Origin of the sequence: Citrobacter pasteurii, assembly GCF_019047765.1 — a bacterium.
In the GTDB taxonomy this organism is placed as follows: domain Bacteria; phylum Pseudomonadota; class Gammaproteobacteria; order Enterobacterales; family Enterobacteriaceae; genus Citrobacter; species Citrobacter pasteurii.
Genome location: NZ_CP077262.1, coordinates 2,874,848 through 2,931,574, shown reverse-complemented (window position 1 = coordinate 2,931,574; position 56,727 = coordinate 2,874,848). Strand labels below are relative to the sequence as shown.

General features: G+C 51.4%; 57 protein-coding genes and 2 pseudogenes (1 of these 59 running past the window's edge). 23 read left to right on the top strand and 36 right to left on the bottom strand.

What is annotated here, in order from left to right:
- Positions 1-33 precede the first annotated feature (33 nt).
- Positions 34-1,239, bottom strand: coding sequence for a purine nucleoside transporter PunC (gene punC / locus I6L54_RS14315; RefSeq protein ID WP_005127192.1), 1,206 nt, complete (start codon positions 1,237-1,239; stop codon positions 34-36).
- Between the two features lie 113 nt (positions 1,240-1,352).
- Between punC and punR the strand changes: the two genes are divergently transcribed.
- A complete protein-coding gene (gene punR / locus I6L54_RS14310; protein ID WP_040233828.1) occupies positions 1,353-2,285 on the top strand; it encodes a DNA-binding transcriptional activator PunR in 933 nt (310 codons plus the stop codon).
- Here the strand turns inward: punR and purR are convergent.
- On the bottom strand, positions 2,282-3,307 hold the full coding sequence (purR, locus tag I6L54_RS14305) for an HTH-type transcriptional repressor PurR (protein ID WP_005127190.1): 1,026 nt from the start codon (positions 3,305-3,307) through the stop codon (positions 2,282-2,284). The two genes, punR and purR, sit on opposite strands and share 4 nt — an antisense overlap.
- Before the next feature lie 297 nt (positions 3,308-3,604).
- Here purR and cydH point away from each other — a divergent pair, with 297 nt between their 5' ends.
- Both cydH and I6L54_RS14295 read left to right on the top strand, forming a co-directional pair.
- The gene (cydH, locus tag I6L54_RS14300; protein ID WP_003029209.1) at positions 3,605-3,694 is read left to right on the top strand and encodes a cytochrome bd-I accessory subunit CydH; all 90 of its coding nucleotides are present in this window, start codon (positions 3,605-3,607) and stop codon (positions 3,692-3,694) included.
- A gap of 177 nt (positions 3,695-3,871) precedes the next feature.
- Complete coding sequence (locus I6L54_RS14295; RefSeq protein WP_005127189.1) at positions 3,872-5,041, top strand: MFS transporter; 1,170 nt, start codon at positions 3,872-3,874, stop codon at positions 5,039-5,041.
- 40 nt (positions 5,042-5,081) lie between these two features.
- On the opposite strand, the gene sodB is transcribed toward I6L54_RS14295, so the two are convergent.
- Positions 5,082-5,663 carry a superoxide dismutase [Fe] gene (gene sodB / locus I6L54_RS14290; protein ID WP_005127188.1) on the bottom strand — a complete coding sequence of 194 codons (582 nt, stop codon included), beginning with the start codon at positions 5,661-5,663 and terminating at the stop codon, positions 5,082-5,084.
- Positions 5,664-5,790: 127 nt separating this feature from the next.
- Positions 5,791-6,621 carry a C40 family peptidase gene (locus tag I6L54_RS14285; RefSeq protein ID WP_005127187.1) on the bottom strand — a complete coding sequence of 277 codons (831 nt, stop codon included), beginning with the start codon at positions 6,619-6,621 and terminating at the stop codon, positions 5,791-5,793.
- 333 nt (positions 6,622-6,954) lie between these two features.
- On the opposite strand from I6L54_RS14285, the gene grxD reads away from it, so the two are divergent.
- Positions 6,955-7,302, top strand: coding sequence for a monothiol glutaredoxin 4 (grxD, locus tag I6L54_RS14280; RefSeq protein ID WP_003832760.1), 348 nt, complete (start codon positions 6,955-6,957; stop codon positions 7,300-7,302).
- 53 nt (positions 7,303-7,355) lie between these two features.
- Here grxD and rnt read toward each other — a convergent pair whose 3' ends face one another.
- From rnt to I6L54_RS14260, 4 genes are all read right to left on the bottom strand, one after another.
- The gene (gene rnt, locus I6L54_RS14275) at positions 7,356-8,003 is read right to left on the bottom strand and encodes a ribonuclease T (protein WP_005127186.1); all 648 of its coding nucleotides are present in this window, start codon (positions 8,001-8,003) and stop codon (positions 7,356-7,358) included.
- Positions 8,004-8,097: 94 nt separating this feature from the next.
- A complete protein-coding gene (gene gloA / locus I6L54_RS14270; RefSeq protein WP_005127185.1) occupies positions 8,098-8,505 on the bottom strand; it encodes a lactoylglutathione lyase in 408 nt (135 codons plus the stop codon).
- A 97-nt stretch (positions 8,506-8,602) separates the two neighbouring features.
- Positions 8,603-9,700, bottom strand: a complete 1,098-nt coding sequence (gene nemA, locus I6L54_RS14265; RefSeq protein WP_005127184.1) for an alkene reductase — start codon at positions 9,698-9,700, stop codon at positions 8,603-8,605.
- Between the two features lie 54 nt (positions 9,701-9,754).
- Positions 9,755-10,354 (bottom strand): TetR/AcrR family transcriptional regulator, encoded by a 600-nt coding sequence (locus tag I6L54_RS14260; RefSeq protein ID WP_040233830.1) that lies wholly within the window; start codon positions 10,352-10,354, stop codon positions 9,755-9,757.
- A 101-nt stretch (positions 10,355-10,455) separates the two neighbouring features.
- On the opposite strand from I6L54_RS14260, the gene I6L54_RS14255 reads away from it, so the two are divergent.
- The 3 genes from I6L54_RS14255 (at position 10,456) to sodC (ending at position 12,244) form a co-directional block, all read left to right on the top strand.
- On the top strand, positions 10,456-10,695 hold the full coding sequence (locus tag I6L54_RS14255; RefSeq protein ID WP_040233832.1) for a DUF1289 domain-containing protein: 240 nt from the start codon (positions 10,456-10,458) through the stop codon (positions 10,693-10,695).
- Between the two features lie 49 nt (positions 10,696-10,744).
- Entirely contained in the window at positions 10,745-11,641 is an 897-nt protein-coding gene (locus I6L54_RS14250; protein WP_040233834.1) for an aldo/keto reductase, read from the top strand.
- 81 nt (positions 11,642-11,722) lie between these two features.
- Positions 11,723-12,244: a superoxide dismutase [Cu-Zn] SodC gene (gene sodC, locus I6L54_RS14245; RefSeq protein ID WP_005127180.1), complete on the top strand. Its 522-nt coding sequence runs from the start codon at positions 11,723-11,725 to the stop codon at positions 12,242-12,244.
- On the opposite strand, the pseudogene I6L54_RS14240 reads toward sodC, so the two are convergent.
- From I6L54_RS14240 to I6L54_RS14230, 3 genes and pseudogenes are all read right to left on the bottom strand, one after another.
- Positions 12,220-14,260: pseudogene (locus I6L54_RS14240) on the bottom strand (FUSC family protein). The gene sodC and the pseudogene I6L54_RS14240 sit on opposite strands and share 25 nt — an antisense overlap.
- Positions 14,257-15,120 carry an efflux RND transporter periplasmic adaptor subunit gene (locus I6L54_RS14235; RefSeq protein WP_005127178.1) on the bottom strand — a complete coding sequence of 288 codons (864 nt, stop codon included), beginning with the start codon at positions 15,118-15,120 and terminating at the stop codon, positions 14,257-14,259. The pseudogene I6L54_RS14240 and the gene I6L54_RS14235 overlap by 4 nt, the downstream one beginning before the upstream one ends.
- A gap of 2 nt (positions 15,121-15,122) precedes the next feature.
- Entirely contained in the window at positions 15,123-15,359 is a 237-nt protein-coding gene (locus I6L54_RS14230) for a DUF1656 domain-containing protein (protein ID WP_005127177.1), read from the bottom strand.
- Positions 15,360-15,551: 192 nt separating this feature from the next.
- Here I6L54_RS14230 and slyA point away from each other — a divergent pair, with 192 nt between their 5' ends.
- A complete protein-coding gene (gene slyA / locus I6L54_RS14225) occupies positions 15,552-15,992 on the top strand; it encodes a transcriptional regulator SlyA (RefSeq protein WP_040233837.1) in 441 nt (146 codons plus the stop codon).
- Positions 15,993-16,040: 48 nt separating this feature from the next.
- On the opposite strand, the gene slyB is transcribed toward slyA, so the two are convergent.
- Complete coding sequence (gene slyB, locus I6L54_RS14220; protein WP_003029175.1) at positions 16,041-16,508, bottom strand: outer membrane lipoprotein SlyB; 468 nt, start codon at positions 16,506-16,508, stop codon at positions 16,041-16,043.
- A gap of 274 nt (positions 16,509-16,782) precedes the next feature.
- Between slyB and anmK the strand changes: the two genes are divergently transcribed.
- The 5 genes from anmK (at position 16,783) to pdxY (ending at position 21,363) form a co-directional block, all read left to right on the top strand.
- Positions 16,783-17,904, top strand: coding sequence for an anhydro-N-acetylmuramic acid kinase (gene anmK / locus I6L54_RS14215; RefSeq protein WP_005127175.1), 1,122 nt, complete (start codon positions 16,783-16,785; stop codon positions 17,902-17,904).
- 87 nt (positions 17,905-17,991) lie between these two features.
- Positions 17,992-18,321, top strand: coding sequence for a C-type lysozyme inhibitor (mliC, locus tag I6L54_RS14210; protein WP_005127174.1), 330 nt, complete (start codon positions 17,992-17,994; stop codon positions 18,319-18,321).
- Between the two features lie 59 nt (positions 18,322-18,380).
- Positions 18,381-19,037, top strand: coding sequence for a pyridoxamine 5'-phosphate oxidase (gene pdxH / locus I6L54_RS14205; RefSeq protein ID WP_005127173.1), 657 nt, complete (start codon positions 18,381-18,383; stop codon positions 19,035-19,037).
- A 126-nt stretch (positions 19,038-19,163) separates the two neighbouring features.
- Positions 19,164-20,438, top strand: a complete 1,275-nt coding sequence (gene tyrS, locus I6L54_RS14200; RefSeq protein ID WP_005127172.1) for a tyrosine--tRNA ligase — start codon at positions 19,164-19,166, stop codon at positions 20,436-20,438.
- A gap of 64 nt (positions 20,439-20,502) precedes the next feature.
- The gene (pdxY, locus tag I6L54_RS14195; protein WP_005127171.1) at positions 20,503-21,363 is read left to right on the top strand and encodes a pyridoxal kinase PdxY; all 861 of its coding nucleotides are present in this window, start codon (positions 20,503-20,505) and stop codon (positions 21,361-21,363) included.
- Positions 21,364-21,446: 83 nt separating this feature from the next.
- On the opposite strand, the gene gstA is transcribed toward pdxY, so the two are convergent.
- From gstA to blr, 12 genes are all read right to left on the bottom strand, one after another.
- The gene (gene gstA / locus I6L54_RS14190) at positions 21,447-22,052 is read right to left on the bottom strand and encodes a glutathione transferase GstA (protein WP_005127170.1); all 606 of its coding nucleotides are present in this window, start codon (positions 22,050-22,052) and stop codon (positions 21,447-21,449) included.
- Between the two features lie 104 nt (positions 22,053-22,156).
- Entirely contained in the window at positions 22,157-23,662 is a 1,506-nt protein-coding gene (gene dtpA, locus I6L54_RS14185; protein WP_040233842.1) for a dipeptide/tripeptide permease DtpA, read from the bottom strand.
- 613 nt (positions 23,663-24,275) lie between these two features.
- The gene (nth, locus tag I6L54_RS14180) at positions 24,276-24,911 is read right to left on the bottom strand and encodes an endonuclease III (RefSeq protein ID WP_040233844.1); all 636 of its coding nucleotides are present in this window, start codon (positions 24,909-24,911) and stop codon (positions 24,276-24,278) included.
- Positions 24,908-25,603: an electron transport complex subunit E gene (locus tag I6L54_RS14175; RefSeq protein WP_005121204.1), complete on the bottom strand. Its 696-nt coding sequence runs from the start codon at positions 25,601-25,603 to the stop codon at positions 24,908-24,910. Before I6L54_RS14175 ends, nth begins: the two co-directional genes overlap by 4 nt.
- Before the next feature lie 2 nt (positions 25,604-25,605).
- The gene (gene rsxG / locus I6L54_RS14170) at positions 25,606-26,226 is read right to left on the bottom strand and encodes an electron transport complex subunit RsxG (protein ID WP_005121203.1); all 621 of its coding nucleotides are present in this window, start codon (positions 26,224-26,226) and stop codon (positions 25,606-25,608) included.
- Positions 26,227-26,235: 9 nt separating this feature from the next.
- Complete coding sequence (gene rsxD / locus I6L54_RS14165; protein ID WP_040233846.1) at positions 26,236-27,288, bottom strand: electron transport complex subunit RsxD; 1,053 nt, start codon at positions 27,286-27,288, stop codon at positions 26,236-26,238.
- Between the two features lie 18 nt (positions 27,289-27,306).
- The gene (rsxC, locus tag I6L54_RS14160) at positions 27,307-29,313 is read right to left on the bottom strand and encodes an electron transport complex subunit RsxC (RefSeq protein ID WP_040233849.1); all 2,007 of its coding nucleotides are present in this window, start codon (positions 29,311-29,313) and stop codon (positions 27,307-27,309) included.
- The gene (rsxB, locus tag I6L54_RS14155; protein WP_005121200.1) at positions 29,306-29,884 is read right to left on the bottom strand and encodes an electron transport complex subunit RsxB; all 579 of its coding nucleotides are present in this window, start codon (positions 29,882-29,884) and stop codon (positions 29,306-29,308) included. Before rsxB ends, rsxC begins: the two co-directional genes overlap by 8 nt.
- Positions 29,884-30,465 carry an electron transport complex subunit RsxA gene (gene rsxA, locus I6L54_RS14150; RefSeq protein ID WP_005121199.1) on the bottom strand — a complete coding sequence of 194 codons (582 nt, stop codon included), beginning with the start codon at positions 30,463-30,465 and terminating at the stop codon, positions 29,884-29,886. Before rsxA ends, rsxB begins: the two co-directional genes overlap by 1 nt.
- Positions 30,466-30,541: 76 nt before the next feature.
- Entirely contained in the window at positions 30,542-30,982 is a 441-nt protein-coding gene (locus I6L54_RS14145; protein WP_040233903.1) for a DUF2569 domain-containing protein, read from the bottom strand.
- 91 nt (positions 30,983-31,073) lie between these two features.
- The gene (gene ydgT / locus I6L54_RS14140) at positions 31,074-31,289 is read right to left on the bottom strand and encodes a transcription modulator YdgT (protein WP_003832804.1); all 216 of its coding nucleotides are present in this window, start codon (positions 31,287-31,289) and stop codon (positions 31,074-31,076) included.
- A gap of 297 nt (positions 31,290-31,586) precedes the next feature.
- Entirely contained in the window at positions 31,587-31,712 is a 126-nt protein-coding gene (blr, locus tag I6L54_RS14135) for a division septum protein Blr (RefSeq protein ID WP_040233850.1), read from the bottom strand.
- 241 nt (positions 31,713-31,953) lie between these two features.
- Here blr and I6L54_RS14130 point away from each other — a divergent pair, with 241 nt between their 5' ends.
- Positions 31,954-32,994 (top strand): oxidoreductase, encoded by a 1,041-nt coding sequence (locus I6L54_RS14130; protein ID WP_005121196.1) that lies wholly within the window; start codon positions 31,954-31,956, stop codon positions 32,992-32,994.
- Between the two features lie 90 nt (positions 32,995-33,084).
- Here I6L54_RS14130 and add read toward each other — a convergent pair whose 3' ends face one another.
- The 3 genes from add to malX all read right to left on the bottom strand — a co-directional run bounded on the left by add (position 33,085) and on the right by malX (position 36,962).
- Positions 33,085-34,086, bottom strand: coding sequence for an adenosine deaminase (gene add, locus I6L54_RS14125; protein WP_040233851.1), 1,002 nt, complete (start codon positions 34,084-34,086; stop codon positions 33,085-33,087).
- A gap of 100 nt (positions 34,087-34,186) precedes the next feature.
- Positions 34,187-35,359, bottom strand: a complete 1,173-nt coding sequence (locus I6L54_RS14120; protein ID WP_005121194.1) for a MalY/PatB family protein — start codon at positions 35,357-35,359, stop codon at positions 34,187-34,189.
- 10 nt (positions 35,360-35,369) lie between these two features.
- Entirely contained in the window at positions 35,370-36,962 is a 1,593-nt protein-coding gene (malX, locus tag I6L54_RS14115) for a maltose/glucose-specific PTS transporter subunit IIBC (protein WP_040233853.1), read from the bottom strand.
- 169 nt (positions 36,963-37,131) lie between these two features.
- On the opposite strand from malX, the gene I6L54_RS14110 reads away from it, so the two are divergent.
- A complete protein-coding gene (locus I6L54_RS14110; RefSeq protein ID WP_040233854.1) occupies positions 37,132-38,160 on the top strand; it encodes a Mal regulon transcriptional regulator MalI in 1,029 nt (342 codons plus the stop codon).
- 56 nt (positions 38,161-38,216) lie between these two features.
- Here the strand turns inward: I6L54_RS14110 and I6L54_RS14105 are convergent, their stop codons facing one another.
- On the bottom strand, positions 38,217-39,725 hold the full coding sequence (locus I6L54_RS14105; protein ID WP_040233904.1) for a YdgA family protein: 1,509 nt from the start codon (positions 39,723-39,725) through the stop codon (positions 38,217-38,219).
- Between the two features lie 107 nt (positions 39,726-39,832).
- On the bottom strand, positions 39,833-41,008 hold the full coding sequence (manA, locus tag I6L54_RS14100; protein ID WP_040233856.1) for a mannose-6-phosphate isomerase: 1,176 nt from the start codon (positions 41,006-41,008) through the stop codon (positions 39,833-39,835).
- A gap of 263 nt (positions 41,009-41,271) precedes the next feature.
- Here manA and fumB point away from each other — a divergent pair, with 263 nt between their 5' ends.
- Entirely contained in the window at positions 41,272-42,918 is a 1,647-nt protein-coding gene (gene fumB, locus I6L54_RS14095; RefSeq protein ID WP_005121189.1) for a class I fumarate hydratase, read from the top strand.
- 141 nt (positions 42,919-43,059) lie between these two features.
- Positions 43,060-44,463 carry a class II fumarate hydratase gene (fumC, locus tag I6L54_RS14090; RefSeq protein WP_005121188.1) on the top strand — a complete coding sequence of 468 codons (1,404 nt, stop codon included), beginning with the start codon at positions 43,060-43,062 and terminating at the stop codon, positions 44,461-44,463.
- Here fumC and tus read toward each other — a convergent pair.
- A complete protein-coding gene (tus, locus tag I6L54_RS14085; RefSeq protein ID WP_040233857.1) occupies positions 44,460-45,389 on the bottom strand; it encodes a DNA replication terminus site-binding protein in 930 nt (309 codons plus the stop codon). The two genes, fumC and tus, sit on opposite strands and share 4 nt — an antisense overlap.
- 73 nt (positions 45,390-45,462) lie before the next feature.
- A complete protein-coding gene (gene rstB / locus I6L54_RS14080) occupies positions 45,463-46,764 on the bottom strand; it encodes a two-component system sensor histidine kinase RstB (protein ID WP_040233858.1) in 1,302 nt (433 codons plus the stop codon).
- A 206-nt stretch (positions 46,765-46,970) separates the two neighbouring features.
- On the opposite strand from rstB, the gene I6L54_RS14075 reads away from it, so the two are divergent.
- The 4 genes and pseudogenes from I6L54_RS14075 (at position 46,971) to I6L54_RS14060 (ending at position 49,396) form a co-directional block, all read left to right on the top strand.
- Positions 46,971-47,315 carry a DUF1294 domain-containing protein gene (locus tag I6L54_RS14075; RefSeq protein WP_040233859.1) on the top strand — a complete coding sequence of 115 codons (345 nt, stop codon included), beginning with the start codon at positions 46,971-46,973 and terminating at the stop codon, positions 47,313-47,315.
- Positions 47,316-47,356: 41 nt separating this feature from the next.
- The gene (locus I6L54_RS14070; RefSeq protein ID WP_040233860.1) at positions 47,357-47,881 is read left to right on the top strand and encodes a hypothetical protein; all 525 of its coding nucleotides are present in this window, start codon (positions 47,357-47,359) and stop codon (positions 47,879-47,881) included.
- A 65-nt stretch (positions 47,882-47,946) separates the two neighbouring features.
- Positions 47,947-48,252 (top strand): annotated as a pseudogene (locus I6L54_RS14065) (aminoglycoside phosphotransferase family protein); the annotation flags it as partial.
- 115 nt (positions 48,253-48,367) lie between these two features.
- Complete coding sequence (locus I6L54_RS14060; protein WP_040233862.1) at positions 48,368-49,396, top strand: HoxN/HupN/NixA family nickel/cobalt transporter; 1,029 nt, start codon at positions 48,368-48,370, stop codon at positions 49,394-49,396.
- A 52-nt stretch (positions 49,397-49,448) separates the two neighbouring features.
- Here the strand turns inward: I6L54_RS14060 and I6L54_RS14055 are convergent, their stop codons facing one another.
- Together I6L54_RS14055 and rstA are read right to left on the bottom strand one after the other, a co-directional pair.
- Positions 49,449-50,789 (bottom strand): L-cystine transporter, encoded by a 1,341-nt coding sequence (locus I6L54_RS14055; protein WP_040233863.1) that lies wholly within the window; start codon positions 50,787-50,789, stop codon positions 49,449-49,451.
- Between the two features lie 245 nt (positions 50,790-51,034).
- Positions 51,035-51,769, bottom strand: a complete 735-nt coding sequence (rstA, locus tag I6L54_RS14050; RefSeq protein WP_040233906.1) for a two-component system response regulator RstA — start codon at positions 51,767-51,769, stop codon at positions 51,035-51,037.
- 126 nt (positions 51,770-51,895) lie between these two features.
- Here rstA and I6L54_RS14045 point away from each other — a divergent pair, with 126 nt between their 5' ends.
- Positions 51,896-52,231, top strand: coding sequence for a GlpM family protein (locus I6L54_RS14045; RefSeq protein ID WP_005121178.1), 336 nt, complete (start codon positions 51,896-51,898; stop codon positions 52,229-52,231).
- Here the strand turns inward: I6L54_RS14045 and folM are convergent.
- The 3 genes from folM to ydgH form a co-directional block, all read right to left on the bottom strand.
- A complete protein-coding gene (gene folM / locus I6L54_RS14040) occupies positions 52,228-52,950 on the bottom strand; it encodes a dihydromonapterin reductase (RefSeq protein ID WP_005121177.1) in 723 nt (240 codons plus the stop codon). The two genes, I6L54_RS14045 and folM, sit on opposite strands and share 4 nt — an antisense overlap.
- A gap of 37 nt (positions 52,951-52,987) precedes the next feature.
- A complete protein-coding gene (locus I6L54_RS14035; RefSeq protein WP_040233865.1) occupies positions 52,988-54,370 on the bottom strand; it encodes an amino acid permease in 1,383 nt (460 codons plus the stop codon).
- Between the two features lie 187 nt (positions 54,371-54,557).
- The gene (gene ydgH / locus I6L54_RS14030; protein WP_005121175.1) at positions 54,558-55,502 is read right to left on the bottom strand and encodes a DUF1471 family protein YdgH; all 945 of its coding nucleotides are present in this window, start codon (positions 55,500-55,502) and stop codon (positions 54,558-54,560) included.
- Between the two features lie 525 nt (positions 55,503-56,027).
- Here ydgH and pntA point away from each other — a divergent pair.
- On the top strand, positions 56,028-56,727 hold the 5' portion of the coding sequence (gene pntA / locus I6L54_RS14025; RefSeq protein ID WP_005121174.1) for a Re/Si-specific NAD(P)(+) transhydrogenase subunit alpha. Its footprint extends 830 nt past the window's final position; the window shows 700 of its 1,530 coding nt (coding positions 1-700); the start codon lies at positions 56,028-56,030; its stop codon lies off the right edge, out of view.

The following is a 56,727-nucleotide window of genomic DNA, read 5'->3' as shown; positions in this document are numbered from 1 at the left end:
GTTAGCGGACTAACTAAGTGCCCACAGCAATGATTAATGTGACTCGCCGTGTGCAATTTGCGCGCTCTCATCCGGCAAGGATGTGTTCTCAGCCTGTGACTGCATTTTGTACCCTACGGCCGCCAGTAGCACCGTAGTCAGCATCACGCTGGTGGTGGTGAGCAGCGGGGTGGCGATCAGCCAGGAAACTACAAGGCTTGCCAGGAAGCATAACCCCAGTTGCAGCGTATTCTGCAATGCGGCTGCGCGTCCTGTCGCCTGCGGGAACGGCCGTAATGCCTGAGCGACAACGATAGGGTAGATTGCCCCGTTGGCAATCGCCATCACGCAGAATGGGATCAGGATTTCAGCCAGAGCAACATGGTGAATAAAGCCGGTCGCCCAGGTCGCTACGACGCTAATGGCATACAGGATAAGTAACCATGGCAGCAGCTGGCGACCCTGCCATTTTTGCAGTGCCGCGCGGCAGCCGTAACCCCCGATCAAAAATGCAATAGTTTGCGGAACATAGCTCAGACCAATCACTGCCGGGCTGTAGCCCATTTCGCTGAGGATGAACGGGGAGCCCGTCAGCCATGCGAAGAAGCTCGCGGAACAGGCGGCATAAATCAATACGTTCCCACGATAGATTTTCGAGCGCAGCAGGGTGGCGAATGTCAGTTTATCCTGGCTGTCGTCGCGCGCTTTAGTCGTTGGTTTTAAGCGCAGAGCCGGCAGCATCAGGATCAGGGTAATCGCAAAAAGGGTGGCAAAAATGGCCTGCCAGGAAAAATGTACCAGGATCCAACTGCCTAATAACGGTGCAAGTGCAGGAGACAATCCAACCAGCGGCATAATGGTGGCAAAGATACGGTTTACTTTTTGTGACGGATAATAATCGGTGACCAGCGCCTGCCAGATAACCGATGCCGCACAAACCCCAACGGCCTGGACAAAGCGTAGTACCAGCAGGCCTGTGGCGTTTTCAACCCACAGCATGCCCAGACTACCCAGAGCAAAGATAGATAAACCCAGCAGCAAAATCGGTTTGCGACCATAGTGGTCGGAGAGTGGCCCCCACAAAAGTTGTGCGACGGCAAATCCCGCTAAGAACAAACTAAGGCTGGCACTCACGGCAGAGGCGGGTGTCTGTAAATCGGACTGAATTGCGGCGAAGGCGGGCAGATACATATCTGTTGCCAGAAAGCCGAGCACGCTAAGACCCGCCAGCCAGACTAAAAACCCTTTCCCAGGTTGCATCATCATTTCTCTTTTTTAAGCAGTAGAACAATGCCGCTGAGTGTAGTGAGTGAAATTCTTGCTGTGAAACGCTAATATTTGTTTACTGATTTCAAATTTTTTGCAGGCAGAATATGTGGTCGGAATATTCACTTGAGGTGGTTGATGCGGTGGCGCGCAACGGTAGCTTTAGTTCCGCAGCTCAGGAGTTGCACCGCGTACCTTCGGCGGTAAGCTACACTGTGCGTCAACTGGAAGAATGGCTGGCTGTGCCTCTTTTTGAACGTCGTCATCGGGACGTGGAATTAACGCCTGCTGGCGCGTGGTTTTTAAAAGAAGGCCGGTCTGTTATCAAAAAAATGCAGATCACCCGTCAGCAATGTCAACAAATCGCCAATGGCTGGCGAGGACAACTGGCGATTGCGGTAGATAATATTGTGCGTCCAGAACGGACCCGACAGATGATTGTGGATTTCTACCGCCATTTCGATGATGTAGAACTTCTGGTCTTTCAGGAGGTGTTTAATGGCGTCTGGGACGCGCTTTCGTATGGTCGCGTGGAGTTAGCTATCGGAGCAACGCAGGCCATTCCGGTAGGGGGGCGCTATACGTTCCGGGATATGGGAATGCTGAGCTGGAGTTGCGTGGTGGCCAGTCATCATCCGTTGGCGGCAATGCCAGGACCGCTCAGTGACGATACGTTGCGCAACTGGCCATCGCTGGTACGCGAAGATACGTCCCGCACACTGCCGAAACGTATTACATGGCTGCTGGACAACCAAAAACGCGTCGTTGTGCCTGACTGGGAATCCTCGGCTACCTGCTTGTCAGCCGGACTCTGTGTCGGGATGGTGCCGACGCATTTTGCAAAACCGTGGATCGATGGCGGTAAATGGGTGGCGTTACAGCTGGAAAATCCGTTCCCGGATGCCGCTTGTTGCCTGACCTGGCAGCAGAATGATACGTCGCCTGCACTGAGCTGGTTACTGGACTACCTGGGGGATAGTGAGACGCTGAATAAAGAGTGGCTGCGGGAGCCGGATGAGGCTCCCACACAACAGTCTTAACGACGATAATCGCGGAATGGACCGTCGGCAACGGAACGACGCTCTATCAGGCGTGGGTGCACCTCGATAGACTGCGACTCTTCACGTTTATTCACGATTCGGTCTAACAGCATGTTGAAGGCCGTTTCACCCAGTGAATCTTTTGGCTGATGGATGGTTGTCAGCGCAGGGGTGAAGTAACGGGCGTTGCGCACGTTATCGTAACCGATAACTGAGATATCCTGCGGTACGCGCAGCCCCATCTCGTCTGCAGCACACAGCGCACCCATCGCCATAATATCGCCACCACAGAATACGGCGGTTGGGCGATGCGACTGGGAGATGATTTGCTGCATAGCGCGGTAGCCGGATTCAGGTTCGAAATCACCCTGCACAATCCAGTTTTCGGGGACTTTAATCAGCGCTTCTTCCATCGCTTTCATGAAGCCAGCCAGGCGGCCTGCGCCGGTATTACGCTCCATAGGTCCCGGGATCACGCCGATCTCACGATGACCGCGTTCAATCAGATACCGGCCCGCCATGTAACCGCCTTCGAAGGCGTTATCAATGACGGTATCGGTAAAGTCGGCTTTGGCCTCGCCCCAGTCCATGACCACCATCGGGATATGGCGATACTCTTCGAGCATGGAAAGCAGTGATTCCGGATACTCTGAACACATTACCAACAGGCCATCAACGCGCTTTTGCGCCATCATCGACAGATAAGCCTGCTGTTTTTCGAGACTGTTCCAGGCGTTGCCCAGAATCAGCGTGTAGCCTTTCTGGAAACAATTTTTTTCAACTGCCTCAATAATTTCAGCGAAATAGGCCGCTTCGCTGCTGGTTGCCAACAAACCGATCGATTTGGTGTGATTCACCTTCAGGCTACGCGCTACTGCGCTCGGAGAATAGTGCAGTTCTTTAATCGCTGCCCAGACAGCGTTGCGCGTTTCTTCCGCGACAAAGCGCGTTTTGTTAATTACGTGTGATACGGTTGTAGTGGAAACGTTTGCTCGCTTCGCTACATCTTTAATAGTTGCCATTACATCTCACTCCAGACCATATCCTAAGCTCCTGAGAATACTCCAGGTAAACGTTTGCCTTCACACACCCTCAACGCAACGTCAGGGTTGCGGCACGCCGGGAAAACGACACGGAACGTCAGGAAGGGGTCAATGGCCGGTACGCTAATCAAGTAAGCGTGGAATTTTGTCTGATCTTAACGAAAAGGGGAAGAGTTAAAAGCAGTTATCAATATAAATCGTGAGAGATTTTTGCTTTCAAGTGTGTAAAAATGCGCAATATCACTTTTTGTGTGGGAATAAAAAGGAGAAAACTTGATGAGCACCGATCTGAAATTTTCGTTAGTGACGACCATAATTGTTCTGGGCCTGATTGTCGCGGGTGGCCTGACTGCAGCACTGCACTGATTTCCCCCGAGGGAGTTCGCTCTCCCTCATCCTTTCTGCTTACCTTTTTCGTCCTATTTTTTGCAAATAAGCAAAAGTCTTTTGCAGTTTTGTTAACTTTATTAATTTTGCGATCAATGTCATGCTTTTGACTCTTATGATGTGTCGTGCCAAGGCTCGACGTTACGGAGTCGATAGATGAAAATAAATTATCCTTTACTGGCGCTGGCGATCGGAGCGTTTGGCATTGGCACCACCGAATTTTCTCCCATGGGATTGTTACCCGTCATTGCCAAAGGCGTGGATGTTTCAATTCCGGCAGCAGGGATGTTAATCAGCGCGTATGCGGTAGGCGTGATGGTTGGCGCACCGCTGATGACATTACTTCTGTCCCATCGTGCGCGTCGCAATGCGCTTATCTTCCTGATGGCCATTTTTACGTTGGGTAATGTGCTTTCGGCGATATCTCCGGATTACACGACGCTGATGCTGTCGCGCATTTTGACCAGTCTTAACCACGGGGCATTTTTTGGCCTCGGTTCGGTTGTGGCGGCAAGCGTTGTCCCCAAACATAAACAGGCCAGCGCCGTTGCGACGATGTTTATGGGGTTAACTATCGCGAATATTGGCGGTGTTCCCGCGGCAACCTGGCTTGGGGAAACCATCGGCTGGCGAATGTCCTTTATGGCGACGGCGGGACTGGGTGTTATCGCGATGGTCAGCCTGTTCTTCTCGTTACCGCAAGGCGGGGCTGGTGAGCGCCCTGATGTGCGCAAAGAACTGGCGGTGTTAATGCGTCCACAAGTGGTGTCAGCTTTACTGACGACCGTTCTGGGGGCCGGTGCGATGTTTACGCTTTATACCTACATCTCACCCGTGCTGCATAGCATTACTCATGCTACGCCGGCGTTTGTCACCGGTATGCTGGTGCTGATTGGCGTTGGGTTCTCTATCGGTAACTATCTGGGCGGTAAACTGGCTGACCGTTCGGTTAACGGTACACTGAAAGGCTTTTTACTGTTGCTGATGATGATTATGCTGGCGATACCTTTCCTTGCTCGTAATGAGCTGGGTGCGGCCGTGAGTATGGTGGTGTGGGGCGCAGCAACGTTTGCGGTGGTTCCGCCGCTGCAGATGCGTGTGATGCGCGTTGCCAGCGAGGCACCTGGATTGTCATCGTCAGTTAATATTGGCGCGTTTAATCTGGGGAATGCCCTGGGAGCGGCGGCTGGTGGGGCGGTAATTTCCGGAGGGTTGGGCTACAGTTTCGTACCGGTAATGGGGGCGATGGTGGCAGGGCTTGCGCTACTGCTGGTCTTTGTCTCGGCAAGGAAACAAGCGGAAGAAGTCTGCAACGCAACGAATTAAAAACAAAAACGCAGAAGGGAATCCCTTCTGCGCTGTCATTTTATGCTGCGAAGTTTTTCGCAACAAATTCCCAGTTCACCAGTGCCCAGAAGTGTTCCAGGTAGCCAGGACGGGCATTACGATAATCGATGTAGTAAGCATGTTCCCACACGTCAACGGTCATCAGCGGCGTCGCGTCAGTCGTCAGCGGTGTACCTGCGTTGGAGGTGGACACGATAGCCAGTTTGCCATCCGTTCCTTTTACCAGCCAGGTCCAGCCAGAACCGAAATTCTTGATAGCGGCATCGGTGAATTGAGCTTTGAAGTCTGCAAAGCTGCCAAAGGAGGCGGTAATCGCTTCGGCCAGTTTACCGGTCGGCTCGCCACCTGCGTTTGGTGCCAGGCAGTTCCAGTAGAACGTGTGGTTCCATACCTGTGCAGCGTTATTGAATACACCACCTTCAGAGCTACGTACGATCTCTTCCAGTGATTTACCTTCAAACGCGGTGCCTTTAATCAGGTTATTCAGATTAGTCACATAGGTTTGATGGTGTTTGCCATAGTGGTATTCCAGCGTTTCGGCAGAAATGTGCGGTGCCAGAGCATCTTTGGCATACGGTAATGCAGGTAATTCGAACGACATTGCTTCTCTCCTTATTATTTATATTGAGTACACACAATAGCCTCATTGTGAGTAAGGATAGGGTAGCAAATTGAAAGGTTATGCAAAAGAAGAACTTACCCTACAGCATATTCTGTAGGGTAAGTTTTTAGCGAATTGTTTTCGGCGTCATCACACGGCGAGCGCCCACGTAGTGGCGTTGCCAGTAATCTTCGCTCAGAGAGGTTATTTGAATTTCCTGACCGCTGCGTGGAGACTGGATAAATTTACCATTGCCGACATAGACGCCAACGTGGTCGGCGGTACCGCGACCTTGCGTGCGGAAGAAGACCAGATCACCGTTTTTCAGTTCACCACGTTCAATCGGCGCAGCGTCGCGCAGGTGATACATTTCATTAGCGGTACGCGGAATGCGGAATTTCACCAGATCTTTGTATGCGTAATAAACCAGCCCGCTGCAATCAAAACCGGTTCTGGGTGAGGTGCCCCCCCAACGGTAAGGTTTGCCGATTTGGTTCATCAGGGTAGACATGGCGGTTTTGGTCGCTTTCTGTACTTTCACTTTATGTACATCAGCAACGGCTGTTGGCGCAGTCGTCTTCACTTTTACACAACGTGGCTTATGACCTTTGCGCGGGGTACATTTTTCAGTCCAGATGACGGCGGGAGGGTGCATTGCCGCTGTTTTACTGCGACGGTTTGCTGTTTTCGTCGATTTTGCCGGAGTCGCTGTGCGTTTTTTTGAGGAGGAAGCTGTTTTCGTACTGGTTTTACTGGTGTTTTTTGTCGCCGTTTTCTTGTTGGTTTTTGTTGCTTTTTGGCTGGCTGTTGCGCTTTTCTTTTTATCTACCGTCTTGACGGTGTGGGAAGCGGTAGGTGTCGCCCTGGCCTGCTTGGAAGCATGAGCCATAGGCGTAAAAGGCAGTGTGGTAAAAAGTAAAGCACAGAGCGTGATCGAGATTCGGTTTATCCGCGCCACTGAGCAGTCCTCTGGTAAGGCAGGTCTATCGTGCCTGCGTGTGATTTTCAAAACTTGACGATTCTAATCTATAGAAAGAGGGAAAGTTAATAGCTTTTTTCGTTTAAAACTGCGTTTCGTAACCGACCGCAAAAAAAAACAGCAATTCAGGGCGTAATTGGTGAACAGATAATCAAATCCACAGGCTTCATGCGGATAAATGAGATTGTGAATGCAACTTTTAACGACAGGCGATAAAATAATATCGCGTAATGAAAATGTTATTTTCCGTTACCTGCCTGACCCGCTACAATGCAGACTACTGCCGTAAAAGAAGTTTAAGGAAGCAAGATAATGAGCACCACTATCGAAAAAATCCAGCGCCAGATCGCTGAAAACCCGATTCTCCTGTACATGAAAGGTTCCCCAAAACTGCCAAGCTGCGGTTTCTCTGCTCAGGCAGTGCAGGCGTTGTCCGCCTGTGGTGAACGTTTTGCTTATGTTGATATTCTGCAGAACCCGGATATTCGCGCCGAGCTGCCGAAATATGCCAACTGGCCGACTTTCCCACAGCTGTGGGTTGATGGTGAACTGGTAGGCGGCTGTGACATTTTAATTGAAATGTACCAGCGCGGTGAGTTGCAGCAGTTGATTAAAGAAACTGCGGCGAAATACAAAACCGAAGAGCCGGACGCTGAGTAATTTTAGCGGAAATAAAAAAGCGACCTGTGATGGTCGCTTTTTTTATGCCGCCGTTACGCCTCTTCGGGCACTGGCAGAGGCCAGCCGCCGAGGCGTTTCCAGCGGTTAACAATTTCGCAAAACAGTACGGCCGTCCGTTCGGTATCATACAGCGCCGAGTGCGCCTGATTCCCGTCAAATTCCATTCCTGCTGCCAGACAGGCTTTTGACAGTACTGTTTGCCCCAACGACAGGCCGCTTAATGCCGCCGTATCAAAGGTGACGAAGGGGTGAAACGGATTACGTTTCAGTGAGGCGCGCTCTGCTGCGGCCATCATAAAACTGTGGTCGAAAGTAGCGTTATGCGCCACCATGATCGCCCGATTGCAGCCGCTGTCTTTAATCCCTTTGCGCACCATTTTGAAGATGGCGTGCAGTGCGTCATATTCGCTGACCGCACCACGTAGCGGATTGTTAGGGTCAATACCGTTAAAGGCGAGGGCTTCCGGCTGTAAATTCGCCCCTTCAAACGGCTCTACGTGGAAATGTAACGTCATGTCCGGCATCAGCCAGCCTTGTTCATCCATTTTCAGTGTGATGGCGGCAATTTCAAGCAGCGCATCGGTTTTGGCGTTAAATCCTGCTGTTTCGACATCAATGACGACAGGATAAAAACCACGAAAACGGTCACACAGACCGGAAAGTTGAGCGTTATCGGACATCTGGGTCTCTTAATACGGGAAAATTGCAGCGCGTATTATGGCAAAATGATGAGTATAAAACTACGGGCACAGACGATCTGCGCCCGAGGGGAGGTTAGTCGCCCAGGCCGCGGCCGGCGTCTTTCTCTTCGATCAGCTCAATTTTGTAACCGTCCGGATCTTCAACGAACGCGATCACTGTTGTGCCGCCTTTTACCGGGCCCGCTTCACGCGTCACGTTACCGCCGTTTTGACGAATACGTTCACAGGCCTGTGCCGCGTTATCTACGCTCAGGGCGATATGACCGTAGGCTGTGCCCAGCTCATACTTATCGACACCCCAGTTATAAGTCAGTTCGATCACCGCTTCGCTGGTTTCCGGGCCGTAGCCGACAAAGGCCAGAGAGTACTTGTATTCAGGGTTTTCGCTGGTACGCAGCAGCTTCATGCCCAGCACGTTGGTGTAAAACTCGATGGAACGCTGCAGGTCACCCACGCGCAGCATGGTATGAAGTAAACGCATCTTTTTCCCCTTCGAAAATGGCTAATACATTCAAAATGTTGTTTTAGTATAGCGGCGTTATAACGCCGCTATCAATGGCAGAACTGAGTTTGTGAGGTTACAGGGTAGGATAATCGGTATAGCCTTCAGCACCGCCGCCGTAGAAACTTTCCGCACGCTGTGGATTGAGCTCGGCTTTACGCTGTAGACGGGCAACCAGATCCGGGTTAGCAATGTAAGCACGACCAAAGGCAACAGCATCGATCAGACCTTTCTCGATCAATGATTCGGCTTTCTCTGGCGTATAGGCGCCCGCGCCAATAATCGGACCGTGGAAACGCGCGCGAACTTTCTCGCGAAACGCGTCTGAATACGGTTCTCCGCCAGCCCAGTCTGGCTCGGACATATGCAGATAAGCAATGCCGCGCTTGCCCAATTGTTCGATCAGGTACAGAGCATCAGCCTCTTCATTCGGGCCGTTGTCGACGTTCTGGAACGAGCCGATAGGGGAAACACGGATACCAATGCGATCGGCACCCCATTCTTTAATACCTGCATCGACGACTTCCAGTACCAGACGAGCGCGGTTTTCAACGCTACCGCCGTATTGATCGGTACGCTGGTTTGAGGTTGGAGACAAGAACTGGTGCAGTAAGTAACCGTGAGCAGAGTGCAGCTCAACCAGGTCAAAACCGGCTTCACGCGCATTGGCAATCGCCTGGCGGAAATCATTCACGATGCCTGGGATTTCTTCGGTTTCCAGCGCACGTGGCATTGAGGTATCGGCACGTGTGGCCAGTCCATTTTCATCGCGCAGAGAAGTTCGGGTCCCGGCACTGATGGCGGACGGCGCAACCGGAGCCTGACCGTTTGGCTGCAGGCTGGAGTGGGAGATACGCCCGGTATGCCACAGCTGAACGGCAATATGGCCCTGCTCAGCGTGTACAGCCGCCGTAATCTTTTTCCACGCAGCAATTTGTGCATCACTGTGCAAACCTGGCGCTCCGGCATAACCTTTCGCTTGCGCTGAAATCTGTGTAGCTTCGCTAATGATCAGCCCTGCACTGGCACGTTGGCGATAGTACTCGGCCATCAGCGGAGTAGGGATGTCGCCCGGCTCAATGCTGCGCAGACGCGTCAGTGGCGCCATGAATACGCGGTTCGCTGCCGTAATGGCGCCCACTTTCAGTGGGGAAAACAGTTTTTCAGATGACATGTGGCACTCCTGAATAGACCGGTCGTCTAGTAATAAGGGAAATAAAAACGCCTGTTAAACGGCAGGCGTTGTAATGATGGTTTTAACGTGAGCCAGCGCGTTTTCCAGCGGTGTGGCACTACGTGATATTTTGGCCTGCAGGTTGGCGCCCAGCCACAGCGCATACAGCACCTGTGCCTGCTGTAACGGCTCGCCAACAAAGGACAGACAGTGATTGCCCCGACCTTTCTCCAGCGCCTGCGCTAACAGTGCAATAATGTGCCGCGCGCCTTTATCCATCGCCGTGCGCATATCCTCTGATAGATCGCACACTTCGGCAGACAGCTTAACGGTTAAACAGCCGCTGATAATCCCGTGCTGGCTAAACTGGTTCAGGGTTTCCTGATAGTAGGCCAGGATGCGGTCGCGGTAATTCCCCGCCCCTGTGTCAAAATGCGTAGCCAGTCGCTGATGATAGGCCGCATAGTGGCGTTCCAGCATCGCGACGCCGAACGCTTCTTTAGAGCGAAAATAGTGATAAAACGAACCTTTAGGAACTTCAGCGGTTTTCAGTAGTTCGCTTAAGCCCATGCCGGTGAAGCCGCGCTGCATACACAGCAGTTCGCCAGTCGCCAGCAGATGTTCGCGTGTATCGTGTTCAGTGACTTTGTTCATGGGAAGAAGTGTAATAGACCAGTCGGTCTAATGCAATAGCCCTTGCGAGAAATTCAGTTAACGTCTTCAATAAGTATATCAATCTTACTACAGGAGGGGATGTGGCCGAACAGCTGGAGTTTTTCCCCGTCCAGAGCCCATGCCGTGGAATATGTCAGTCCGACGAACGCGGCTTTTGCCGTGGCTGTTTTCGCAGTCGGGATGAGCGTTTCAACTGGCAAAAGATGAGCGATGCCGAGAAGCAGGAAGTGCTGCGGCTTTGTCGCCAGCGCCTGGTGCGTAAATTACGCGCAAACAAATCCAACCCGCCGGAAGAACCGCAACAACCTTCACTCTTTTAACAGCGTAATTGCGTATACTCGATGCACATTCACTTATAAGGAAGCTGCTATGGTTCAGCGTATTACTATTGCGCCGCAAGGCCCGGAATTTTCGCGCTTTGTGATGGGGTACTGGCGTCTGATGGACTGGAATATGTCCGCGCGTCAGCTAGTCAGCTTTATTGAGGAGCATCTCGATCTCGGTGTCACGACAGTCGATCATGCGGATATTTATGGCGGATACCAGTGTGAGGCGGCGTTTGGCGAGGCGATGAAACTGGCGCCGCACCTGCGTGAAAAAATGCAGATTGTTACCAAATGCGGTATTGCTACGACGGCGAAAGAGGAAAACGCGCTGGGTCATTACATCACTGACAGCGCCCATATTATTGCCAGTGCCGAACAGTCTCTGAAGCTGCTGGCAACCGATCGTCTTGATCTGCTGTTGATCCACCGCCCCGATCCGTTAATGGATGCAGACGATGTGGCGGAAGCTTTCAAGACATTACATCATAGCGGTAAGGTGCGCCATTTTGGTGTCTCTAACTTCACGCCATCACAGTTTTCACTGCTGCAATCGCGATTACCCTTTACCCTGGCAACCAATCAGGTCGAAATTTCACCTGTGCATCAACCTCTCCTGTTGGATGGGACGTTAGATCAGCTGCAACAACTGCGTATCCGCCCAATGGCCTGGTCTTGCCTGGGCGGTGGGCGTCTTTTCAATGATGACGCCTTCCAGCCGCTGCGTAATGAACTGACCGTGATAGCAGAAGAACTGAATGCGCAGTCCATAGAACAGGTAGTGTATGCGTGGATCCTGCGTCTGCCGTCGCAGCCACTGCCGATAATTGGCTCGGGGAAAATCGAACGTGTGCGTGCTGCAATTGAATCAGAGTCATTGAACATGTCTCGCCAGCAGTGGTTCCGTATTCGTAAAGCGGCGCTCGGTTACGACGTGCCTTAATCACGTATTCAGCGTTCTGTCGTTCAAATTTATGTCACTGGATTACACTTATCAGTCAGACACCTGGATGACGGAGGTTGTATGAAACGTTTGAGTTTAGCCATCATCACGTTATTGGCCTGTGCAGGTGCACAGGCTGCCAGTGAGAAAGTGGTGATGAATCTGGTGACGTCGCAGGGCGTTGGCCAGGAAATTGGTACTGTCACCATTGCCGAATCCGCAAAAGGGCTGGAGTTTACGCCTGATCTTAAAGCACTGCCGCCAGGTGAACATGGTTTTCATGTGCATGCTAACGGCAGTTGCCAACCCGCTATCAAAGAGGGTAAAGCCTCGGCAGCAGAATCGGCTGGCGGTCATTATGATCCGCATAAAACTGGCAAGCATGAAGGTCCGGAAGGCGCAGGCCACATGGGCGACCTGCCATTGCTGGTGGTAAATAACGAAGGGAATGCGACAACGCCGGTTGTTGCACCGCGGCTCAAAACGCTCGACGAGGTAAAAGGTAAGGCGCTGATGATCCATGTGGGCGGCGATAATATGTCCGATCAACCGAAACCGCTTGGCGGTGGCGGAGCGCGCTACGCCTGCGGGGTTATCAAGTAATCAACGGCTTAGCGTACCCGGCGGCGGCGCTTGTTCGAGCTGTGAAAGCGAGCAGTGTAGCCGCCAGACAAGCGCAGACAGTTCTTGTGCGGCAGGTTGATGATGGTGGGCGAGCGTATCGCAAATGCGCTGTAGCTCATTTAGCGTCGCATTCAGCGGTCGTTGCTGAACGCCACGTTCACTCATCACGTCGCGGAGCAGCGAGATACACACGTCTCTGACGCGAGCGAGCGGATCTGAACGCGCCTCCCAGGTGCGCAGTTGCCATACCACGTGTGAGCAGTTCAACAAAACCACCCCCCAACGCAATAGCCAGCGTCGTGCCAGCGCGTCCTGACTATTGCTAAGCTGGCTGACATGATGATAGGTCAGTGACTCAAACTCATTTTCACTGAGTGACGGATGGCGGCTAAGTTGATCGACAAAGTTACGCCGTAACGCGCGAATATGACGGCGGCCTTTTCTCGCATCAGAACCTGGCCGCAGAATGGCAAAAGCCAGCCACGACAGCGCGACGCCCGTGATCTTCGCCGTATTGTCATTCAAAAAACCTGCAAAATCATAGACGGGAGGATTGGTCACCGCGATGAACGATCCCATAAAAACGATCAGCTGTCCCCAAAGCCCCGCCAGTTTCGGCATCTGTAATTTTAACAACTGCATGGTGGCAAGCAGCGGGAAGAGAAACAGAATGAACTGCCAGAGATCGGTAATTTGTACCATCAGACCGAATTTCACCACAAAACTGAACAGCGATAGCAGGATCAACGTGCGCATCAGCAAAGAGAGTGATTTGAAGGGGGCCGCTACGGCGGAATACAACACGCAGCTGATGGCGGCAAGCGTCAGGGCCCCGGAGCCTGACTCCCATTGTGCGCCAATGCTCCACGCGCCGATCGCCATCAGCGTAATGAAGGTACGCAATCCGCTCCAGAGAGCCTCCGCGTTATCGGTATGACGGGCAAGACCCGGCGTACGCTCAACATTGATAGTATCGACCGTGGCACCCTTTTCCAGTAAGCGCAGATAATGGCTGCTTTTCAGATAGATACGGCAAAAATAGCGCAGACGCTGCCAGAAGGCGACGTGCCGATAGTCATGCTGATCGACGGGGCACAGCGGGGCGATAATCCGCGCGACGGCGTAGCTGTCGGTGTCGGGTTTTACCAATGCGCTCAGCAACTGCTCGATGACATCCCGGGTATTTGCCGGGGGATTGGGCCAGTTCAGTAGCATCCGCCGCAGACTGGAAATTACGCTGGTCAACCGCAACTGTTGGTGTAACAACGCATTGAGCAAGGTATTTTGACGGCGAAAACGGTAGTGGCTCCAGAACGCCTGAATACGTAGCAGATTCATTGTCAGGATTTGGCCGATCACCCCTTCATGGGCGGTGCGGATAGCATCTGTAGTTTCTGGCTGCCAGAGTAAACTGGCATGCTCCAGCAAACGTGCATGCATATTTTTCAATGCGGTCAGCAGCGTGGTGCCATCGGATGTACTGGGCAGGATCATCATCATCAAGCCACCACAGAGGATCCCGACGATGACTTCGCACACACGTGCCTGGGCGATATCCCACAGTTGCGTAACCTCTGTAATATGCACCATTGGAAACGCAATAATCGCCGCGGTATAGCCTGCCAGTTGAAAAGCGTAGGCCACGTTGTTGGTGAAATGCGCGCACGCCCAGGTACAAAAACCGATCCAGACTGACATGCTCAACAGAAACAGCCAGGGTTCATTGAGGGTATGGCCGGCTATAATCAATGCGGCCGTTGCACCAAGTAAACTGCCCGCGATACGCCCCAGGCTTTTGCTTATCACGCCACCAACGGTTGGAAAACTGACTACCGCTGCTGATGTCATCGCCCAGTAGGGTTCGTCCAGATTGAGGTAATAGGCGAAGGTTAGCGCCAGACACATCGCAATGGTATTACGCAGCGCGTAACGCCACTGTCCGCTCGTGGCTTTAAACCACGGCAAACTGGCTGGTGTCAGGTGGGGCAGTTTCATTTTTGCTGACCGATGGACACGCTACAGGTTGTCCCCGAAACCAGCGTAACATCGTGCGGAAGGGTATCAAATTCGATACGAACGGGAACCCGCTGCGCCAGACGAACCCACGGAACGTTTGGTTTAATGTCAGGAACCAGACCGGAATTACTTTCCACACTCTGATCATAAATAGCGCGACCAATGCTGGAAACGTGACCCTGTAACTTGATGTTGCCGCTGTAGAGTGTGATTAGTGCAGGTGCCCCGTCTTGAATGTGGCGTAGCTTGGTTTCTTCGAAATACCCCATGACATAAAAAGAGTGACTGTCGACCAGAGCAAACAGCGGTTTACCCGTTGAGGCGTAGTCTCCGGTACGGGTTGATAGATTGGTGACCCAGCCTGTGACAGGGGCTTTGACTACCGTTTGTGCCAGTTGCCACTGGGCATAGCGCAAGCTGGCCTGGGCTGTGGCAAAGGTCGCCTGCATGGCTTTTACATTGAGTAGTGCGCTGTCCAAATCTTCTGCTGAGATGAAATTTTGCGACAAATTGCGGCGACGTTTGGCTTCATTATCGGCTTTGGTCAGATCGGACTGTGCTTTAGCCAACTGAGCCTGTGCGTTCAGCTCAGCAATTTGGAAAGGGGTCTTGTCGATAACAAAAAGAACATCGCCTTTGTTAACCAGTTGATTATCTTTAATGTTGAGTTCACTAATGCTGCCAGAGATTTGCGGTGTGATGCTGACCTGTTCAGCGCGGACTTTTCCGTCACGCGTCCACGGCGATTGCATATAGTAATTCCACATCCACCACCCGGCGAGGACGGCAATGACAGCGACTATAATAGTGGAGAAGTATTTAACGGTTTTAAGCGACATAATCACCACGCAATCAACATGACAAAGGCCAGACACACGCAAAGCGTAAAGAGGGACAGATCCATTAACAGGGGATGCCAGATTTCGCCAGAATAGATCCAGTCGCGTAGCAGGCGATGAACAACCAGCCAGAGGATAAATCCTGCAACAAACGCCTTGAATATAGGGGGGAAGTAGACAGATGCTCCGATCATTAAATCTTGTAGGGGCAATCCTGTTGCATTAAACATAAACTTCACGGGCAAAATCCTTGGCGAAAAGAGCGTTGCTATAGGTTTAGCAAAAAAAGGGACAATGTGTCTCTGTAACGCATAATGTCTGAAAAAATGTCATCCGGTAAGCAAATTTGGCAATACATTTGTTTTGGGAATACAAATGCTGCACACTATTCTAAAATCAGCACAATAACTTAGCAAGCTAATTATAAGGAGATGAAATTGGAATCGCCATTAGGTTCTGATCTGGCACGGTTGGTGCGCATTTGGCGTGCTCTGATTGACCATCGCCTGAAACCTCTGGAGTTGACGCAGACGCATTGGGTTACGCTGCACAACATTCATCAGTTGCCACCGGATCAATCACAGATTCAACTGGCTAAGGCGATTGGTATTGAGCAGCCTTCATTGGTGCGTACGCTCGACCAGTTAGAAGAAAAGGGACTCATTTCACGACAGACTTGCGCCAGCGATCGTCGGGCAAAGAGAATCAAATTAACGGAGAAGGCCGAACCGCTGATTGCTGATATGGAAGCGGTTATCAACAAAACGCGCGGCGAAATTTTGGAAGGGATTTCAACTGAGGAGATTGATCTGCTGATAAAACTGGTCGCCAGACTGGAACACAATATCATTGAACTGCAGTCGCAGGGATAAAGCGATCAAAACGACGTGTGGCCAGAGGCTGACCACACGTGAATTCTATTAACGTGGAGACACGGTAACCTGGCTACCATTGTTAGCCATAACAACGCGCTGACCCGCAGAGAACTTGGTCGCACCCTGCTTCTGAACCACCATGATGGTATTACCGTCATCCTTACGAATTTCCAGTTCTACGCCCTGGGTTTTATTCATCGCGCCTTGTACGCCCTGGCCTGCTACGCCACCAGCAACCGCACCTGCAGCTGTCGCTAATGAACGACCGGTACCGCCGCCTACGGTGTTACCGAGGAACCCACCCAGCACAGCACCACCAATAGCGCCAATCACGTTTGCGTCGTCACCACCCTGGATTTGCACCGGACGAACATGAACAATCGTACCGTAGGTAACGTTCTGAACTTGTTTCGCTTCGGATGCGGTATACACGTCACCTGAAAGGCTATCATTGTTAACGCAGCCCGCTAAAGATACGCCCATTAATGAAACAATCAGCACACGTTTAATCATTTACAAATCTCCTTTGTCACCACGAAACGCTAATAAAGCACTCCTCATGGCTAAATTATATGGCATTTGTGAGTCTAAGGTCACATGTTCTACTGGAACAATATGAAAATCTTAACCGAAATCGGGTTAACCGAGTATAAACGAATCATTCATCACGGTGATGGAATTTAGCGGTTACTGGAAAGATTAACCTGCAAAAATCATCAAGGAAGCATGGAATTAGTCGACACTTTATGGTGGAGTGTCAAGGCTAATTTGCTAAAAAGGATGACGTATGAAATCGGGCCGTTTTATCGGAGTGATGTCTGGAACCAGTCTTGATGGTGTGGATGTTGTGCTGGCGGCGATAGATGAAACGATGGTTGCGCAGCAGGCAAGTCTGACATGGCCCATCCCCGTTCATGTAAAACAGGCCATTCTGGATATTTGTCAGGGGCAGCAACTGACGCTTTCCCAATACGGTCAACTGGACACGCAGTTGGGGCGTTTGTTCGCTGATGCGGTGAACGCGTTGCTGCAGCAGGAAAAATTAAAACCGCAGGATATTGTCGCGATCGGCTGTCATGGGCAAACCGTGTGGCATGAACCGACAGGAGTTGCGCCACATACGCTACAAATTGGTGATAACAACCAGATTGTAGCGCGTACCGGGGTAACGGTGGTCGGCGATTTTCGTCGGCGCGATATCGCGTTGGGTGGACAGGGGGCACCGCTGGTTCCTGCTTTTCACCAGGCGTTGCTGGCGCATCCAACGGAACGCCGGATGGTGTTAAATATTGGTGGTATTGCCAATCTGTCTCTGCTCATTCCAAAACAACCGGTTCGGGGGTACGACACCGGTCCGGGCAATATGCTGATGGATGCGTGGATTTGGCGGCAATGTGGCCAACCTTATGATAAAGATGCGCAGTGGGCCTGCTCGGGTACAGTGATTCTGCCGCTGTTGCAAACGATGCTTAACGATCCGTATTTTTCTGCACCAGCGCCAAAGAGTACGGGGCGCGAATATTTCAATTATGGCTGGATTGAACGCCATCTGGCGCAGTTTCCGGGAATTAGCCCACGAGACGTACAGGCGACGTTGGCTGAACTGACGGCCGTGACGATTTCCGAGCAGGTCCAGTTGAGCGGTGGGTGTGAACGGTTGATGGTATGTGGCGGCGGTAGTCGCAATCCACTTCTTATGATGCGTCTGGCGGCGCTGCTGCCGGGTACGGAAGTGACCTCCACCGATGAAGCCGGGATCAGTGGTGATGATATGGAAGCGTTAGCCTTTGCCTGGCTGGCGTGGCGTACACTCGCGGGACTGCCGGGCAACCTGCCTTCTGTGACTGGCGCGTCTGAGCCCAGCGTTTTAGGGGCTATTTTCCCCGCCAATCCACGAACTCAGAGTTAACTGAAATTATTTCAGGCGCTATACCGATAAACTAGGGATGTTAGGGAGGGTGTTTTTGCCCTCCGGGACCAGGAAAGTCTTCAGGATATGGCTATGAAAAAACTGTTATTAGTGTGTCTGCCCGTATTGCTTACCGGTTGTAGTGTGTACAACCAATTTGTCGAGCGTATGCAAACGGATACGCTCGAATATCGCTGTGATGAAAAACCGCTTACCGTAAAATTGAATAATACCCGACAGGTGGCGAGCTTTGTTTATGATAATCAACTATTGAATCTCAAACAGGGCGTGTCGGCATCGGGTGCACGCTACACAGATGGTATCTACGTCTTCTGGTCTAAAGGAGACAGCGCGACGGTCTATAAACGAGACAGAATTGTGCTGAATAACTGTCAGTTACAGAACCCGAAGCGTTGAGATTTTCACCTGGGCGGCGCACAATAGCGTCACCCACTGACAATCCGTAGCCCAACATCATGTCTGATAACGACGAATTGCAGCAAATCGCGCATCTGCGCCGTGAATACACGAAAGGCGGTCTTCGCCGCCGCGATCTTCCCGCCGAACCCCTCGCGCTGTTTGAGCGCTGGCTGGGGCAAGCCTGTGATGCCAAACTGGCAGACCCTACCGCTATGGTCGTCGCAACAGTCGATGAAAACGGTCAGCCGTACCAGCGAATCGTGTTGCTCAAACATTATGATGACAAAGGGCTGGTGTTTTATACCAACATGGGCAGCCGTAAGGCGCACCAGATCGAGAACAATCCGCGCATCAGCCTGTTATTCCCCTGGCATACGCTGGAACGGCAGGTGATGGTCATCGGCAAGGCCGAACGCTTGTCCACGCTTGAGGTGGTAAAATATTTCCACAGTCGCCCGCGCGATAGCCAGATTGGCGCCTGGGTTTCTAAGCAGTCCAGTCGGATCTCCGCACGCGGAATTCTGGAAAGTAAATTTCTTGAGCTGAAGCAGAAGTTTCAGCAAGGGGAAGTTCCGTTGCCGAGTTTCTGGGGCGGCTTTCGCGTAAGCATTGAACAAATGGAGTTCTGGCAGGGTGGCGAAAACCGTTTGCACGACCGTTTTTTATACCAACGTGAAGATGACGCGTGGAAAATTGACCGTCTGGCCCCCTAAAGATGCAAAATTCTTGTTTTAAGCGCTGGTGCTGATGAATCCGGCGCTTTATTCTATGTCTCTTTCGCATCAGGCGAAAAGTCGTGTACCGGCAAAGGTGCAGTCGTTTTATACATGGAGATTTTGATGGCAAGCAGTAACTTGATTAAACAATTGCAAGAGCGGGGGCTGGTGGCCCAGGTGACGGACGAGGAAGCGTTAGCAGAGCGACTGGCGCAAGGCCCGATCGCGCTCTATTGCGGCTTCGATCCTACCGCTGACAGCTTGCATTTGGGGCATCTGGTTCCATTGTTATGCCTGAAACGCTTCCAGCAGGCAGGCCATAAGCCTGTTGCGTTGGTAGGCGGTGCAACGGGTCTGATTGGCGATCCGAGCTTTAAAGCCGCCGAGCGTAAACTGAATACTGAAGATACCGTGCAGGAGTGGGTGGATAAAATCCGCAAACAGGTGGCACCGTTCCTCGATTTCGACTGTGGCGACAACTCGGCGATTGCTGCGAACAACTACGACTGGTTTGGCGGTATGAATGTACTGACTTTCCTGCGTGATATCGGCAAACATTTCTCCGTAAACCAGATGATCAACAAAGAAGCGGTGAAGCAGCGTCTGAACCGTGACGATCAGGGGATCTCCTTTACCGAGTTTTCTTATAACCTGCTGCAAGGTTATGATTTTGCCTGCCTGAATAAACTGCATGGCGTGGCATTGCAAATTGGCGGTTCTGACCAGTGGGGTAACATTACCTCTGGTATCGATCTGACCCGCCGTCTGCATCAGAATCAGGTATTTGGCCTGACGGTTCCGCTGATCACTAAAGCTGACGGTACCAAATTCGGTAAAACGGAAGGTGGCGCAGTTTGGCTGGATCCGAAGAAAACCAGCCCATACAAGTTCTACCAGTTCTGGATCAACACGGCTGATGCGGACGTATATCGCTTCCTGAAATTCTTCACCTTTATGGACATTGAAGAGATCAATGCGCTGGAAGAAGAAGATAAGAACAGCGGTAAAGCGCCGCGTGCCCAGTATGTTCTGGCTGAGCAGGTAACGCGTCTGGTTCACGGCGAAGAAGGTTTAGTGGCGGCGAAACGCATTACCGAAAGCCTGTTCAATGGCAACCTGAGCGACCTGAGCGAAGCGGACTTCGAACAGCTGGCGCAGGATGGTGTACCGATGATCGAAATGGACAAGGGTGCTGACCTGATGCAGGCACTGGTGGATTCTGAACTGCAGCCTTCTCGCGGTCAGGCGCGTAAGACCATTGCGTCGAATGCGGTCACCATTAATGGTGAGAAACAATCTGACCCGGAATATTTCTTCCAGGACAGTGATATTTTGTTCGACCGCTACACCTTACTGCGCCGTGGCAAAAAGAACTACTGTCTGATTTGCTGGAAATAAGTAAAAGTCAGCAGGGGCGTGGGAAACTACGCCCCTTTATTTTTTTAGGGTTGTGGTAAGTAAAATGAAGAATGTCCTCGCCATCCAGTCCCACGTTGTTTTTGGCCATGCCGGCAACAGTGCTGCCGAATTTCCGATGCGTCGTCTTGGCGCGAATGTCTGGCCGCTCAACACAGTTCAGTTTTCTAACCACACGCAGTACGGTAAATGGACCGGCTGTGTTATGCCGCCCAGTCACCTGACTGAAATTGTTCAGGGCATTGCTGATATCGATAAACTGCAGACCTGCGATGCGGTGCTGAGTGGTTATCTGGGATCCGCTGAGCAGGGTGAGCATATTCTGGGAATTGTGCGCAAAGTGAAAGCGGCAAATCCTCAGGCGAAATTCTTTTGCGATCCAGTGATGGGTCATCCTGAAAAAGGGTGCATCGTGGCGCCTGGCGTTGCGGAATTTCATGTTCGTCACGCACTTCCGGCCAGCGACATTATCGCGCCAAATCTGATTGAACTCGAAATTCTGTGCGAGCATGCGGTTAACAATGTTGATGAGGCGGTGATGGCTGCCCGTGAACTGATTGCTCAGGGGCCGGAAATTGTGCTGGTTAAGCATCTTGCCCGTGCAGGCATGAGCGCAGATCGCTTTGAGATGCTGTTGGTCACCGCTGATCAGGCGTGGCATATCAGTCGTCCGCTTGTTGATTTTGGCACACGCCAACCGGTTGGCGTTGGTGACGTCACCAGTGGCTTGCTGTTGGTTAAACTGTTGCAGGGAGCTTCATTGCAGCAGGCGCTGGAGCATGTGACTGCGGCGGTGTACGAAATTATGATCGCCACCAAAGAGATGCAGGAGTATGAGCTGCAGGTGGTTGCCGCACAGGATCGTATCGCCAGGCCTGAACACTACTTTAGCGCCACTCAGCTGTAATCAATATGCAATGGCGCTCACGCTTATCGGGCCTGGGGTTGACTGTAGGCCGGGTAAGCGCAAGCGCTACCCGGCAACAACAATTAATTTAATCCTTCCGCTTTAAGCGCTGCGGAAACTGCCGGACGCTCAGCCATGCGCGCCATATACGCTTCGATATGGCTTAATCCTGCCATATTCAACTTAACCGCATACGCCCAACGCAGCACGGTAAACAGATAGGCATCAGCAATGCTGAAGCGTGCGCCGCAAATCCACGGGTTGTCTTTCAGCGATTCGTTCACATACTGCATTTTTTTCTCAAGTAATGCACGTACGGTTGGTTTGTACTCCTCTGGCGTATCCGGGCGGAACAGTGGGGTAAAACCTTTATGTAGCTCTGTAGCGATATAGTTAAGCCATTCGATAGTTTTGTAGCGGGAGAGACTGCTGGTAGGGGCCAGGAGATGACGGTCTGGAACGGTGTCTGCCAGATATTGCATGATGGCGACGCCTTCGGTCAGTAGTGTACCGTCATCCAGCAACAGGGCGGGAACTTGTCCTTTCGGGTTTACCGCGAAAAAATCGTCGCCGTTTTCCAGACGTTTCTTCATCAGATCAACACCATCCAGCGTGAAATCTTTACCGCTCTCACGAAGTGTGATGTGGGAAGCAAGAGAACAAGCGCCCGGTTTGTAGAACAGTTTCATCGGTAACTCCTTTTGGCTGAGGTATACCGTATGGTAGTGCTACCTGGAGCAAAAAAAAAGCCGCTAACAACAGTTAGCGGCCTGAAATTAAGTTTCCCTGAGAATTACGCTGTTGCGGCCTTAGCGGCTTTCTCACTGACGTCATCGTCCTGAGTCATACGATTCAGTTTTGGCGCCGTCAGCAGCATCAGAACAGCGATAACCGCCGTTGCAACACCAATCTGCAGGAACACGCGACCGTAGACTTCGAGGGACATCAACGGATCGGTCACATTCTCCGGAACCGCCATCATGTTAGCCACGTAACCACCGATGATGTTGGCACCGGCAGTGGTCAGGAACCAGCTACCCATAATAAAGCCCATCAAACGTTGTGGAACCAACTGTGCCACCATCGCCAGACCCAGACCAGAAATCATCAGCTCACCGATACTTTGCAGACCGTAGCAGATGATCAGCCAGTTAACGGAAACGATGCCAGCATCGGTCGCGAATTTGGCACCCAGCGGCAGGATCAGGAATGCGCCTGAGCACAGCACCATACCAATTGCAAACTTGGTCGGCATCGGCAGAGTGTCGCCCATCTTGTTATAGATAGCAGCAAGAATTGGGCTACCGATGATGATCCAGAACGGGTTCAGTGCCTGATACTGTTCCGGTTCGAAAGCAATACCCAGAATAGAGTGTTCAACGTTACGAATCGCAAAGAAGTTCAGAGACGTCGGCATCTGGCTGTACAGCACGAAGAAGATAATGGCTTCCAGCATCAGAATGAAGGCGACGATCATTTTACGACGTGCAGCACCCTGCATAGAGAACGCTTCTTTCGCAAAGATAACCACGATACCCATGGCGATAACACCCAGAACCATACGGGCAATGCCCTGGTTGTGCAGCAGCCATGTTGCAATCGCGATAAGCACCACAACACCTGCAATGGTCAGCAGCAGGTTGCGGAAGTTGATGGGTTCAAAGTCAGGCTTGGAACCGTACTGTTTAACCCAGCGCTGGCAGAATGCGAAGTTAACAACGGTAATTAGCATACCCACGACGCTCAGTGCGAACGCGGTGCTCCAGCCGTAACGCGCAGCCAGCCACGGCGTTGCCAGCATCGAGAAGAATGAACCGATGTTGACGGACATATAGTACATGGTAAATGCACCATCAAGACGCGGGTCATCTTTGGCATAGCAGGTAGAGAGCAGAGATGATGGGTTTGCTTTAAACAGACCGTTACCGACCGCGATGGCCGCCATGCCCATATAAACGATACCCGCATCGTGACCAGACCATGCAACCAGCGCATAACCAATGGCCAGGACAACGGCACCCAGCATAATGACGCGTTTTGTACCCAGAACTTTATCACCTAACCAGCCGCCAATCGCAACCAGACCATATACCAGGGCGCTAAAGGAGGAGAAAAGGGTGATGGAATCCGCTTCTGACATGCCCAGTTGTTTAACCAGGTAGACGGCCATAATCCCTTGCAGGCCGTAATAACCAAAACGTTCCCACAGCTCAATTGAGAAAATGAGATAGAACGCTTTTGGTTGTTTGAAGGCGTTTAAACTGACGCTTTCTGTTGGTTTATTGTTTGCAGTAGACACTTTTACCTCTTTTTTTACATCCCATATCAACGGGGGTGTTCAGGTACGTGATGAGTCAAGTTCATCCGTCCGATTGTTATAGTGGGAGGGGAAACGGCAAGTAATGTTCACTATCTTGACCATTCAGACAAGTGGTTTGTAATAATCTGTTACATATATCATGACTGGTGAAATCGTCGGGGCATAGAAATGTTATCCAGCGTTAAATTTCTTCATTTAGAAAATGGCAGGTTTTTACACTGTTTAATTACGGTAAAAACTGCAATGTGGCGATATGTTCTGCTATTTGCGGTTGAATCCAGTGATATAGGCCATTATCTGAAAAATAGCTAGTGTAATGTTTTGTTTAGAAACTGCTCAATTAGGTCATATGATTGTCATATTAACTAAAAAATGAATATTTTTTAACATTGTGTTGGCTGGGTGATCTTGATCACGTATAGATAGAAATTTCTATTACTAAAAAAACGATTAACCTGCTCAGGTGCTAATTCACAAGAATATTACATTAGAGATGGGTAATTGGATGGCATCATTGTCGGGAAAACTATCGCGAGGGAGTGCATAACTAATCGCTATGTATGCGAGGGGCAAAGAGGATGCCCCGGCAGCATCAGATATCAACTTTCTCTTTGAATTCGCAGAGATCTTCGATGATACAGGAACCACAACGTGGCTTTCTGGCTATGCAGGTGTAGCGGCCATGAAGAATCAACCAGTGATGGCAATCGACTTTAAATTCACTGGGGACGACTTTCAGTAGCTTTTCTTCTACCTGCTCGACGTTTTTACCTGGGGCAAATTGTGTACGATTACATACCCGGAAAATATGGGTATCTACAGCAATGGTCGGCCAGCCAAAGGCAGTATTCAACACCACATTCGCCGTCTTGCGCCCAACGCCGGGCAGGGCTTCTAATGCAGTCCTGTCTTCCGGAACTTCGCCATTGTGCTGTTCCAGTAAAATGCGGCAGGTTTTAATCACGTTCTCCGCTTTGCTGTTAAACAAACCGATTGTCTTGATGTATGACTTAACACCTTCGACGCCGAGTTCCAGCATCGCGGCGGGCGTATTAGCGACGGGGTAAAGCTTAGCCGTTGCTTTATTGACGCTGACATCGGTGGCCTGAGCGGAAAGCAAGACAGAAATCAGCAGTTCGAAAGGCGATGTAAAATTAAGCTCGGTTGTCGGATGCGGATTGTTATCACGCAGGCGAATGAGGATTTCCAGCCGTTTTGCTTTATTCATGACACATTCCCTGTTTCACCAGCCGGACTGTCCGCGACAGCCGCCTCGGCACGGCGTTTCTTCATTTTCTCATCAATCAGATACTTAACAGCCAGCATTAAGCCCAGACCAATAAACGCGCCTGGTGGCAGCATGGCCAGCAGAAACGGCGTATCAGTATGGAAAATCTCAACACGCAATACTTTGGCCCAGCTACCCAACAAACCGTCTGCGCCATCAAATAGTGTACCGTTACCAATTATTTCACGCAGCGATCCGAGAACAAACATGGCGCCGGTCGCCCCCATGCCGATGGAAAAACCATCGAGTGCAGATAATGCAGGGCCTTTTTTGGCGGCGAAGGCCTCAGCACGGCCCACGACAATGCAGTTGGTCACAATCAAGGGGATAAAGATACCCAGTGATTGATACAGGCCAAAGGCGTAGGCATTGATCAGCATCTGCACCGCACTCACCACGGAGGCGATGATCATGACATAAATGGGAATACGGATTTCGGGCGGTGTCCAGCGGCGCAGCGCTGAAATCGTCAGGTTGGTCAACGTCAGGACGAGCGTCGTCGCGAGTCCCAGCCCCAGCGCGTTAGTGGCGGTAGAGGTAACGGCCAACAGCGGACACATCCCGAGTAACTGCACAAGCGCGGAGTTATTTTTCCAAAGCCCCTGAACAATAACGTCTTTAATTTCGCTCATGGTTATTCTCCACAGGCGCTAAGTTGAGGAAGTTGCGCAGGCAGCGTCTGCGCAAACAGGCCTGCACGTTTCACTGCATTAACCACTGCCCGGGGAGTAATGGTCGCGCCGGTGAACTGATCAAAATCGCCGCCATCTTTTTTCACCGCCCAGTGAGGGTCATTCTCTGCATTAATTGTTTTGCCGCTAAAATGGGTGATCCAGTCAGACAGACGTAACTCAATTTTATCACCGAGTCCTGGTGTTTCGTGATGTTCCGTCACCCGCGTACCCAGCACAGTACCGGTAAAATCGACACCGACCAGCAGTTGAATCGCCCCGGAATAACCATCGGGGGCCGTGGCCTCCAGGATTGCCGCAACCGGACGGTCGTCCTGGCGAGCAATATAGACACGATGTGTACCTTTACCTAATGCCTGAGCATTCACCAGATAGCAACTTTCTGGCAGATTGTTATTGTAGCGATCGCCAGGCAGTACCTGATCAAACAACGCCTTTTGCTGCAGGGCCGCTTGTTCATCAATGGTAGACTTGGTTAACTGATTAATCGCCGCCGTTAACCCTGTAGAGCCCGCGGCAAACAGTGCCAGAGTGATACCGTGTTTACGAATCGTTTTCAGCATACGTTGTCCTTAGCGATGTCCGTACACACGAGGACGGGTGTAATAATCAATCAGTGGAACGGTGATATTCGCCAGTAACACGGCAAAGGCCACGCCATCAGGATATCCACCAAAACTACGAATCAGCCAGACCAACAGACCCGCAAGTGCGCCAAAAATCAGGCGACCACGGTTGGTTGTCGAGGCCGTAACGGGGTCGGTAAGAATAAAGAATGCACCCAGCATGGTGGCACCGGAAAGCAGATGCAGCTGCGGTGATGCCAGCGACGCTGGAGAGAAAAACCAGCCTAACGTTGAACAAACGGCAAGCGACAGCAGAAAACTAACCGGGATGTGCCAACGAATCGCTTTTTGCCATAACAACACGATGCCGCCCGCCAGCCAGGCAAGGTTAACCCACTGCCAACCTGCGCCCGCGAGCATGCCGCTGTAAATCGGATACTGCATCACCTGTTCAACAGTATGTCCCGCGTGCAGGGAGGTCTTAAAGGTGTCCAGCGGAGTAGCCTGACTGATGCCGTCGATCCCTATACGGAGCGTGTTCATATCACCGCCGCCAGCGGTATGTCCGGTAAAGATAACGTTTAAAGCATCAAAAAATCCGGGCACCGTAGCGGCAATTTCATGCGGTGGCAGCCAGCTTGTCATCTGCACCGGGAATGAGATCAACAGAACAACATAACCAATCATTGCCGGATTAAATGGATTCTGACCAAGACCGCCATACAGCTGCTTGGCAATGATAACGGCGAAGACGGTACCCAGGATCACCATCCACCACGGAGCCAGGGGGGGAATACTGACGGCAAGCAGCAACCCTGTAAGCAGGGCGGAGTTGTCTTTCAGGATCGCGGCAACGGGCTGTTTACGTAGTTTAAGCACGCCCGCTTCGGCGGCGATGGCGCTGACCGATGCCAGCGCTATCTGGAACAATGTACCCCAGCCGAAGAACCACCATTGAGCGGCAATCCCTGGCAATGCAGCAATCAGAACCAGCATCATGATACGCGATGTTTGGCGCTGGTTATGGGTATAAGGGGAGCTAGCTATTCTGAATACCATTTATTCCTCGTTTACAACCTACTGCTGTGCGGCTTTCTTGGCCTGAGCGCGTGCAATAGCGGCCGCAACGGCAGCTTTGCGCGGATCAACCGGTTCGACAGATTCCGTGGTGGCTTGTTGCTCAAGCTTGCGGGCTTTGGCGCGGGCAATAGCGGCTTCGACGGCGACTTTGCGCGAGTCAACCGGCTCGGCTGTTTCCGTCGCTGGTTGCTGCTCAAGCTTGCGGGCTTTGGCGCGGGCAATAGCGGCTTCGACGGCGACTTTGCGTGGGTCAATCGGCTCGGCGGGTTCTGTGGCGGCTTGTTGTTCAAGCTTGCGGGCTTTGGCGCGGGCAATAGCGGCTTCGACGGCGGCTTTGCGTGGATCCGTACCCGCGCTGCTGCCTTCATCTTTTGACGAATTTTCACTGCGTGCGGCGCGAGCCTGCGCTTTTCGCGCTTCACGTGCGGCAATCACTGCGCTGTTGTCAGGTTGTTCACCCGCCTGGATTACAACCGGCTGCATAGCCTGGGCCTGTTTCTCTTTCACGCGAGCCAGCGCGGCGGCGATGGCATCATGATCTTTCGCTGCAGGCTGTACAACTGCGCTTTTATGCCGTTCAAGACGTGCCGCTTTTTCACGCTCCAGTCGGGCTTGTCGGGCCTCAAAACGGGCTTTTGCTTCTGCAGCGCGTTTTTCTTCCTGACTGATGGCATAAATCTCAGCCTTTTCCTGGCGGAAGTACTGCACCAGAGGAATATTGCTTGGGCATACCCATGCACATGCGCCGCATTCAATGCAGTCAGCAATGTTGTGGGTTGTCGCTTTATCATGCTGTTGGCCTTTACTGAACCAGTAAAGTTGTTGCGGCAGAAGATCGGCAGGGCAGGCATCGGCACAGGCGCTACAGCGAATACAGCCTTTTTCTTCCTGCGGTTCCCCCATTTCACTGGCAGAGGGCGCAAGCAGGCAGTTGCTGATCTTCACAATAGGGACATCCAGCCAGGGCAGGGTAAAGCCCATCAGCGGACCGCCCATGATCACCATCTGGTCAGTAGCAGGACAGAAACCTGCATCGTTGAGCAGGTGACGAACAGGTGTACCCAATCGCGCCCAAACGTTGCCCGGGCGGCTGACTGCTTCGCCCGTTAACGTGACCACACGCTCGGTGATTGGCTCGCCATCAATAACGGCCCGCTTGACAGCATAGGCAGTCCCCACGTTTTGCATCAGCACCCCGATATCGGAGGAACGTCCACCGTGAGGAACCTGCTTGCCGGTCAGGATTTGCGTAAGTTGTTTGGCGCCGCCTGACGGGTATTTCGTGGGGATGACTCGTAAGCTGATATCGTGAGAATCAGCCAACACTGCGCGCAGCATGGAGATAGCCTGCGGTTTGTTATCTTCAATACCCAGCAGGACTTCGCGCGGTTGAAGAATATGTGCAAGTATGCGGATACCTTCGACGACCTGCGCCGCGCAATCTTGCATTAAGCGGTCATCGGCGGTGATGTAGGGTTCACATTCAGCGGCGTTGATGATCAGTGTTTCAATTTTATCACCGCCACCCTGCAATTTGACGCCAGTTGGAAAACCTGCGCCGCCGAGTCCGGCAACACCGAATTGGTGAATACGGGCTATGAGCTCCTCGCGGCTGCGGGCACGATAATTTGCCCAGCCGTCACGCTCAATCCAGCGATCTTCGCCGTCCGCATCAATGATGACGCTAAGTTCAGCTAAAGCCGAAGGATGCGCGGTAGAGTGCGGGGCAATGGCAACAACGGTGCCGGAGGTCGGGGCGTGTACGGGCAACATTCTGCCGCGCCCACGGGTTAGCGCCTGACCACGCAGCACGGTGTCGCCCACATTGACACACAGTTCACCTTCAGCGCCAATATGCTGCTTCAACGGAATAATAAAGCGCGGAGCCAGCGGAACCTGCCGCAGCGGTGTCCCGTTAGACTGGGTTTTCATTTCAGGTGGGTGAATGCCGCCATCAAAGTCCCAGATTTTATTTTTTCTGAATGCGGAGAATAACTTAAGCATGTTGTTCCACAGGAATGATGCGCACAGGAATAGTGTTTAAATCCCACTTCCAGCTGTCAGGTGTCTCGGCTACCGGGCGTAATTCGATACATTGGGTCGGGCACGGATCAACGCACAAATTGCATCCGGTGCACAGATCGCTCATCACCGTGTGCATGGCACGCGTAGCGCCCACGATGGCATCGACCGGGCAGGCCTGAATGCATTTTGTGCAGCCGATACAGTTATTTTCATCAATCACCGCCAGCATACGAACGGGGGTAGCGTCCTGCTCATCACCATCAATAGGTTGCGGATCGACGTTCAACAGGGTCGCAATTTTTAGCATCACCGCTTCGCCACCAGGGGCGCATCGGTTGATTTTTTCGCCCTGACAGCCAATAGCTTCAGCATAAGGACGGCAGCCCGGATAACCGCACTGCCCACACTGGCTTTGCGGGAGAATTTCATCAATTTTCTCCACGACTGGATCATCCTCGACGGCAAATCGACGAGAGGCATAACCCAAAATAGCGCCGAATGCCAGACCCAGCAGACTCACTGCGGCAACGGCAATCCAGATAGCATTCATTACAACTTCACCAAACCACTAAAGCCCATAAAGGCCAAAGACATTAAACCAGCGGTAATCAGCGCAATTGCATTACCGCGGAACGGGGCAGGAACGTCTGCCACGGCGAGGCGTTCGCGAATTGCGGCGAACAGAACCATCACCAGTGAGAAGCCGACGGCGGCAGAAAAACCGTACAGCGCCGACTGTAAAAAATTATGCCCGAGGTTGATGTTCAGCAACGCTACACCTAATACCGCACAGTTAGTGGTGATCAGCGGTAAGAAGATCCCCAGCAGGCGATACAGCGCAGGGCTGGTTTTGCGTACAACCATCTCGGTAAATTGCACCACCACGGCGATGACCAGAATGAAGGCCAGCGTGCGCAGATAGATGAGATCGAGCGGGATGAGGATCCAGGTGTCAATCAGCCATGCGCAAATGGATGCCAGCGTCATTACAAAGGTCGTGGCGAGGCCCATACCCATTGCGGTTTCCAGTTTTTTGGAAACGCCCATAAAGGGGCATAAGCCCAGAAACTTGACCAGTACAAAGTTATTGACCAGTACAGTTCCGACAAACAGCAGCAGGTAATCAGTCATTTTTCGGCCTGAAATAAAAAAGCCGCCTATTATCTGACAATCTACAACAGGCGACAACAGGTTAACTGTAGGGTTATTACGGATTCACAAACGTCGTCTTAACGCGTTGCGAGCGTTTGAAATAGGGTACCAGCAGCGCAGCCGCCAACAAAGGGAACAGCAGCTGACGCACGGCAAACGCATCCGGAACAGGTGAGAATGCAAACGCTTTAATTGCCAGTAACACCGAGATCAGCAGCCATATAATATAGTGTTTTGGCACACAGGCTCTGCGTTTGAAAAACGCGATGGTCAGCCACAGCGTGTAGTACCACATGGCGATAGCGGTAATAAAGGAGACGCCCCATAGCAGCAAATTCGTCGTACTTTGCTCGCTCAGCGTGTGGAATGTCTGCGGTGTGGCCAACGCAGTGACATACAGCAGTAACGCCAGCGAAGCACTTAACAACGCGACTAACAGCCAGGCCAATGGCCCGAGTAGCCAGCCTCCGATACGTTGTGCCGGTGTTGTAGTCATTTCATCTCCAGGTTTACGCGCGCGAACAGACATGCCGTTCATTTTGGGGCAATTATTATAAAGCTTTTAACGCCAGGCGCTACTTTCTTGTTTATTGCACGTAATGCCAGACGGACTTGGGCACCTGACCGACATCGAACAGGCGGCCTCCCGAAATGAGCTCAGCACGGCGGTGGTCTGCAGCGCGATACATATTGATAATGTCGCTATCGTCAGTAAGTGTGTAGTTAAGATGATCGAACAATTTTTCCAGACTTTCTAGCGAACTGATTTTGCGGAATTTTAATAAGTAATCCTGAACAGTCATAAAAGGCAATCCATATTAATAAAATAATACTAACGGAGTAGTAAATATTAAAAAACAACCAACGTTGTACAGGTAAACGCGAATTTGCGCGCAAATGTAAGAAGAGTTTTCAACCCTGTGGGAAACCTGGCGCTATTCTCGCCTGCGGAAAGGGTAACGCGCTTCACGATCGCAGGCAATACGCGCTGGAGCGGGATGCGGCATAATTCGCTTTTTTTTGACAAAAATTGATCTTTTACAGCCCTACCCAGCAACTATCGCGGAGTTAACTGCCAGGCTATAACGGGCTGCGTATATTTATTTTTTCTGTACTGCAGCGACGGGTTCCGGTGGTTGGTAGTTGTCAATATGATTGGCAACACCCAACAGGATCACGGAGACCACGAGAACAATCCAACCTGTTAACTCAATAAGACGATTCATTACTGACGACATTTGCTTTGATTTATCCATAAACACAGGTAGCAAATGTTACTTATCAATAAATAATACAGCAAGAGCATTGGGAACGATTTCGATGACTTTTTCGCGGCAAGTTAACTCTAAGTGGCATATGTTTGACTTAAGTTAAGCAACAACCTTTGTAGCGCAAAGGTTATTAAACTATTGTGGCGCTACTATCTATGGTGTGAAATAGGCCAGATCTGAATTGAGAGGCAAAAACATGAGTGACAACATCCGCGTTGGGCTAATCGGTTACGGTTATGCCAGTAAAACTTTCCATGCCCCCCTGATCGTGGGCACTCCGGGTCTGGAACTGGTAGCGGTGTCCAGTAGTGATGAAACAAAAGTGAAGGCGGACTGGCCTTCGGTGGCGGTTGTTACTGAGCCTAAACACCTGTTTAACGATCCGAGTATCGACCTGATTGTGATCCCTACACCCAATGATACACACTTCCCGCTGGCGAAAGCGGCGCTGGAAGCAGGTAAGCATGTGGTTGTTGATAAGCCTTTCACTGTGACACTGTCACAAGCACGCGAACTGGATGCGCTGGCCAGAAGCGTAGGGCGCCTGCTTTCTGTCTTCCATAACCGTCGCTGGGACAGCGATTTTCTGACGCTGAAAGCCTTGCTGGCTGATGGCGCGTTGGGTGAGGTGGCTTATTTTGAATCTCATTTCGATCGCTTCCGCCCGCAGGTCCGTGACCGCTGGCGTGAACAGGGTGGCCCGGGGAGTGGTATCTGGTATGACTTAGGGCCGCATCTTTTAGATCAGGCAATTAACCTGTTTGGCTTGCCCGTGAGCCTGACAGTCGATCTGGCGCAGCTCCGCCCGGGGGCGCAGTCGACAGATTACTTCCATGCCATCCTGACGTATCCGCAGCGTCGCGTGATTCTGCACGGAACGATGCTGGCAGCCGCAGAGTCTGCTCGTTATATCGTTCATGGATCGCGTGGCAGCTATGTGAAGTATGGTCTGGACCCACAAGAGGAACGTCTTAAAAATGGTGAGCGCCTGCCGCAGGAAGACTGGGGTTATGACATGCGTGATGGTGTACTGACACGCATTGAAGGTGATGAGCAGGTGGAAGAAACCTGGTTAACCGTTCCAGGCAATTATCCGGCTTACTATGCGGGTATCCGTGATGCGCTGAATGGTAACGGCGAGAACCCGGTTCCAGCCAGACAAGCCATTCAAATCATGGAACTGATTGAGCTGGGCATTGAATCGGCGAAACACCGATCGACGCTGTGCCTTGCCTGATAATGTCAATGCCGGATGTCGAGGCATCTTATCTGGCCAACAATGCAATGTCGGCCAGATAAGCGTTAGCGCCATCCGGCAATAAAGCCATTACGCTGCGGCGACTTTCTCACGCAGTGCTTGTTTCTCTTCATTGCTCAGGAACGCCATTTCCAGTCCATTTATTTGCGCCTGGCGAATCTGTTCACGCGTCAATCCTGCAGCCGGGGCGGCTACGGTGTACTCGTGAATAATATCCACGCCCTGAACCGCCGGATCGTCCGTATTCAGACTCGCCAGCACACCATGCTCAAGGAACGTTTTCAGCGGATGCGTCGTCAGTGAGGCGACGGTACTGGTTTGAATATTCGATGTCAGGCAGGATTCAATGCCGATACGCTGCTCGGCGAGAAAATCCATCAGGGCGCGATCTTCGACGGCTTTTACGCCGTGGCCAATACGCTCTGCTCCCAGTTCTCTGATCGCTTGCCAGATGCTTTCCGGACCTGCCGCTTCACCTGCATGAACCGTGATATGCCAGCCAGCGTCGCGTGCACGGTTGAAATGGGACAGGAACAAACTGCCTGGGAAACCGAGTTCATCGCCGGCTAAATCCAGTGCTGTGATGTGATCACGGTGCGCTAACAGTGCATCCAGTTCCTGCAGACAGGCAGCTTCGCCGAAAGTACGGCTCATGATTCCAATTAAACGGGCTTCAACGCCGAAAGTCTTACAGCCTTCGCGTACGCCTGCAATAACGGCTTCAACCACACCTGCAACGGGGAGTTGATGCGCCATAGCCATGTAGCCTGGAGAAAAGCGTAGTTCAACGTAATGCAGACCATTACGTGCGGCATCCTCAATATTCTCAAATGCGACGCGACGGCAGGCATCCAGCGATGCCAGCACTTTGACACCCCAGTCAAGCTTTGACAAAAAACTGACCAAATCAGGTTCAGTTGACGTTACCTGCACGTGAGGGATCAGCGTTTCAAGTGTTTGAGCAGGAAGCGTTAAATTAAACTGACGACCAAGATCCAGGATCGTTTGGGCACGGATGTTCCCATCAAGGTGGCGATGGACGTCGGTTAAAGGAAGGGAAGTATCAATCATGGTCGCACTCATGTTTTTAGGTAAAGTGCGCCGTATTATAAGAATAAATCGGGATAAAAATCTATGTTGCGCAATGATTAATTTCATTGCGCAACTTTAGTTAGCGCAGAGAGCGCAGGGCGTTAATTAATCCCTGAACGCCTTTCTCAAGTTTTGAACGGGGACATCCGGTATTCAGGCGCACAAAACCGTACCCTTCCTCTCCGTAAGTCGATCCCGGCATGATCGCCACTTTTTGCTGATGGATAAGCGCATTTTGTAACGCCTGGTCATCAACCTTGAGCGGACGTAAGTCTATCCAGGCCAGATAGGTGGATTGTGGGATCTGCCAGTTAAGTTCAGGGAACGCAGTATTAAGTTCATCAGCAACGTAATGCAGATTGCCGGCAAGATAATCCCGTAAGGCATCCAACCAACGCTCACCTTGCTGATAGGCGGCAATATGTGCGGTGAGTGCCAGCACCGCAGGAGACGACAGTCCGTCGCGTCCCTTTAGCGCACGGAGATAATCGTTGCGGCTATTGGCGTCTTCGATGATCCCATACGCGCCGGTTAATGCCGGGATATTGAAACTCTTGGAACCGGATGTGAGCAGCGCCCAGCTGTCGCGCGCGACGTTACTCCACGGAATGTGCGGCTGTTCTCCCCATACCATATCCATATGGATTTCATCGGAAATGACGTTGACACCATGTCGCTGGCATAAGTCAGCCATGGTTTCCAGTTCCTCGTGCGTCCACACTTTGCCCGTTGGATTTTGTGGGCTACACAGCAGAAGAATTTTACTCTCTGGCCGTGACAGAGCGGCCTCCAGCTTTGCCATGTCGCAATACCAACCGTCGCTCCGCTTTTCCAGACCGACGGGAAGCACTGTGCGCTGGTTGCCTTCGATGGCCTTGTAGAATGCATCGTAAGCTGGCGTATGGACAACGACCGCGTCGCCCGCAGACGACCACTGGCGGATGAGTTCTGAGACCATATAGATAACGGAGGGGCCATATACCAGCGATTGAGGATCGATCCGGGTATTGTGACGAGTTTGAAACCAGTGGCTAATGGCCGCCAGAAATTCGTCATTTTTCCAGCGGCTGTATCCTAATACACCGTGTGACAGGCGCTGGGTCAGCGCCTCCAGAATGCAAGGGGCCGTAGCAAAATCCATATCAGAGATGGTGAACGGCAGCAGATCGGCAGTGCCAAAACGGTCAGCGACATAATCCCACTGGGTGCACCATGTTCCCTGCCTGTTCACAACCTTTGAAAAATCAAACATGTTGTTGTCCTTACGCCTGTACTGTATTCATCAGAACCGCGATTTCGTCTTTCACTGACTGGACCTGCGGGCCAATAACGACCTGAAGGTTATGTTGATTGAGCTGTACCACGCCAATGGCCCGGTTGTCTTTCAGTGCCTGGACATTTACGCGTGACATATCTTTGACCGACAAACGCAAACGCGTAATGCAGTTATCCAGACTAACGATATTCTCCGCGCCACCCAATGCCGCCAGAATTGCCGGGACATTGTAGCCAGATTTACCGGGTGTGCCTGCCATCACTTTCTCAATATTGCTGGCAACATCGACATCACGGCCCGGGGTCTTCAGATTAAAGCGGGTGATCGCGAAGCGGAAGATAACGTAGTACACCGCAAACCAGATTGCCGCGACAACAGGGACCAGGTACCACTTGGTGGACAACCCGTGCAGGATCCCGAACACCACGAAGTCAATCAGGTTACCGTCTGTGTTGCCGATAGTCACACCGAGTACCGCCATCACGGTAAAGCCGAGGCCGGTCAATAAGGCGTGGATCACGTACAGAACTGGGGCAACAAACAAGAACAAGAATTCCAGTGGTTCGGTGGTACCGCCAATGACGCAGGCAATCAGACCAGAAATTAATAACCCTTTAATTTTATGTCGATTCTCAGGACGAGCACAGTGATACATCGCTAATGCTGCACCCGGCAAACCGCCGAGGAATGCCGGCATTTTGCCCTGAGACAGGAAGCGTGTTGCGCTTTCAGAGAAGCCTTGCGTGGTTGGGCAACTCAGCTGCGCCTGGAAAATAGTGAGTGCGCCACTGACGCTATGACCACACACTTCCTGGGTACCGCCCGCTTCAGTAAAGCGAATGAGGGCCACCAGAATATGGTGCAGGCCAAAAGGCAGCAGAAGACGTTCGCCGGTACCAAACAGCATCGGACCAAATTCACCTGCGCTGTTGATGATATTGCCGAGCCCGGTAATACCCATCGCAAATACAGGCCAGATCAGAGGGATAACTAATCCAACCAGCCCCATGACCAGTGAAGAGATGATAGGGACAAAACGGGTGCCGCCGAAGAAAGCCAACGCATCCGGGAGGCGAATGTTATGGAAGCGCTCGTGCAGCATCCAGACAATGATCCCAGCGATGACTGCACCGAGGATCCCGGTGTCGATCGACTGGATCCCCAGGATGTTTTGTATGTTATTGGCCTTCAGGATTGCCGCATCAGTGGTAGGTAAAATCCCTTTCGCCGTCAACCAGAAGTTAACGGCAAGGTTCATGACCGCATAGCCAACAAACCCAGCAAATGCCGCCACACCTTTGTTCTCGCGTGCCAGACCGAGAGGAATAGCAATACAGAACATCACGGGTAAGAAACTAAATGCGAAAGAGCCGACTTTACTCATCCAGGTAAAAAGAGCCTGAAGCACCGGGTTACCCAATGCGGGGATCAGCGTTAAGACATCGTGACTGCTTAACGAACTGCCGATCCCCAACATGATTCCGCAGAAGGAGAGCAGAGCCACGGGCAACATAAAGGTTTTGCCCAACTGCTGGAAAAATTCCCATAACGTTATTTTTGGTGTGGTTCTCGTCGTCATCTAACGACTCCTCGTGAAAGCTCGGTGACTAATGATGGCGAGAAGATAAAACGTTTTACCTAATTTTAGTGCGGTATAAATCACATTATCGAATGATAATACAGCGTATAACTATAACCGATTGATAAAACGTTTTATCTGTCACGTTATCAGGGAGTTTTCTGTTTTTATGGCTATAGCCAAAAAAATAACCATCCATGATGTTGCGCTGGCTGCCGGGGTTTCGGTCAGTACAGTCTCATTGGTGCTTAGTGGAAAAGGGCGTATCTCATCCGCAACCGGGGAGCGGGTAAACGCTGCCATTGAGCAGTTGGGGTTCGTACGTAATCGTCAGGCATCGGTGCTGCGTGGCGGTCAGAGTGGTGTGGTCGGGCTGATTGTACGCGATCTGTCTGCGCCATTTTATGCTGAACTGACGGCAGGCCTGACGGAAGCATTAGAAGCACAGGGTCGGATGGTCTTTCTTTTACACGGCGGCAAAGACGGTGAGCAATTGGCTCAGCGTTTCGCAATGCTACTTAATCAGGGCGTGGATGGCGTAGTCATTGCAGGTGCAGCTGACAGCAGTGATGCGCTGCGACAGTTGGCTGAAGAAAAAGGGATTCCGGTAGTATTTGCCTCACGAGCCAGTTACCTGGATGACGTCGACACGGTCCGACCCGACAACATGCAGGCAGCACAATTGTTGGTTGAGCATCTCATTCGGCACGGCCACCAGCGCATCGCGTGGCTGGGTGGACAGAGTTCTTCTTTAACCCGCGCAGAGCGTGTCGGCGGCTATTGTGCGACGCTGCTAAAATATGGTTTACCGTTTCATAGTGATTGGGTTCTGGAGTGTTCATCCAGTCAAAAGCAGGCTGCCGAAGCCGTTACTGCACTGTTACGCCGTAACCCGACGATCAGCGCCGTAGTGTGTTACAACGAAACCATCGCTGTTGGCGCCTGGTTTGGTCTGATGAGAGCGGGGCGTCAGAGCGGCGAAATTGGCGTCGATCGCTATTTTGAACAGCAAGTTTCACTGGCTGGATTTGCGGATGTGGCGGAAAACGCGCTGGATGATATTCCCATTATCTGGGCCAGTACCCCGGCACGCGAAATGGGTTATACCCTGGCTGAACGTATACTGCAGCGCATTGGTAATGATGACAGCCATTCCCGCAATCTGACGCTTTCCGCCCGACTGGTCACGCAGAAGTAGCTTGCCGAAATCAAAAGCCCGATAAGCGGTATTATCGGGCTTGGTTCAGAGAAGAATTACTGTTGTGGAACTGCCGGAACATCCGGCTCGCCAAGGGTCGGCATACCGAACATACCAACAAACTCATCCAGCGGCATTTTCTGCCCGTTGAGCGTTACCTGGCCATTGGTGTACTGCAGGCTGGAGCCGATGGTGTTGTCCTGCATCGTGGTAATGCGGAACATCTGCCCCATCGCAGCCAGACCATTGACCTGCTGTTTCGCCAGACCCGCGGCTTGCTCCTGCTGATAGCCTTCAATTTTGGCTATCTGTGTCATGAACTCAGTCGCCATATCCACAGGAATAGTCAGCTTCGCGTCCAGTGATTTGACGGAACGATCCACTTCCTGAGCCAGCGTTTGTGGCTCTTCTTTGGTCGCGGTTGGATCTTTGAGCAGCAGCGACAGGTTAAACGTCGTTTCGCCTTTCGCATTTTTCCAGCTTAACGGCGCAATGGTGATTACCGGTTCACCCTTCATCAGAATAGGCAGCGCATTAAAGAACGCTTCCGTGACTTTCTGCTGATACAGCTCTGGGTTTTGGACGACATCAATCTGCGACATCAGCGCCTTGGTTTGGGCACTGTACTGCTGGCTGAACTGATGCAGGGCTTCACCGTCAATCTGACCCACTTTCAGCGTCAGCTTACCGCTACCCAAATCCTGACCCTGTAATTTAAGGCTGTTCAGGGTGTAATCCAACTGACTGTTCACGGTTTTTCCATTGTTAGTCAGATCGGATTTACCATCAATTCCCATCCCTTCCAGCACGGCCAGCTCTTTGCCTTCGACCGATATCGACAGCTTATCGAGTGCCAGCTTTTGGTCGCCGATGCGTTCACCAAAACTGGCGACGCTGCTGGACCCTTCGGTTGTCAGGTTATTAAAGGTAATTTGTACCTTCTGATCGTATTCGTTGACTGCATTAACCTGACCGCTTTGCGCAGTGCCCGTCAGGGAAACCGCGTTACCGTCTTTATCTGCGGTGAACTGGAATTCGCCACCGCTAAAGGCCACTTTTTCGTCGCCTTTCTCGTAGTTCAACGGTTTGAGGGAGAGATCGGAACGGGTGTCGCCACTATAGCTAATACGGGAGTTGATGACGAAAGGAGACTCGCCTTTGGCTATATCAAACAATGGCTTAGTGACATCGTTATTCACCAGTGTGGTTCTCACCGAAGCCATAGCAGGAATGAGGTTCAATGACTTAAGCTGGGTTAACGGGAAGGGGCCGTGATCCACCGTTTCATCCAGAACGATAGTTTGGCCTGCTTTCAGCCATGCGTTTTCCTGTCCGGCGATGGGTTTCACTACCAGTTGCAGTTGGCTATTGAACACGCCGCGCTGGTAGTTTTGATAACTCAGTTCAATTCCTGCCTCAGGTGAGTAGCGTTTGATCTGATCATTTGCCTGCGTCACCATCTCGGCGAGATGCGTTTCCAGTTTCTTTCCGGTGTACCATGCGCCGCCCGTCCAGACGATACCCAGCGCAACCACCACACCCGCAGCTACCAGCGATTTTTTCATTTCGATATCCATAAAATAAAACCAGGCGTTTGAAGACGCCTGGAGGAGTGACATGTTTTTAACTCTCTACTAGCTTAGCAAGAGTTGTTAAAAATATCAGTATCTTGCTAGAGCCTGTTGTAAACACGCGCTAAACGGCCGACGCCGCTGACACTTATTGGCGATTCATTCGCACTAATAAATGCGGATTCCCCCGGTTTTAGTACCAGACGTTGATCGCCTTTGCTCAGTAGCGCTTCACCTTCTATGCAGAACAAAATTGCCGCGCTGTGCTGGCTAATTACGGCTTCCCCGGTAGACAGTTCATGCAGGGAGAAGGCGAAATCATCAACCGGGATCGGGAAGTCGAGTTCACCACCGGTTTTGACCGGCGTGGTCAACAGTTGGTTCGCCGGTTTTGCGACAAATTTAACGTTGGCCACCAGCTCCGGAATATCGATATATTTCGGTGTCAGCCCTGCACGCAGCACGTTGTCCGAGTTAGCCATGACCTCAAGTGCCACACCTTGCAGATAGGCGTGCGGCGTTTCGGCGAACAGGAACATCGCTTCGCCAGGATTTAGCTTCACCACATTCAGCAGCAGTGGGGAGAAAAGACCACTGTCGTTCGGGTAGACATCAGCGATAAGGCGAATAGTCTGCCACGGTTCGCCTTGCTGGCTGTTAAGGGCTGATTTCAGTATTGCCAGTGCATGCGATTTTTCCTGATCCTGCATATTTAACAGGCTGGCGAAAAGGTAGCTCAGGCGCTCGGCACCGGGTTCCTGCAAAAAGTGAGCAATGGCAGGATGCGCGCCCGCAACCGGTTGTAACAACGCAACGATGTCAGAGAACTCGCGAAACGCATTCATCGCCAGGAATGGCGTCAGGGCAAAAACCAGCTCTGGCTTGTGGTTCGGATCTTTGTAGTTACGCTCAGCGGCATCCATTGGGATCCCGGCTGCGTTTTCTTTGGCGAATCCTATCTCAGAGTTGTGTTTGTTCGGATGGACCTGAATCGAAAGGGGTTGCGCGGCGCAGAGCACTTTAAACAGGAAGGGCAGTTCGCCAAAGCGTTTTGCTACGGCATCGCCTAACAGTGCGGATTTATCGTGCTCGATAACATCGCGCAGAGCAACGGGTTGGCCATCGGCCCCTTGAACCTGCGAGCTGCTTTTCGGATGAGCCCCCATCCACAGTTCGGCCATTGGCTGCTGGGTTGGGTTGGCAATGCCATAAAGTTCCGTTAACGCAGTTTTACTTCCCCAGGCGTAGTGTTGCACTGAGTTGATCAGTTTTTGCATTATCAATGCCCTGTTTCAATGTTGAAAAATCTCTGGCTATTAAACCAAGAAACCCCGGACGAAGTAACCTGCACGTGCAAAAAGTCGTACTAGTCTCAGTTTTTGTTAAAAAATTGTGTAGGATATGGTGACTCGCTTTTAATACCCTGAGTAATTCTGGTTGCAGAAAGCCATACCTTCTACAACCCGATCTGCGGCAGGGAAGCAGGGCAATGGAACATCTGCCCAGAGAATAACCAGACCGAGCAGTAAGTGAGAGCACAATGTCAAACAAACCCTTTCATTATCAGCATCCTTTTCCCCTCAAAAAGGATGATACCGAATACTATCTGCTGACCAACGACCATGTTTCCGTTGCCGAATTTGAAGGGCAGGAGATTGTCAAAGTTGCGCCTGAGGCCTTAACTTTGCTGGCTCGCCAGGCGTTTCATGACGCATCGTTTATGTTGCGACCTGCACATCAGCAGCAGGTTGCAGACATTCTGCGTGATCCGGATGCCAGCGAAAACGATAAATATGTCGCCCTGCAATTCCTGCGTAACTCTGATATCGCGGCAAAGGGCATCCTGCCAACATGTCAGGACACTGGCACGGCGATTATCGTGGGTAAAAAAGGACAGCGTGTCTGGACCGGCGGCGGTGACGAAGCGGCGCTGGCGCGTGGGGTTTATAACACCTACATCGAAGATAACCTGCGCTATTCACAAAACGCCGCGCTGGATATGTACAAAGAGGTGAACACCGGTACCAATCTGCCAGCACAGATTGACTTGTATACCGTCGACGGCGATGAATACAAATTCCTGTGTATTGCCAAAGGCGGCGGTTCGGCGAACAAAACCTATCTGTACCAGGAAACCAAAGCGCTGCTCACGCCTGGCAAATTAAAAAATTACCTGGTGGAGAAGATGCGTACGCTGGGAACCGCAGCTTGCCCACCGTACCACATCGCGTTTGTGATTGGCGGAACGTCCGCAGAAGCCACGCTGAAAACGGTGAAACTGGCTTCGGCGAAATACTACGATGAGCTGCCGACCGAAGGTAACGAGCACGGTCAGGCATTCCGTGATGTTGAACTGGAAAAAGAGTTGCTGATTGAAGCGCAGAACCTTGGTTTAGGTGCCCAGTTTGGCGGGAAATATTTCGCGCACGATATCCGTGTGATCCGCTTGCCGCGTCACGGCGCGTCGTGCCCGGTTGGCATGGGCGTTTCTTGTTCAGCGGATCGTAATATTAAAGCCAGGATCAACCGTGAAGGGATCTGGATTGAGAAGCTCGAACACAATCCTGGCAAATATATCCCGGAAGAACTGCGTCAGGCAGGTGAAGGCGAAGCCGTGCGCGTCGACCTGAACCGTCCGATGAAGGATATCCTGGCACAGTTGTCGCAATATCCGGTTTCTACCCGCTTGTCGCTGAATGGTACGATCATCGTTGGACGTGACATAGCGCATGCGAAACTGAAAGAACGTCTGGATAACGGTGAAAGTTTGCCGCAGTATGTTAAAGATCACCCAATCTATTACGCCGGACCGGCAAAAACGCCGGAAGGTTATGCATCTGGCTCGCTTGGTCCAACCACTGCCGGTCGCATGGATTCCTATGTTGATCAGCTTCAGGCCGCGGGCGGGAGTATGATCATGCTGGCAAAAGGAAACCGCAGCCAGCAGGTTACTGACGCTTGCCATAAGCATGGCGGTTTCTACTTAGGCAGCATTGGCGGGCCAGCGGCTGTGCTGGCTCAGGGCAGTATCAAGAGTCTGGAGTGCGTGGAATATCCCGAACTGGGGATGGAAGCCATCTGGAAAATTGAAGTGGAAGATTTCCCGGCGTTTATCCTGGTGGATGACAAAGGGAACGATTTCTTCCAGCAAATTCAGACGTCGCAGTGCGCACGCTGCGTTAAGTAACGTCAGCCGCCCTACGGGGCGGTTTTTTTTACCGCACGAACCACCAAACGACAGTTTTTTCCTCGTTAATACTCATAAGACCAATGCAAGTGGGCAATGTCGAAACATAACCTAATCAATCGTTAATATAAGGAGCAGGTAATGGTAACGGTACGCCGCGAGAATGATTCAATGGGTGCGATCGATGTTCCGGCCGATAAACTCTGGGGCGCGCAAACTCAACGATCGCTGGAGCATTTTCGCATTTCAACAGAGAAAATGCCGGTCTCGCTGATCCACGCGCTGGCGCTGACTAAGCGGGCCGCTGCGAAGGTTAACCAGGATTTGGGGTTGCTGGCTGCGGAGAAAGCCTCCGCCATCATGCAGGCTGCAGACGAGGTGCTGGCAGACAAACATCGTGATGAGTTTCCGCTGGCTATCTGGCAGACTGGCTCCGGCACGCAAAGCAATATGAATATGAATGAGGTGCTGGCAAACCGGGCCAGCGAATTGTTGGGTGGTGTGCGGGGGATGGAGCGAAAAATACATCCGAACGATGACGTCAACAAAAGCCAAAGTTCAAATGATGTTTTTCCCACGGCAATGCATGTCGCCGCGCTGTTGGCTTTGCGTGAGCATCTGATTCCTCAGCTGAATGTGTTGACCACCACGTTACGTGAAAAATCGCATGCCTTCGCCGACATTGTCAAAATCGGCAGAACCCATTTACAGGATGCGACGCCCCTGACGCTGGGCCAGGAAATCTCAGGCTGGGTGGCAATGCTGGAACATAACCTGAAGCATATTGAACATAGTCTGCCGCACGTTGCTGAACTGGCGTTGGGCGGTACGGCGGTAGGGACCGGGCTGAACACCCACCCGGAATATGCCGGGCGGGTTGCGGATGAACTGGCTGCGTTGACTTCTGCACCTTTTGTTACCGCGCCGAATAAATTCGAAGCGCTAGCCACCTGTGATGCACTGGTACATGCCCACGGTGCGCTCAAAGGCCTGGCCGCATCGCTGATGAAAATCGCCAATGATGTACGCTGGCTGGCATCCGGTCCGCGCTGCGGCATTGGTGAAATTTCTATTCCTGAAAATGAACCGGGCAGTTCCATCATGCCGGGTAAGGTTAACCCGACACAATGTGAAGCCCTGACTATGTTGTGCTGTCAGGTCATGGGTAACGATGTTGCCGTTAATATTGGCGGGGCTTCAGGGAATTTTGAACTGAACGTCTATCGCCCGATGGTTATCCACAACTTCCTGCAATCGGTTCGCCTGTTGGCTGATGGTATGGAAAGCTTCAACGAACACTGTGCGACAGGGATCGAGCCAAATCGTGAACGCATTGATCAGTTGCTCAACGAGTCACTGATGCTGGTAACCGCGCTAAACACCCATATCGGTTACGATAAAGCGGCTGAGATTGCTAAAAAGGCGCATAAAGAAGGACTGACTTTAAAAGCGTCAGCCCTGGCGCTGGGATATTTAACCGAGGCCGAATTCGACAGTTGGGTCCGCCCGGAACTGATGGTCGGTAGCATGCGACCAGGTCGTTAATCCGCTACATACAGGTGCAGCCGTGGGATAATCAGTCTTAACGGTTGCGCCTGAGGTTTAAAACGGTGCTGAACATTATCAGCATCGTAGTTCAGTAATCCTCCGATATCCGGCACCGTCATGCCGTTTTCGTTATTTATTAGCGCAATTAATGGCGTCGGGCAGGCATATTGCACCTGTTTTTGCTGCCCTTTGTACCAGACACGAGCGATGGGTTGTACTTTGACCGGGCGTTTGATCTTCAATTTTGCCTGCTGTGGCAGGGCAGCAATGTCCTGATATTCGCGCTCAAGCCTGGCCTGCCACTCTTCGCGAGTCCACGGATGCACGCTGCGCGGTGATGTCAGGCTCTTTTCCAGTTGTTGCAGTACCTCATCACGTGTCAGGTTCTTAATAATATGCTTGTTGGCCCAGCCAAATCGTAGGGTAGCCGGATCTCTGACGACCGTTAGCGTTCGATAGGCGTTCAACGTAATCAGCCCCGGCAGGTGGCGGTGCACCCATTCAAAACGCGCCGCCGATGGCAGACCAGAATCTACGGTGACAATACGCTCAAAGGTGGTTTTAAGCTGATTAATACGTTGTATTTGCTCTTCCAGCACGGCTTGTGTGCCGGTATTCACCTGATAGCAGAGTACCCCCGGCAGGCGGACAGCCGCTTTGCTACTGCGATTCTCGGACTGCTGTTGAATAAACAGGTGGCGAAAGTGGCGTAGTGCCAGGGTTTCCGCCTCTTTACCCAGGTGCTGTTTAACGTCGATGGTTTCCAGTGGCGCGTGTTCTGCCTCTTTCACCACCTCCGGCAAAGAGAACACGCGAGCAACCAGCAGCGTCTGCTGTTGCAATTGCCCGGTGAGGTGTGCCAGTTGTTGTTCCATCTGGCGAAAGGTTCCGTTTAAGCGTTCGACAAGATCATAGCGAGCCATAGGTTTACCATTTTAGTTACAACATACTTTTTTATAGCACAAGACACTCAGCCTGACCACCGAGCGGTGTAGGTCAGGCAGCTGAAAATTCAGGTATGTTATGCCAGACAGGCCAACTGAAGGAGAAGCGGGCACCACCCAGTTCACTTTCATCACAGATCACAGTACCGCCCATAGCCAGAGCGATGGAGTGGACGATGGCGAGGCCAAGTCCGCAGCCACCTGTCGCCCGGTCACGGCTGGGATCCAGACGTACAAACGGTTCAAAAATTTGCTCGCGCGCAGCTGGCGCGATGCCGGGGCCATCATCTTCGACGATCAGCGTTGCCTGACTCCCATTGAGTTGCAGGCTGGCTTGCACAGTAGACTGGCAGTAACGCAGCGCGTTGTTTAATAAATTATCCAGCACACGCTCCATCAAACGCATATCCAGCGCGCCGTAGTCTCCGATCTGAAGATGGCGCAGGCGTACCGAACGATCGGGATTGACGCTTTGTACATCTTCCAGATGGGTTGTTAGCCACATGTGCAGGTCCGGAACACTGAGTTTTAGCTCATTTTGCGGCCGATCCAGACGAGCATAGGTGAGCAATTCTTCAATTAACGCTTCCAGTTGACCAATATCGCGGTTTAGCGCCTGCGATTCCTGCTCGGTGAGGTTATCGCTCATTTCCAGCCGATAACGTAAACGTACCAGTGGGGTACGAAGCTCATGGGCAATGCCGTCTATCAGCTGTTTCTTACTGGCAATCAGGGCATTGATATTGTCTGCCATTTGGTTAAACGCCACGCCCAGACGCTCAAAGCTTGATCCGCTGTCAAAGTGCAACCGCTCATTAAGATGCCCTTCACCAAAACGCTGCGCAGCGGCCTCCAGTCTGAGCATCTCTTGCCAGTGTGGGCGCATCCAGATCAGCACAGGGAAGGCCAATGAAATAGCAATGAAGGCCATCAGTGCGACGTCCAGCAAGCGCATCTGGTGCAGGAAATAGAGATAAGGTACCGGGCCGACGGCTAGTACATAGTGGCTTCGCGGAATCCGTTGAATAAAGGTGTACTGATCGTCGAGCGCAACGATATCGCCTTCCCGCAAGCGCTGCATGGTGGGAGCATCCAGATGGTATTTATTCAACGGTTCTACGCGAAGATCAAAAGACAGATTTAAATCCATCTCTTTCAGGGTTTTCCCCCAGTCACGCGGTGGGATTTCGCGTAATTCGCTGCGCATCAGGTACAACGAGCTTTTCATCAAGTCGTCGAGCGACTGTCTGCCTGCACGTTCTGCGGTGAATTTGTACACCAGGCCAACCAGCAGGGTCATCACCAGAAAACAGACAAACAACAAGAGATAAAACTGCACAAACAGCTTTTTCATCAAAATCACCAGACGCTCAAAGGGTTAGCAAATCTCATCGAAAATGTGCGGATGCGGATAACTTTCCGAATGCCATCAAACACACTCAGTGGAGCAGATTACACTGTATCCACTATTTCTGCATTGCCATGCTCCGCTCGGCGCTTTGGCATGTATGACGTATAATGCGGCTTTGATGCATTCTGATCTATTCCACAACGAATAAAATGAACCTCAATCGTTTCTGTTACTTGCTACTGATTTTGGCTGCGTCAGGCAGTATGTTCACCTCACATCCCTTTGTCATGTGGTGCCTGCTTGCTAATGTTTTGACGCTGGTGATTTACGGCGCAGATAAAATGGCGGCGCGTAAGGCCTGGCGCAGAGTGCCAGAATCCACTTTGCTGGTGTTTGGCGTGGTGGGCGGGTGGCCTGGTGCGATTGCGGGCCAACAACTCTTTCGCCATAAAACACAAAAACAGCCATTTAAAACCTATTTCATAATCAGTATCTTACTGAGTGTTTCAGCGATGGCAGCTGTTTATTGGCTCTTTGCATTTTCATCTTCCTGAGCATCAATCACGAGCATTAAAAACAGCGGAGACAGGATGATATGAAGATCTATATTATCGACCAGAATGGCGATTTAGCCTTACAAAACGGTCGCAGTATTGTTGTTGAGTTTGCTGATGACAAATCGCTTGAACTGGCTGGTAGCCCACAACCGTTACCGGAGGGAATCCCTGACGGGATCCATATTTGGGGCGGCAGAATTCCGTATCAAACGTCAGAAGAAGTGAAGACCTCGCAACTGGATTTCAAACCTGTAGCGGCCAATGGCATGATTGTTTCACCGCTCCCGATCAAAGAATCTGATTCCTGTATAACAGGGATGTTTATTGCAGATGATGACGGTTCTCTGCAACTGCTAAAAGTGAGCAGGGTGGTTATCGCGCTTGATAATGGCAAAACCCTGGAGTTCATGGAACATTATGCCAACAATGGGCTGCTGGTATGGGGAGGACGTGAGCCCGATCTGCAACGTCCTCTTGAAGAAGTTAAGCAAAGAACCGAGAGCCTTGGATTGTATCTACTGGCAGGCAACGTTGTTCATGTATTTCCCTATAAAGTGGAGTAACAATATGTTTTATCGCCTCAAGGCTCAATCAAATAAGAGGCCGCATTGGATAAATCTGTAGTCAATGGCTGGCTATCGATCCCAAAGGACTGGTGGGTGAGCGCGGGTTTGATTACGCCAATATCTTTACCAATCCGGATCTTGCCGATCCCGCCAGGCCTGTCGCCATTGAGCCTGAAATATTCACGCAACGCGTGAATATCGTGCGCGAAACTGCCGGGATAGAACGGCAACGTTTGTTGATGTGGATTATTGCCTGGTGTGGACTATCGTCCGCCAGGTTTATGCAAGAGGGGGACAGTGCGACGGTCCCCCTGCGTGTCGCAGAGTTAGCGATTGCGGAACTCGCCTCAGGTAGTCATCAACTTTGATCTACGACACTGGGCTGGTAATTCTTAAGGGTTATCATTAGTCTGGTAAACGTTTTAATAATCAATCAGTGAACGGTGGTGTGTTGGTGAGTTCAAATTTAACGGGCCGTGAACGATGAGCCCATTGCTTTCATTATTAAAAAAACGCCCGAACATTCTTTTGTTGATGGTTATACTCATTGGGGCAAACATCGTCGCGTGGCTATGGGCTTTCACCGCGTTTAGCAACAACACTTCGTTACTGGCGCTGAGCCTGATCGCGTGGTGTTATGGTTTGCGTCATGCAGTCGATGCCGACCATATCGCCGCTATCGATAACGCGACGCGAAAGCTCATGCAGCAGAACAAACGAGCCCTGACGACGGGAGCCTGGTTTTCCCTCGGGCACTCCACCATCGTCGTGCTGGCAAGCATTGGTATTGCTCTGACCACCAGCGTGTTTAAGCAGCATATGGTATGGTTTCAGAATATTGGTGGAATTATCGGAACCACCGTTTCTGCCGCATTTCTGCTTATTCTGGCTACCATCAACCTCATCATTTTCTGTCAGGTCTGGAAGACGTTCCGCCATCTGAAACGTTCCGGTATTTATGATCTCTCCACGGAAGATGCCACGGTTTCAGGTCCGCTGAATTGGCTATTCCGCTCAGCCTTCAGGTTGGTTGGGAAAGACTGGCACATGTATTTTGTTGGTTTCTTATTTGGCCTGGGCTTTGACACCGCGACTGAAATCTCGTTATTGGGCATATCGGCTTCAAGCGCCTCCAACGGGATGTCTGTCTGGTCCATTTTAGTATTCCCGGCGCTGTTTACTTGCGGTATGGCGCTGATTGACTGCCTCGACAGTATTCTGATGGTTGAGGCCTACGGATGGGCGTTCAATAAGCCGCAGCGTAAGCTCTATTACAATATGACCATTACCGGGACTTCCGTGATCGTTGCGCTATTTATTGGCGGAGTGGAGGCGCTGGGGCTTCTTTCGCAGGCGTTTTCACTGCAGGGAGGGTTGTGGGATGCCGTCAGTGATTTGAGTGACCATATGGGGAATGTCGGGTTTGCCATTATTGGCCTCTTTATCGGCTGCTGGATTATTTCTGCAGTAAATTACCGTTGGAAAAAATACGACGGACTGACGTTTAGTTAATGCAAAAAAGCCTTCCTGTTCACAGAAGGCTTTAATCATACAGAAAGACTGACTAACTCGCGTTGACGCGTTGCGGTTCTTCAGCTCGCTTGTTCAGGAACCTGTTTGCCAGCACGCCTGACATCATAGAACCATTCACGTTTAATGCCGTTCTGGCCATATCGACAACAGGCTCGATGGCGATGAAAATCCCCACCAGTGCGACCGGGAAATTAAGCGTTGAAAGGACGATCAGCGCAGCGAATGTTCCGCCGCCGCCTACGCCAGCAACGCCGATAGAGCCCAGCGCAATTGCAGGCAGCATGGCGAGTAGAAAATGAACCGATAGCGGATCAATCCCAATTGTTGGCGCAATCATCGCTACCATAATGGCAGGGTAGATCCCTGCGCAGCCGTTTTGACCCATGCTTGAGCCAAATGAGGCCGCGATATTGGCAATTGTATTTTGCACGCCAAACTTTTCCTGAGCGGAAATAGCCAGCGGAATAGATGCCGCACTGCTGCGTGAAACAAATGCAAAGGTTAATACCGGCCAGACGGTTTTAAAATAGTGAACAGGATTATTGCCACTCAGCACCAGTATTAGCGCATGAACAATAAACATCACCAGAATTGCAAGATAACAGGCGGCGATAAAGCCTAACAGACTGGCAAATTGCTCCAGGCGATATGCTGAAAATACGCCAGCCATTAATGCCATCACGCCATAAGGGGTGAGGGCAATAACGATGCGTACCATCTTCATCACCCAAATCTGAATGGCGTTAATGCCAGCACTTAATTTTTCACCTTCTTGCGGGGCGTCTTGTTTGACCTTTAATAATGCCACGCCAGCCAGTAGCGTGAAGATAACTATGCCAATAACGGAAACGCTTCTGGCGCCAGTCAGGTCGAGAAAAATGTTGGTAGGTATCAGCGATGTAATTAGTTTTGGCAGCGAAATGGCAGCCGTTTTACTCACATCATCAGCCGTCAGCGTGGACTGCATATGAACAAACGCGCTGGCGTCCAGACCTAATACATGCGCTGTCAGTAGCCCAACAAATCCGGCAATCATCACCAGACAGAGCATACATCCGACGATGGTTAATGACATTTTCCCAATGCCTGCATTGTTTTCAAGCTTATTAATGGCCGAGAGAATAGAGATGAATATCAGCGGAACCGCAACCAGCTTCAGTAAATTCACATAGCCGTTGCCAATAACGTTATACCAGTCGATAACCGTTTTACTGTCGTCAGTTGCAATGAGATGCAGGGATAAGCCGATAATGGCACCTAAAAAAATAGCGATGAAGACACTTTTTGAAAGGGAGTGATTTTTTTGGTTGATTCTGAAAATAGCCCATGAACAAACCAAAAAAAACGCGATATACGCGAACGTAACGAACATAGTGTAGCCTCTTGCCTCATTCAGCACCTGAAATGCCGGAAAGAGAGTTGTCATTGCGAAATAAACCTATGAACCCTAAGGGTTCAGGACCGGAACGGATTATAGGGAGCGAGGAGGTGAGCGGCCATACAAAAAATGTGTAATGGAACTGGATGGCGTTTGTATGCCTGTTATGTAGCCGATTGCATGTGACAGTGTAACGTGAAAGGGTGAGTTTGGCCGATCAACGTGACCGGCCCGGCGGATTACTTCTGAGTCTCGTCGTCCCAGGCGTGCGGCGCGAACAAATAACCTTTGTTGCGTACCGTTTTGATTCGGTAGGGTTCCGTCGCGTTATCGAGCAGTTTTTTACGTAACCGGGAGATCGCGACATCCACGCTGCGATCCATGCCGTCATAACTTACGCCGCGCAGATTCTTTAGCAACGCATCGCGGTCCATAATCTGCCCGGCATGGGTTGCCAGTTCCCAAAGTAACTCAAAATCCGCCGTAGAGAGGGCGACTTGTTCACCGCCGAGCAGCACAGACCGATTTGTTGGATCAATGGTCAGGGTGCCAAAACGCAGCGTGGTGTGTGGGGTGATGGTGGCAGCCTGAATCCCTTTAGCCTGGGCTGAATGTTCGTTTTGGCGTAAATGCAGGCGCAGGCGAGCGAGCAGCACCGCCGGTGGTGTGGTTTTCAGGATATAATCGCAGGCACCCATTTCGAGGGCCAGAATATGGTTCATGTCACTGTCCAGCGAAGTCAGCAGGACAATTGGACCTTGCCAGCGCCCACGCAAATCACGGCAAATAGTCATACCGTCCTTACCTGGAAGCATAATATCTAACAACACCAGATCGGGTTGCACTTGCAGAATTTTCACTTCGGCCAAATCACCACGAGGTTCAACGATAACCTCAATATCATGCCGGGCCAGATAGGCCGCAATCAGCGAACCTACTTCGGGATCATCTTCAACAAATACGATGGTGTTCATATCATTCATTTTGAATATAAAACGCCAACATACACCGCCATCGTTTTTCCTTCCATTAATCTTTTCTAAACGAGAACGCTTCCGTTATGCTAGAGGCTGATGTTATTGATGTGTTAAGGCAAAACGATGGGGCTCGTAGTAAAAGCGGCGCTGGGCGCGCTGGTAGTGGTGCTGATTGGTTTACTGGCTAAAACAAAGAATTATTATATTGCGGGGTTAATTCCACTGTTCCCGACCTTTGCGCTGATAGCTCACTATATTGTGGCCAGTGAGCGTGGAATAGAGGCATTACGTACAACTATCGTCTTCAGCATGTGGTCGATTATTCCCTATTTTGTCTACCTCATTTCACTGTGGTACTTCACTGGTTTTATGCGTTTACCCGTCGCGCTCATTGGCTCGGTAGTCTGCTGGAGCCTGAGCGCGTGGTTGCTGATCTTTTGTTGGATAAAACTGCACTAGCGCAGGTGGCGACCACCGTCAACGGCAAAGCTGCGGCCGGTGACAAAGCAGCTGGTAAACAGGTAGTCTATTAAATCAATGACTTCTTTTTCACCGGGCGCTGTTTTCATCAATGATTTATTCAGCGCCTGCTGACGATATTCTGCATCGTCACCCTCGTTAAACAGGATTAGCGAGGGGGCGATTGCGTTAACTTTCACTTCCGGAGCCAGTTTGCGGGCGAATGAACGGGTCATGTTATCCAGAGCAGCTTTACTGGCAGCATACGCAATATGCTTGTCACTGCCGCGTTCTACGACGTAATCAGTAAAATGGATAATATCGCTGGCTGCATGCCCATGTCCGCGCAGCAGGCCTTCCAGCGCGTGATTAAGCAGGTAAGGGGTATTCACGTGGATCTGCATCATACTGGACAGCACCTCAGAAAGCGGTAGCCCCGGTTTTTCGGCAAGCCAGGCGCTGGCATTATGCACAATAGCGCGTAAACCTTCGGTACGGGCTTTCACTTCATTGGCAAAAGCGAGTACACCTTCGTCGGTCGCGAAGTCAGCCTGAATACACAGTGCACCCGCCTCTTGCAGGCCATCAATCGCCGGGTAGTGTGTCCGGTAGCTGACGATCACTGGCTGCTTTTGATTCAGAAAATGCCACGCGATGGCGAGACCGATGCGACGGCCCCCTCCGGTGATAAGTATTGGCAAAGCGGGCTTTTTACCCATCGAGTTCTCCATGAGTCGCAAACGATGGGTCAACTATTTAACCCATCAGCATCCAGGTCGCTGGAACAGCTGCTACAAGAAGCAGGCCGATCAAAGCCATTTCCTGGCGTTTTAATACGTTGTCATGCGCGTGAGTTTTGCGGGCATAAAGGAAAACCAGCAACCCCGGAGCATACAGCACCACGGACAACAACAGGTGCATCGGACCTGACGCGTACAGTAACCATAAGCCATAAATGCATGCACCGACACCAACAGCCTGATGAATTGGGCGGGTCGCTATTTTCAGCAAAAATGCGCCGACGAGGAAATAGGGCACCAGAATCATCTCTGAGGCAATAGTCAGCAACGTATTGTAGTCAGAACCTGTGAGCCAGATCAGCACCAGACAGACCTGTACGCAGATGTTAGTCAGCCACAGTGATGCAGAAGGCGCACCTTGCGCATTCTGACGGGCAAAAATACGCGGGAATGCTTTGTGCGTGGATGCCAGAAACGGGACTTCCGCCGCCATAATCGTCCAGCTCAAATAGGCGCCACAGACAGAGACAATCAAACCCGCGGCGATAATGATTTCGCCCCATGGCCCCATCATTTTAACCATCAGGCCAGCCATTGATGGGTTGCGGATTTCAGCCAGTTCCGGGCGAGCGACCACGCCAAGAGAAAGCAAGGTCACCAGCAGGTAGACGCCAAGAGCGGCAAGTACTGCCAGCAACGTCGCGCGCCCGACATCGCGTTTGTTCCGCGCCCGCGCGGACACCACGACAGCGCCTTCCACACCGATAAACACCCACAGGGTGATAAGCATGGTGTTTTTAACTTGCTCCCAGACAGGAACACCCAGTTTCACACCGGTAAAGTCCAGGCTAAAGGTCTCGAGCTTAAATAACATAAATGCCAGAACGATAAACAGGCCAAGCGGCAGTAGCTTCGCCAGCGTCGCCACCAGATTAATGCTGGCGGCTGTCTGTACACCACGTAACACCAGAAAATGCACGACCCACAGCAGTACCGATGCGCCAACAATAGACTGCCAGGTATTCCCGTCGCCAAACAGACGCAACGCAGGTGTATCGGTAAAGAAGCTAAGTGCGGAAAAGACGATAACCAGATAGGAAACGTTAGCGATAACGGCGCACAGCCAATATCCCCACGCGGAACAGAAACCGATCAGCTCTCCGAAGCCTTCACGCGCGTAGGTAAAGATACCGCCGTCCAGTTCCGGGCGGATACGCGTCAGGATAAGCATGGCAAACGCGAGCAGCAGGATCCCCGCACCCGTAATCGCCCAACCAATCAATAACGCTGCCGGGCTGGCTACCGCAGCCATATTTTGTGGCAGGCTGAAAACACCGGCACCAAGCATGGAGCTTAGAACCAGCGCTGTCAGTGCGCTCAGACCCAATTTCTTTTCCATTTGTATCCAGTTACAAAAACGAGAGTGAGAGAATAATTATTTTGGCAAATCGCATAAAAATGGTGAAAGCGACTCAAGGCGCGGGATTTTACGGAGAGAAGACAACGCATGCAATGGGGATAGGCAGATTTGTGACTAAAAATGCTAAAGGCGGCATAAAGCCGCCTTTTATTGTTACAACTGTCTGTTACTTATACAGGTCGGCGCTGATGGTCATGTTGTTACCACGTTCCGACCACTGGCGGGTAATGTGGTAGTACTTGGCACCTTTTTTCGCTGCACGTTTCGCAACCTGGTAAGATACTTCGGTCATGTTGCCATAGTTACCGGTGAACTTGATGCTGTCGAACGGCACCATCATCGCGGCGGTAGCTTTGTTCAACTCTTCAACTTTAGTACCGTCAGGCAGGGTGACAGTGTAACGTCCGCCTTTAGTTGACTGAGTTTCGAAGAAACGACCCACTTCGGCACTCGGAGACGCGGTTGTTGCCACGCCTGGGATTTCAACTTTCTTCGCGGCTTCGCCGCCGGCTGCTAACGCGGCACGTCCGGCATCAGAATCGGCAGGGATCGCATCAGGGCTTTGAACAACACGTTTTTTCGCATCTTCTTTGTAGATGAATGCGGTAATACGTTGGTTACCCCCCTGGTTGGCATCAACCTGGCGTACGATATAAAAAGAGTAAGCCCCTTTTTCTTTCGCCACTTTGGTGATGGCATCATTTACTTCAGGCTGGCTGCGGTAGAAACCCTGAACCGTAACGGTATCGAAAGGTTCAATCAGAACAGCCTGGTCTTTCGGTAATTCCATAACGCCGTTGATGACGCGATTTTTGGTGACTTCTGCTTTTTCAGCGTCGGCTTTATAGATATCGGCGACGACGCGCCAGTTACCGCCACTGCCAAAATCTGAGGTATCAACAACATAAAAGGAGGCTGCACCGTCTTTATCTGCACGACGGGATACGGCGTCTACCGCATCACCGATAGCATTAAAACGACCGGTAACCACAATGCGGTCATAGGGTTTCAGGGCCGCTGCTTGCTCCGGCGTCAATTCTGTCGCTGCATTTACAGAAAAAGCAGTCGCAGAAAGAAGAGCGGACGCCAGGAGAGTGTTCTTAAGCTTCATAAAAATAATCCTTCGCCTTGCGCAAACCAGGTACTGGTATTGTTATTGACTAGAAACGTGGCTGATTATTGCATTTAAATTGTGTCAGTGTCTGCGTGATTTTTCACTCATCGTGCCACCCATGCTAACAACATCGATAACATTTAGTGATATGTCTAAAAATTCGGCGTTTGGCGGCTAAAACTGATAAAGCAGTTGAATTTTATAAGTTAATTTAATGTTAATCAATTGTTCTATGGTGGCGCTTAATCATGTTTTGCCGCTTCGCTTGAGCGAATTATCAGCCTTTGCGGGCTATTTAAAGGGCATTATCCCTGCTTGCGAGTGAATTCATTCCTGTTTTGCAAATTTCATAATAAATACTGTTTTTTGGCGCTAGATCACAGGCGTCATTTTCAGTAGCTTATACAGAGTTTGTTACTGTTTTATTTTATTGAGGTAACACTGAGCTCTCTCGGGAGTGTGCGCATGCCTCTTGCGAACATTGATAAACCATCATCAAAAATACAGATGGAAGGGAACATTATGCGAATTGGCATACCAAAAGAACGGTTAACCAATGAAACCCGTGTTGCAGCCACACCGAAAACGGTTGAGCAGCTGCTGAAGCTGGGTTTTAGCGTCGCGGTTGAAAGCGGCGCAGGTCAACTGGCTAGTTTTGACGATAAGGCGTTTGTGCAAGCAGGCGCAGAAATTGTTGACGGGAATACTGTCTGGCAGTCAGAGATTATCCTGAAGGTCAATGCGCCAGAAGCGTTTGAGATTCCGTTGCTTAATCCGGGTACCACGCTGGTGAGTTTTCTCTGGCCTGCGCAGAACCCTGAACTACTGCAAAAACTCGCAGAGCGAAATGTGACGGTCATGGCGATGGATTCCGTGCCGCGAATTTCGCGCGCGCAGTCACTGGATGCCTTAAGCTCGATGGCCAACATTGCCGGGTATCGTGCAATTGTTGAAGCGGCACATGAGTTCGGACGGTTCTTTACCGGGCAAATTACCGCGGCGGGTAAAGTGCCTCCTGCCAAGGTGATGGTGATCGGTGCTGGCGTGGCGGGATTGGCCGCTATCGGTGCGGCAAACAGCCTCGGGGCGATTGTTCGCGCCTTTGACACACGCCCGGAAGTAAAAGAACAAGTTCAGAGTATGGGCGCTGAGTTCCTCGAACTGGACTTTAAAGAAGAAGCGGGCAGCGGCGATGGCTACGCCAAAGTGATGTCCGAAGCGT

Excerpts from the sequence above, each read along its gene's own strand:
- punC (WP_005127192.1), bottom strand. The coding sequence starts at position 1,239 with ATGCAACCTGGGAAAGGGTTTTTAGTCTGGCTGGCGGGTCTTAGCGTG.
- punR (WP_040233828.1), top strand. The coding sequence starts at position 1,353 with ATGTGGTCGGAATATTCACTTGAGGTGGTTGATGCGGTGGCGCGCAAC.
- purR (WP_005127190.1), bottom strand. The coding sequence starts at position 3,307 with ATGGCAACTATTAAAGATGTAGCGAAGCGAGCAAACGTTTCCACTACA.
- cydH (WP_003029209.1), top strand. The coding sequence starts at position 3,605 with ATGAGCACCGATCTGAAATTTTCGTTAGTGACGACCATAATTGTTCTG.
- I6L54_RS14295 (WP_005127189.1), top strand. The coding sequence starts at position 3,872 with ATGAAAATAAATTATCCTTTACTGGCGCTGGCGATCGGAGCGTTTGGC.
- sodB (WP_005127188.1), bottom strand. The coding sequence starts at position 5,663 with ATGTCGTTCGAATTACCTGCATTACCGTATGCCAAAGATGCTCTGGCA.
- grxD (WP_003832760.1), top strand. The coding sequence starts at position 6,955 with ATGAGCACCACTATCGAAAAAATCCAGCGCCAGATCGCTGAAAACCCG.
- rnt (WP_005127186.1), bottom strand. The coding sequence starts at position 8,003 with ATGTCCGATAACGCTCAACTTTCCGGTCTGTGTGACCGTTTTCGTGGT.
- gloA (WP_005127185.1), bottom strand. The coding sequence starts at position 8,505 with ATGCGTTTACTTCATACCATGCTGCGCGTGGGTGACCTGCAGCGTTCC.
- nemA (WP_005127184.1), bottom strand. The coding sequence starts at position 9,700 with ATGTCATCTGAAAAACTGTTTTCCCCACTGAAAGTGGGCGCCATTACG.
- I6L54_RS14260 (WP_040233830.1), bottom strand. The coding sequence starts at position 10,354 with ATGAACAAAGTCACTGAACACGATACACGCGAACATCTGCTGGCGACT.
- I6L54_RS14250 (WP_040233834.1), top strand. The coding sequence starts at position 10,745 with ATGGTTCAGCGTATTACTATTGCGCCGCAAGGCCCGGAATTTTCGCGC.
- sodC (WP_005127180.1), top strand. The coding sequence starts at position 11,723 with ATGAAACGTTTGAGTTTAGCCATCATCACGTTATTGGCCTGTGCAGGT.
- I6L54_RS14235 (WP_005127178.1), bottom strand. The coding sequence starts at position 15,120 with ATGTCGCTTAAAACCGTTAAATACTTCTCCACTATTATAGTCGCTGTC.
- slyA (WP_040233837.1), top strand. The coding sequence starts at position 15,552 with ATGAAATTGGAATCGCCATTAGGTTCTGATCTGGCACGGTTGGTGCGC.
- slyB (WP_003029175.1), bottom strand. The coding sequence starts at position 16,508 with ATGATTAAACGTGTGCTGATTGTTTCATTAATGGGCGTATCTTTAGCG.
- anmK (WP_005127175.1), top strand. The coding sequence starts at position 16,783 with ATGAAATCGGGCCGTTTTATCGGAGTGATGTCTGGAACCAGTCTTGAT.
- mliC (WP_005127174.1), top strand. The coding sequence starts at position 17,992 with ATGGCTATGAAAAAACTGTTATTAGTGTGTCTGCCCGTATTGCTTACC.
- pdxH (WP_005127173.1), top strand. The coding sequence starts at position 18,381 with ATGTCTGATAACGACGAATTGCAGCAAATCGCGCATCTGCGCCGTGAA.
- tyrS (WP_005127172.1), top strand. The coding sequence starts at position 19,164 with ATGGCAAGCAGTAACTTGATTAAACAATTGCAAGAGCGGGGGCTGGTG.
- pdxY (WP_005127171.1), top strand. The coding sequence starts at position 20,503 with ATGAAGAATGTCCTCGCCATCCAGTCCCACGTTGTTTTTGGCCATGCC.
- gstA (WP_005127170.1), bottom strand. The coding sequence starts at position 22,052 with ATGAAACTGTTCTACAAACCGGGCGCTTGTTCTCTTGCTTCCCACATC.
- nth (WP_040233844.1), bottom strand. The coding sequence starts at position 24,911 with ATGAATAAAGCAAAACGGCTGGAAATCCTCATTCGCCTGCGTGATAAC.
- I6L54_RS14175 (WP_005121204.1), bottom strand. The coding sequence starts at position 25,603 with ATGAGCGAAATTAAAGACGTTATTGTTCAGGGGCTTTGGAAAAATAAC.
- rsxG (WP_005121203.1), bottom strand. The coding sequence starts at position 26,226 with ATGCTGAAAACGATTCGTAAACACGGTATCACTCTGGCACTGTTTGCC.
- rsxD (WP_040233846.1), bottom strand. The coding sequence starts at position 27,288 with ATGGTATTCAGAATAGCTAGCTCCCCTTATACCCATAACCAGCGCCAA.
- rsxC (WP_040233849.1), bottom strand. The coding sequence starts at position 29,313 with ATGCTTAAGTTATTCTCCGCATTCAGAAAAAATAAAATCTGGGACTTT.
- rsxB (WP_005121200.1), bottom strand. The coding sequence starts at position 29,884 with ATGAATGCTATCTGGATTGCCGTTGCCGCAGTGAGTCTGCTGGGTCTG.
- rsxA (WP_005121199.1), bottom strand. The coding sequence starts at position 30,465 with ATGACTGATTACCTGCTGCTGTTTGTCGGAACTGTACTGGTCAATAAC.
- I6L54_RS14145 (WP_040233903.1), bottom strand. The coding sequence starts at position 30,982 with ATGACTACAACACCGGCACAACGTATCGGAGGCTGGCTACTCGGGCCA.
- ydgT (WP_003832804.1), bottom strand. The coding sequence starts at position 31,289 with ATGACTGTTCAGGATTACTTATTAAAATTCCGCAAAATCAGTTCGCTA.
- blr (WP_040233850.1), bottom strand. The coding sequence starts at position 31,712 with ATGAATCGTCTTATTGAGTTAACAGGTTGGATTGTTCTCGTGGTCTCC.
- I6L54_RS14130 (WP_005121196.1), top strand. The coding sequence starts at position 31,954 with ATGAGTGACAACATCCGCGTTGGGCTAATCGGTTACGGTTATGCCAGT.
- add (WP_040233851.1), bottom strand. The coding sequence starts at position 34,086 with ATGATTGATACTTCCCTTCCTTTAACCGACGTCCATCGCCACCTTGAT.
- I6L54_RS14120 (WP_005121194.1), bottom strand. The coding sequence starts at position 35,359 with ATGTTTGATTTTTCAAAGGTTGTGAACAGGCAGGGAACATGGTGCACC.
- malX (WP_040233853.1), bottom strand. The coding sequence starts at position 36,962 with ATGACGACGAGAACCACACCAAAAATAACGTTATGGGAATTTTTCCAG.
- I6L54_RS14110 (WP_040233854.1), top strand. The coding sequence starts at position 37,132 with ATGGCTATAGCCAAAAAAATAACCATCCATGATGTTGCGCTGGCTGCC.
- I6L54_RS14105 (WP_040233904.1), bottom strand. The coding sequence starts at position 39,725 with ATGAAAAAATCGCTGGTAGCTGCGGGTGTGGTGGTTGCGCTGGGTATC.
- manA (WP_040233856.1), bottom strand. The coding sequence starts at position 41,008 with ATGCAAAAACTGATCAACTCAGTGCAACACTACGCCTGGGGAAGTAAA.
- fumB (WP_005121189.1), top strand. The coding sequence starts at position 41,272 with ATGTCAAACAAACCCTTTCATTATCAGCATCCTTTTCCCCTCAAAAAG.
- fumC (WP_005121188.1), top strand. The coding sequence starts at position 43,060 with ATGGTAACGGTACGCCGCGAGAATGATTCAATGGGTGCGATCGATGTT.
- tus (WP_040233857.1), bottom strand. The coding sequence starts at position 45,389 with ATGGCTCGCTATGATCTTGTCGAACGCTTAAACGGAACCTTTCGCCAG.
- rstB (WP_040233858.1), bottom strand. The coding sequence starts at position 46,764 with ATGAAAAAGCTGTTTGTGCAGTTTTATCTCTTGTTGTTTGTCTGTTTT.
- I6L54_RS14075 (WP_040233859.1), top strand. The coding sequence starts at position 46,971 with ATGAACCTCAATCGTTTCTGTTACTTGCTACTGATTTTGGCTGCGTCA.
- I6L54_RS14070 (WP_040233860.1), top strand. The coding sequence starts at position 47,357 with ATGAAGATCTATATTATCGACCAGAATGGCGATTTAGCCTTACAAAAC.
- I6L54_RS14060 (WP_040233862.1), top strand. The coding sequence starts at position 48,368 with ATGAGCCCATTGCTTTCATTATTAAAAAAACGCCCGAACATTCTTTTG.
- I6L54_RS14055 (WP_040233863.1), bottom strand. The coding sequence starts at position 50,789 with ATGTTCGTTACGTTCGCGTATATCGCGTTTTTTTTGGTTTGTTCATGG.
- rstA (WP_040233906.1), bottom strand. The coding sequence starts at position 51,769 with ATGAACACCATCGTATTTGTTGAAGATGATCCCGAAGTAGGTTCGCTG.
- I6L54_RS14045 (WP_005121178.1), top strand. The coding sequence starts at position 51,896 with ATGGGGCTCGTAGTAAAAGCGGCGCTGGGCGCGCTGGTAGTGGTGCTG.
- folM (WP_005121177.1), bottom strand. The coding sequence starts at position 52,950 with ATGGGTAAAAAGCCCGCTTTGCCAATACTTATCACCGGAGGGGGCCGT.
- I6L54_RS14035 (WP_040233865.1), bottom strand. The coding sequence starts at position 54,370 with ATGGAAAAGAAATTGGGTCTGAGCGCACTGACAGCGCTGGTTCTAAGC.
- ydgH (WP_005121175.1), bottom strand. The coding sequence starts at position 55,502 with ATGAAGCTTAAGAACACTCTCCTGGCGTCCGCTCTTCTTTCTGCGACT.